Genomic DNA, 57,671 nt, shown 5'->3' with positions numbered 1-57,671 from the left:
GACACTTACTGTTACCGATGGCAACGGCACTGAATTCACTAATAGCACAACGGTTATAGTGCAAGCATCTCTTGACGTTGGGTTCACGTTTACTGTCAGTGATTTATCGGTCGCATTTATCAATACGTCATCTGGTGGAAGCGGCGAACTCAGCTATTTGTGGCAATTTGGCGATGGAGCAACAAGCACAGTTGCATCCCCATCACATAATTATACCGCTGGAAGCTATACCGTGACGCTAACAGTGACTGATGAACAAGGTCAAAGCGGTGTTATGACAGCTGCCATAAACGTTGCCGCTGCTGCGGATACAACCATCCAAAAGAGTAGTTCTGGCTCAGGTGGTGGTAGTTTAGGGATCTTATCGCTATTGCTGTTAAGCGTGTTTGCCGGTTATCGACGCCAGCAAGGTTAACGATTGCAAATAGAGTATATGCCTCAGCACGCAGTTATTGGCCGAGTGCAGTAATGGCTTGCTGAGCTGCTGGTAGAAATATCTCACTGACTATCAGCTGTTCTTGAGCGTGCTCGAAATAACGTCGGCGCCCCCAAAGTTCACCGCTGACATCTTGATCTAAAGATTGAGCGAGTTTAGCTATTTTGCTACAAGCTTCAAAATGTGCGACTTCGATTTTTCCAGGCGTAAACTCATCTTTCGAATAAAGTAATTCCCCGAGCGGTCTGACACCCAGTCCCAAAAAGTCTTGCTGTTTTATTTCCAGTAAGCGGCCAGGGATAAGTGTTCTAGCAAAAATCCAAGGTACGCCATCAAGCACTAATAATACTTCTCGGATCCAGACCTGTTGCTGTGTGGGGTATTCATCGGTCAGTGGTGATAATGTGTCTTCACCAAGCACTTTTACTTCAAACGCTTGGCATTGTGTTTTTAGTTTTTTAGTTAAACTGCCGCTACTTAAAAGCCAGTCTTTAAAAGGTGGAGAGGGCAAGTTGGTCATTTTGTCTGGTGAAATCCACTTAATTGATTCACCATAAGGAAAGCTTAACCTAGTCACAGTCATCTAATTCTCGGTACAATGCTAGAACCGAAGCAGTCTAGCATGCGAATGCCAACTCAGGTAGCCGTTGCTGGCTTGAACTGATGGGACTACTTGATAAGAAAACTGATTGAGAAGCTATCTCATCTTTTGTTGACGACGGAGTCATTTTTCAAATGAGAACATTTATTGCGATATTACTCTTAGGCCTGAGTAGCAGTTTCAGCCTATTTGCTGCAGACGAAAAGCCGCTAGAGGAGTACGCCTATTACGGTTTCGAGCCTGAAATCGTCACTAACTATATATCGAATCGAAACAAGCTAGGCTATGTTAGGCTTAGTGTTGAGTTAATGGTTAAAAAGCCAGAAGACTTGGTTAGTTTAGAAAGGCATGACCCTCTACTACGTGCGGCAATCGTAGAGATCTTAGGTAATCAAACCGAAGACAAGGTGAAATCGCTAACGGGTAAAGAGGAGATTAGGCGCGAATGCTATCAAATGGTCAATCGCCTGTTAGAGCAAGAAACCGGTAAAGAGTTGGTGGTGAACCTGCTGTTTACTAAATATCTGTACGATTAATCTCTGTCTATCCTGCTTGGAAATGCAGGATTCATTGGGAGCTTAATGAGCTTTAATAACAGTATTGATAACAACTAATGCTGACTCCCTTTGTAAGATCAATCACGCAGGTGAAAGCCCAATTATCTACCTCGTTATAGCCAATGTATTGCGCTGAGTGAACATGAATAAAACAGACAGTAATCTGACCTCAAATATCCCAGTTAAAGCGGCAGCAAGGCTAAACAAGGGAATGCACTCTCGTAACCTCCATAATACGGGTTATGATTTTGAAGCACTCATTGGCAGCTATAATGCGCTTAAGTCGTTTGTTAACCCCAATGATTTTGGCAACTTGTCGATAGACTTCTCCTCTCCTAATGCAGTTAAAGCTCTTAATACCGCCTTGCTTAAGTATCATTATGGCGTTGATTACTGGGATATTCCGCAGGGCTTCCTGTGTCCGCCGATACCAGGACGTGCTGATTACATACACCATATTGCAGATCTTTTAGCTGTAAAAAAAGCGTCTAAAAGCCAGATCCCTAAAGGTAACAAAATTAGCGCATTAGATATTGGTACTGGTGCAAACGTCATTTACCCGCTACTTGGAGTCCAATCATATGGGTGGCAATTTGTCGGTAGCGATGTTGATCCTGTATCCATAGATAATGCACAGCAGATATTTGCTCGAAACCCTAAAATAAGTCGAAAATTGAGTTGCCGCTTACAAAGAGATCCACAACATGTATTTAGTGGGATTATCAACCCAGACGATCGTTTTGATGTCACTTTGTGTAATCCACCTTTTCATGCATCGCTTGCCGAAGCCAATGCAGGCACAGCGAGAAAACTGACTAATTTGGCGGCCAACCGTGCCGCTAAATCGGGTCAAAAAGGGGCAACGAAACCAACCAATATAGATACTGCAGTCCTTAACTTTGGCGGCCAGAAAGCAGAACTTTGGTGTGATGGCGGTGAAAGGCAGTTTCTTCATAACATGATTAACGAAAGCCAATTATTTGCTAACCAATGTTTATGGTTCACCACTTTAGTTTCTAAAAAAGAAAATTTACAACCTGCCCAAGCTATGTTGCAGAAACTAAAAGTCCATGAGGTGAGGGTGATTGATATGCACCAAGGCAACAAAATCACCCGCATTTTAGCTTGGACTTTTTTAACGGCAGAGCAGCAGCTGTTATGGCAAAAATACCGTGAGTTGCGTTAGCAGAGCGCCGCAGTCTTCCCAATATTGCAACGGACTGCCAAAATAACTGGCTGAATGATTTCAATTTTTTAAAATCTTATCCTAAACTTATAGCAATATAACTGACTTGAATGGATTATTTGCTTAATGCGTAATACCTGTTATCAATTCAGTGGCATTTTTGTGTTCAATGTATGGGGATTGGCGCGCAACTGGCTCGAAGCGCAGTTATTTTAGTCGTCTGGGTAGCATTATGAACTTCAAGTTGGAAAACTTACTGGTTGAACTAGAGCTGTATTTGCAAAAGGCGGAGGTGAGATCGTCTCGGGCAGAATTAGAGCGCTTGATTAGTGATGACTTTTTGGAGTTTGCCGCTTCAGGATGCAGCTTTGGCAAGCGTGAAGTGTTATCACGCTTGCCAGATGAAAGGGCTCCATTAATTGAAACCAGCCACTTTGAAGTTAGAGAGTTGAGTGAAGGTGTCTGCCAGGTTCTCTATCGTGCTAAATTAAAAAAAGCAGATGAGAACATCACTAGTTTTTCTATGAGAAGCTCAATCTGGCGCAAACATAAAGATGTATGGCAAATGGTATTTCATCAAGGCACTGCTTGTAGACCATTTTGATGTTTTACTTCATCTTTTAGTCGGATGACTTATGCTTGTCCATTCCAAAGAATTTTTCCGCAGTCTGTTAAATCATAACCACCTAATGTTGCAGCTAGTTGCTGTGATTGGGGTTCAGCTAGTAAGTTGAATAACCGCTGCAACTGACGTCTAAAGTAGATCCCTTGCGGCATAACAAAGTCAAAAGACTCCGTCACTAACGGCACAAAGCTCAAGCCACTTTCAAGCGCAACAGACTGACAGCCAAACCCTATGTCAGCGTCATTACGAGCGATGTACCCAGCCAGTTCGCGCTCACTTTGGGCAACTAAACTTGAGTTTAATTGGTCAAATGTTGCTCCCTGCTTCATTAACCATTGCTCTAAATGTTGTTGGCTACCCGCACCTGCTTGTCTTGCTACCCAGCGCCAAGACTGTTGGGATATTTTGTCCAACTCTTGGCAACGATGATGCATATCGGCGCGCATCATTAGCCCTTGTTTACGGGTATAGCCGTGCACCATTACCCATTGTTGATGGTTTGCATATCCCTGCAGTAATGCTGGGTGGCGTACGCCACGCTCTTCAACACTACCCCAATGCAATGTACACACATCGGCATAGCCACGAGACAGCAGATCTAAGCCTAAACGAGAGCCTGTAGAGCTATAGCTGATCAGTTCACTCTTACCAACTTGCGACATCATGCGCGCAACGAGCATGGATAACAGTGGATCATCACTGCCTGTAATGTGCATCCGGTCGGAGAGCATACCACTATGGCAAGAATCCATCACCCAGCGGTCAATCAATATTTTAGGGAACAACCATTTACCGGTGATTTTGGTCGCAGGTAAAATACGGTCATTAGCCATCGAGTAAACTTTTTTCTCATTCAGATCTAAATACTCAGATACCTGTCTGGCACTCATGTAAATAAGTTCTGTAGGCTCAGTCATTTTGAATCCTTGTGGCAAAAAATCGTCTTAGCTTGTTGACGTGAATGACTAAATTGCATCGAATTCAATATTCTCAGCACCGTTATAAACCAAGAAATGACGACCTTTAGCTCGTGCAATCATAGTGATCCCGAGCTTTTGCGCGAGTTCTAGCCCCATTTGGGTTGCGCCGCTACGGGAAAGTAGCACTGGAATGCCCATTTTAGCGACTTTAATTACCATCTCAGAAGTGAGTCTCCCTGTGGTGTAAAACAGCTTGTTGTGGCCAAAATCTTGATTCAACCACATCTCCCCAGCTAGTGTGTCAACGGCATTATGGCGACCCACATCTTCAACGAAGCCTTTGATTTGATCACCTTGGCATAAACCGCAACCATGCACAGCTCCGGCATTTTTATAAGTTTCGTTATAGGCACTGATGTTTTTAAGTAGGCTATAGATCATGCTTTGTTTGATTTGAGGTGTCGGCAGATTTATTTCATCGAGACCTGCCATAAAGCCACCATAAACCGTGCCTTGACCGCAGCCTGAGGTGACGGTTTTTTCTGATAGTTTTTCATCTAAATCATCAGTCTTTTCACTGGTTAAAATCGCAGCTGAGTTAACATCCCAATCGACTATTACTGATTCAAGCTGACTTAAGTCAGATATAAAGCCTTGATTTTTAAGATAACCTAATGATAAAGCTTCGGCCCTAGCCCCTAAGGTCATTAACGTTACGATTGGGCGCCAGTTTAAATAAACAGTTAATGGGCGCTCACAAGCAATAAATTTGTCGACCTGTTCGCCTTTTTCATTGACGGCTTTGACCGCAATAGTTAGCGGTACTTCGGTGTCGGTTTTGATTAAAGTTGGGTTGCTCTTGTTTGCTGTCATAAGACCCGTCATCAGTTAAGGAATTTTAGTTACCGTTATTGGTAAGCAATATCTGTACCTAATTTTAGGGGGATATAAGTTAGCTACAGATCACACTTATGGGGTTGGTGTCGCCCATTTATGTCCTATTGTTGATTGCGTTCTGGACAAAATGTCCTAATCTTTGGTGGGAATAGTTGATCTAGTTCAAATTATTATATTGTTATTGTGTGGCACACATATTGCTTCACTAGAGGAGTATCTATTTAGTTGGACTGCCAACCAGGCAGCCATCTCAGGCAAGACGGAGACTGAATGCAACATACCGAAAGCCAATGGCCAATGTACGTTTCTCTTAAAAAAATTGAGAAGCAAGTCGGAAGATGGACCTCAGTACAGTGGGAAGTTGACCAAATGCTTCCTGCAACCCACGCCGCACCAGAAGGTGCAAAACTTGTCTTGCTTGAGCTGCATAAAGACGAGCGCGGTAGCTACCGTATCAATATCGACATGGATAACGCCATGTTATACATCGTTTGTGACGAAAACCTTGAAGGTGATTGGATCCCTGCAGCTATCTCAGCCGACCAAAATGTCGCTGCGGGTTGCCTAGAGGGTGACACCCCAGTGCTTAATATTCCAATGCCACAAGCTATCGCTTGCTGGATTGAAGCCTTTATTACTCGTCACGGTGAAGTTGAAATTAGAGCTCATCGTCGCCAGAAACATGTGAATCGCCGTAAAAATGAAGGTCCAAGCACTAACCATTTTGCAGGTAACTCATGAGTGGCTTACTGTCGCGCTGGAATCTGCGTCGACAAAAAGTAGAGCAGGAAGCTGAAGCAGAAATAGAAACCCCTGTTACTGTTGAAACACAGGTCGAAGCAGACGAGGCCGTAAAACAGCCAGCTTCAGCAGAAAATACGACTGCTGAAGTTGTTGAATCTGATGAGGCGCAGCTGCTTACTGCAGAGGATTTACCTGATCCGGAAAAAATTGAAGTCGGCGGCAGCTTTGCCAGCTTCATGGGGGCCAATGTTGACCCGGCGGCAAAATCTGCGGCGTTAAAAGCCCTCTGGAAGCAGCCACATTATAGCGAAATCGACGGTTTGCTCGAATACGCACTCGATTACAGTAATCAGCCTAAATTATCTGCGGAAGTGTCGGCTGAACTCGCAAAGAAAGTATTCCGCCATGTTGTTAAAGAAAAAGACGATGAGGAGGAGAACGAAGAAGCTTTGGCACTCGAGTCAGATGAGATGACCAGTACCGAAGAAACTGTTCAAGTTGAAGCTGTTAGCGATACCGAAATGGTATCGGACATTTTGGACGGGGATGATGAGCAACTGTCCCAAAATGAACCAGAACACCATGACGACACTAATAACAAAGTTGTTTAACGTCACTCTAGAGTGTTTTTAATTCCACAAATTTGGTATGTGAATTGCTGTACTTAAGGTAAAGCTGGCGCATTAATTTAGCGCATTATAATAAACAGCGACTCTACGTACAGAAACAGCCAAAGAACTGTTCAGGAACGCAATGTGAGCAATCGTGAAACGCAAGTTGGACTCAAAGAAGTTCGACAACAGGTCCTTGCTGGAACGCAGGTTATCCAAAACCTAATTCCACCGACCGTAAGCTACACCACCGAGGGCAATGTGCTCGTGATCGGGCCAGAAGATTTGGCTCGCTTAGCAGCCGACAAATTGTCCCATATGGGCAAGTGTGCCATTTTGGCTAACGAAGCCATCACTAGCCAAGATGAAGCTCATCTTGAGAAGGTGATGAATGCGGCTGAAGATGTTGAGAGCTTTTACAACAAGCTTATTGAAATCAAAGGCTTTCTCGGCCAGTTCCAGGTTAAAGTCGAAAATGAAGACAGTAATGCTGATTTAAGTGTTGTGGCGATTCGTAAGGCACACTTTGATCTAATCCTCGATTTAAGCATGAGCCCATGCATTAACTTAGAGATGCTACCACCAGGCTACTTTTACGTTGGCCAAGATGAAGCAAAGTTAGCTGATGCCTTAGCGCAACTGCCTGATCTTATTGGTGAGTTCGATAAGCCACGCTATATAAAGGTTAATAGCGAGATCTGTGCTCATAGTCGCAATGGTAACGAAGGCTGTAATCGTTGTTTGAATTTCTGCCCAGCAGATGCGATTGCTAGCGTAGAAAAGAAAATCGAAATCGACCCTTACCTATGTCATGGTGCAGGTAGCTGTACCAACGCTTGTCCTACTGGCGCAATCAGTTATGACCTGCCAACGCCCCAATCGATGCATAACTACCTTAATAAACTGGTGACACGCTTCCGTTCACAAGCGCAAGTAGCTCCAGTGGTGTTATTCCATGACATTGGCAAAGGTGCCGAGCTAATCACTGAGCAATTAGTGGGCGATATCATTCCTGTAGAGTTGGAAGAAATCACGGTTGCTAGTATCGATCATTGGATGTCGTCTCTTGCTTGGGGCGCTCGTCAAATCTTGATCCTGAATACTGACGCAACTGCGCCAACCTTAACCCAGATGCTTAATGGTGAACTAGCATTAGCCAATGACATCCTCGATGAGATGGGTCAGCCGCGCCGCATTAGTTTAATCACCGAAAACCACTTAACAGAAGCGGGTGCAGATGAGCTTGCTGAGTTACTCACCACGAGTGCTAGCTGGCCAGTGATTGTACCGGCAGAATTTAGCGCGACGACTAAGCGTGAAACCATTTTCGCTGCTGTCGACCACCTTAATGAGCAAGCGGCATCAGTCGATACTTGTTTGTCTCAAAGCAATATTCCTTACGGCCGAGTTAGTGTTAATGCTGAGAGCTGCACCTTGTGTATGTCTTGTGTCGCGACTTGTCCTACTGGTGCGTTAACCGACGGTGGTGACCTACCTGCACTACACTTTGTTGAACAAGACTGTGTGCAATGTGGTTTATGCGAAGCGGGTTGTCCTGAAAAAGTGATCAGCTTAACTCCGCAGGTTAATTTTGATAAAGCTGCTCGCCAAGAGCGTCAAACCCTACATGAGGAAGCCCCGTTTGAATGTATTAGTTGCGGCACACCGTTCGCAACCCAATCCATGGTCAAACGGATGATAGAAGTGGTAGGAACCCACAGTGCCTTCAGTGCCAACACTCAGCGTTTAAAAATGTGCGGCGACTGTCGAGTAAAAGACATGTTTGAAGACATTCTTCAAGATCCTGAAAAGCAACTGCGATAAGAGTTTAGCCATGACCGAATTAGTAAGAGAAGTTTCAGAAAATGACCAGCTAAGAGCCGATATTTATCAGTTATTAGCGGCACTATTACGTCGCCAGCCAAGCACCGAGTTATTGCAGTTCTTAGCAGGTTTAGATATTGACGCTAACGATGATAGCGACATGACTAAAGCTTGGGTTGGACTCAAGTTGGCGGCAGAACAGTTCACATCAGAGCAGCTAGAGGATGAGTATTTTAATATTTTCCTCGGTGTCGGTAGCGGTGAAATCCTACCTTACGGTAGCTGGTTCATGACTGGTTCACTGATGGATAAGCCATTAGCTTTATTGCGTAACGACCTTATGCAGCTTGGTTTTGAGCGTGAAGAGGAAGTTAAAGAACCAGAAGATCATGTTGCTGCATTATGCGAAGTGATGGGCACCTTGATTCTAGAGGCGCCGGGTTACCGCCAGCTAGCTTTCTATCAACGCCATATGGGCAGTTGGATAGCTCGTTTTTGTGATGCATTGGCAAAAACCCCAAGTGCGGCGTTTTATGCCACGGTAGCGGAACTTGCAAAAGCCTTTTTTGTTATCGAAGCCAATGAATTTGAACAGTTAAGTTTAAATATTCCAGTTAACTGCCCTGGTAGTGAAGCGGAAAAGATTGAACCAAGCACTAACGAATTAGCTTCATAAGTAATTTGTTGGTGTCAGCAGTATTTACGCCTGTTGAGCAATTAGCTTGGCAGGCGTAGACAAAAACAGGGAGTTATCCCTAACTTAATCGAGTGATGCGTTTAGCTACTTAAACCCATTATCTCAATATCTGTAATCCAAAGGAGACACTATGAAGAAGCAAGCTTCCGACATGGGTCGTCGTCAATTGCTAAAAGCATTGGCTATCGGCAGCGCCGCAGGCGTTGTGGCGACAGCGAGTGGTCAAGCAGTGGCTGCGACACCTGAAGCTGCACCTGCAGCAAAAGGCGATGGCTACCAAGAGTCCGATCATGTTCGTAGTTATTACGCCTCGTTACGCAGTAAATAAGCGTTTCGTAGTCAATAATTAAAGGAGAGTGTGTGATGCGATTAACCCGCAAAACAGACCAAGCAGCTACAAGTTCTAAGGCTGTCTTAGGTTTAAACCGCCGTCAATTCCTCAAGTCTGCGAGCCTCGCGACGGGTGGTATTGCTGCGGCATCAATGCTTGGCGCAGGAATGATGCGTAAAGCAGAAGCAAAAGATGTCCCATACAGCGCGCCAACTGAAGTAAAACGTACTATCTGTTCTCACTGTTCAGTGGGCTGTGGTATTTATGCTGAAGTTCAAAATGGTGTATGGACAGGGCAAGAGCCAGCGTTTGACCATCCATTTAACGCAGGTGGACACTGTGCAAAAGGTGCTGCACTGCGTGAGCACGGCCATGGTGAAAAACGTCTTAAATATCCAATGAAGCTAGAAGGCGGAAAGTGGAAGCGTCTTTCATGGGATCAAGCCATTGAAGAAGTTGGCCAACAAGCGTTAGATATCCGTAAAGAATCAGGTCCAGATTCAGTATTCTTCATGGGTAGCGCAAAGTTCTCTAATGAACAAGCATATATGTATCGCAAATTTGCTGCGATGTGGGGCACGAACAACGTCGACCACTCTGCACGTATTTGTCACTCTACCACTGTAGCCGGTGTTGCAAACACTTGGGGCTATGGTGCGCAAACCAACTCTTTCAACGATATGCGTAACTCTAAAGCCATGCTGTTTATTGGCTCTAACCCTTGTGAAGCTCACCCAGTTGCAATGCAACATATCTTGGAAGGTAAAGAGCGCGGCGCGAAAATTATCGTTGTCGACCCTCGATTCACCCGAACTGCAGCTAAGTCTGACGAGTTCGTGCATATTCGCCCTGGTACCGATATTCCGTTCATTTATGGTCTGTTATGGCACATTTTTGAAAATGGCTGGGAAGATAAAAGTTTCATTGCTGAGCGTGTTTACGGTATGGAACGTATCCGCGAAGAAGTTAAGAAATATGATCCTGCTGAAGTTGAAAATGTTGCAGGTGTTCCGAAAGAGCAGATGTACCGCGTGGCTAAGCTTTTAGCTGAAACCAAACCGGGTACGATTGTTTGGTGTATGGGTGGTACTCAGCATCACGTCGGTAACGCCAACACTCGTTCGTACTGTATCCTTCAGTTAGCCCTGGGTAACATGGGGGTTTCAGGTGGTGGTACTAACATTTTCCGTGGTCACGATAACGTGCAAGGTGCAACTGACTTTGGTCTATTGTTCGATACGCTACCTGGTTACTACGGTCTTAAGACGGGTTCTTGGAAGCACTGGTGTAAAGTTTGGGACTTAGATTATGAGTGGGTTAAGAACCGCTTTGATCAAGAGCAGCGTCTAGGCCAAGACCCAATGACATCAACAGGTATTCCATGTTCACGTTGGCATGATGGTGTACTTGAAGACAAATCTAAGATTGCGCAGAAAGATAACATTCGTATGTCATTCTTCTGGGGCCAATCAGTTAACACTGAAACTCGTGGTCGTGAAGTGCGTGAAGCATTGAACAAGATGGATACAGTGGTTGTTGTGGATCCATTCCCAACAATGGCAGGTGTTATGCACGAGCGCACTGATGGCGTTTACTTACTACCCGCATCCACTCAGTTTGAAACTTACGGTTCTGTGTCAGCGTCTAACCGCTCACTGCAGTGGCGTTCACAAGTTATTGAACCACTATTCGAGTCTAAGCCTGACCATGTGATCATGTACAAGCTAGCGAAGAAATGGGGTATCGAAGGTGAATTCTGTAAGCATATTAAAGTGAATGGCGATGAGCCATTGATTGAAGATATGACCCGTGAATTCAACCGTGGTATGTGGACCATTGGTTACACCGGCCAAAGCCCTGAACGCTTAAAGATGCACCAAGAAAACTGGGGCACTTTCGATATTAAATCGCTTGAAGCACCAGGTGGTCCAGCGCGAGGCGAGACTTACGGGTTGCCTTGGCCTTGTTGGGGCACGCCAGAGATGAAACATCCTGGTTCTCAGATCTTGTACCGTACTGGTCGTGAAGTTAAAAACGGTGGTGGTAACTTCCGTGCACGTTATGGTGTTGAACATAACGGCGTTAACATTCTGGCTGAAGGTTCTTACTCGAAGGGCAGTGAAATCCAAGATGGTTATCCAGAGTTTACTGACAAGATGCTTAAGCAACTTGGCTGGTGGGATGATCTAACTGCTGAAGAGAAAGTGGATGCGGAAGGTAAGAACTGGAAAACTGATGTTTCCGGTGGTATTCAGCGAGTGGCAATTAAGCATGGTTGTATGCCTTACGGTAACGCAAAAGCGCGTTGTATCGTATGGAACTTCCCTGATGATATTCCATTGCATCGTGAGCCACTTTATACGCCGCGTCGTGACTTGGTTGCTAAGTACCCAACGTACGAAGATCGCATGGTTGCACGCCTACCAACCCTTTATAAGTCTATTCAAGATAAAGATTTTGCTAAGGACTTCCCACTAGCAGTGACAACGGGTCGACTGGTTGAGTACGAAGGTGGTGGTGAAGAAACACGTTCTAACCCATGGCTTGCAGAATTACAGCAAGAGATGTTTATCGAGATCAACCCTGCCGATGCAGCGGATCGCGGTCTACGTGATGGTGATGATGTGTTCGTTCATAGCCCTGAAGGGGCAAAAATCACAGTTAAGGCGATGGTAACTCCACGAGTTATCGCTGGTGAGTGTTTCATGCCATACCACTTTGCGGGTGTATTCGAAGGCAAGAGCCTAGAGAAGAACTATCCAGAAGGTACAGTTCCTTACGTTATTGGCGAAGCAGCCAATACTGTAATGACCTACGGTTATGACGTTGTGACTCAGATGCAAGAGACTAAGTCTAGCTTGTGTCAGATCAGCAAAGCCTAATTAACTTGATGAGGAGATAAGCCATTATGGCAGTCATGAAATTCTTATGTGACACCAAACGCTGCATCGAGTGTAACGGTTGTGTCACTGCTTGTAAAAACGAAAACGATGCCGCGCTAGAGTGGGGCATTCAACGTCGTCGCGTAGTTACCATCAATGATGGTGAGCCAGGTGAAGCGTCAATTTCAGTGGCATGTATGCACTGTACTGATGCACCTTGTATGGCAGTCTGTCCAGCAGATTGTTTCTACCGTACTGAAGACGGGATTGTACTACACGATAAAGACACCTGTATCGGTTGTGGTTACTGCTTCTATGCATGTCCTTTCGGAGCGCCTCAGTTCCCTAAGAAGACTGCATTTGGTAGTCGCGGCAAAATGGATAAGTGTACTTTCTGTGCCGGCGGCCCAGAAGAGACACATTCAGATGCGGAGCGTCAGAAGTATGGAGCAAACCGTATTGCCGAAGGTAAACTACCTATGTGTGCAGAGCTTTGTTCAACAAAAGCGCTGTTAGCGGGTGATGCCGGCGTCGTATCTGATATCTACCGTGAGCGTATTGCTGCTAGAGGCAACCCTGGTGCGATATGGGGTTATACCCCAACGACTGGCTAGGGCTGAATAGGGTTATGCACCTTGGTGCATAACCCAATTAAGGAGTGAATATGTCTATGAAATCACTGCGCAGCTTGTTCGCAATGCTAGTTATCCCGCTCGTGTTATCGATGGGACTAGGATTGAGTACATCAGCAATAGCAGCGGATGATCAAAATAGCCAGCAGCAAGCGGGTAAAACCAGCGAAGCTGATCTTTGGCGCGCGGTAAAAGCGGGTGACTCAGGTTTTACAACTGCTCAAGGAATTGAGCCAGGTGTGCTGATCAATGTTGCCGGTAACCAAGGCAAGGATGTTAGAAACCAGTATTTAACTCCCGTTATGGGGCTCACCGTTGTCGGTGTGTTTGTTGCGTTTCTATTTTTCTACCTAGTGAATGGCCCTTCTAAACTAAGTAAGGGTTTTTCAGGCAAAATGGTACTACGTTGGACCAAAGCTGATTTGTGGATCCATTGGGTATTAGCGTCATCTTGTATGGTGTTGATTTTCACTGGTCTTAACATCATGTTAGGTAAACATGTGCTGCAACCGTATATCGGAGAAGGCCTGTGGGCTAGCCTGATTTATGGTAGTAAGTTCATTCATGACTGGGTTGGACCTGTATTTATTGTATCTTGGGTTCTATGTGTTGTGAAATGGATGCCTATGCAGACTTTCAAGATGTACGATCTTAAATGGTTCCTAGTCGTTGGTGGTTACATCAATTTTGGCCCATTTAAAGGTCAGCATCCTGATAGTGGTTTTGCTAACGCTGGTGAGAAGATGTGGTTTTGGTCATTAACTATATTCGGCTTATTTATTGCCGCTTCTGGATTAATGTTGGTATTGCCAGGTCTTGATCTACCGCGTGAAGCTTCAATGGCTGCACTGTTGATCCATGCAATTAGTGCCATCATTATTATCGCCTTTACTATTGTCCATATTTGGATGGCAACGGTACTGAGTGAAGGTGGTATGGAGTGTATGGTGTCTGGTTACTGTGATGAAAACTGGGCTGCACAGCACCACAATGTTTGGTACGACGAAATCAAAGAGAACAACTCTATTGTCTATAAAGATTAATTAGAGCTCGTTGATAAAAATGCCTCGACAGTGTCGAGGCATTTTTGTTTTTTACATTGGAAAAATCGGATTTGTCTTGAATAATAATGGCATTGCCAAGTCGACGTATTAGCATGAAAAACTCACCCAGAAATCACGCAATTTACCGCCCCTTAATCATCGATTTTTTGCAGTTATTATAAGAGAGTAATTTTAAGCCATATTTGCCGTTCAAATTTACCTGTTTAATGCCCTTGAAAAATGTGTCGGCTGACTACTTACTGCTAATCATTCTCAGTTGTTCGTGCTTAATAACCTGCTGTAGTTGTTACATGTTGTTAAACATTTTTTGCACCACTTTGGCGTCAAATTTAGCGGCGTTTATCAATCTGCTTTTGACAAACATGTTCTGCTTAACACTTCTTAGTAAATCTGCTCATATCCGCCGTTTTTACCCTGTTTAGATCAACTTTTATAACTACATTTTTCTTTATATTTAGCGGGCAATTTGTTGGGTGTTTTTTATCGATGGATATGGTCCATTTTTTAAGGTCACTTATTAACATGCTGTTAACGCGGCAGACGTGGCAAAAAGTATAAAGCACCTTGATATATAACCAGAGTATTCCGTTCTACCAGGAGTAAAGATGAAGAAGCAACAGCCTGATCTGAACCGCAGATCTTTGCTGAAAGCGCTCACCATTGGTGGCACCGCAGGTGTCGCAATCGCCGCAACAGGCGTGAGTGTAGCTCAAGCAAGTGAAAACAATGTCAGCACTAAGAGTGCAAATGGCTATCAAGAAACTGCACACGTTCGCAGTTATTACAATAGCTTACGCGGCTAGTTTAGGAGAATTTAAGCGATGCAATTAACTCGCAAATCCAACGCGGCACCTACTGTAGAGAAAAAAACTCTAGGTATTAGCCGTCGTCAATTTATGAAGCATGCTGGTATCACATCTGGTGGTATTGCTGCAGCTTCGTTACTGGGTACAGGCATGATGCGTAAAGCAGAAGCCAAAGATATCCCACATGATGCACCAACTGAGATCAAGCGTACTGTATGTAGTGCTTGTGCTGTCGGTTGTGGTTTATACGCAGAAGTACAAAATGGCGTATGGACAGGTCAAGAGCCAGCTTTCGACCACCCATTCAACGCAGGCGGTCACTGCGCTAAAGGTGCTGCACTACGTGAACATGGTCACGGTGAGAAGCGTCTTAAGTACCCAATGAAGCTTGTTGATGGCAAGTGGAAGAAACTATCTTGGGAGCAAGCTTTTAACGAAGTTGGCGACCAAATGCTAGATATCCGTAAAGAGTCTGGTCCAGATTCACTTTACTTTATGGGTAGTGCTAAGTTCTCGAACGAAGGCTGCTACATGTACCGTAAATTTGCGGCAATGTGGGGCACCAACAACGTCGATCACTCTGCACGTATTTGTCACTCTACCACGGTAGCCGGTGTTGCTAACACTTGGGGTTACGGTGCGCAAACCAACTCTTTCAACGATATCCAGAATGCAAATGCAATCTTCTTCATCGGTGCAAACCCGGCTGAAGCGCATCCAGTTGCGATGCAGCATATCTTGATCGCGAAAGAGAAAAACAACGCGAAGATTATTGTTGTTGATCCACGCTTCTCACGTACTGCAGCGCACGCTGACCTACATTGTGGTCTACGTCCTGGTACTGATATTCCATTCATCTACGGTATGCTTTGGCATATCTTCGAAAACGGTTGGGAAGATAAGACATTTATCGAGCAACGTGTATTCGAAATGGAATCAATTCGCGAAGAAGTGAAGAAGTTCCCACCTAAAGAAGTGGCGAACATCACAGGTTGTAGCGAAGAAGAAGTTTACCAAGCAGCTAAGATGATGGCCGATAACCGTCCTGGTACTGTTGTTTGGTGTATGGGTGGTACTCAGCATCACGTCGGTAATGCTAACACTCGTGCTTACTGTATCCTTCAATTAGCGCTAGGTAACATGGGCGTTAAAGGCGGCGGAACAAACATTTTCCGTGGTCACGATAACGTACAGGGCGCAACTGACTTAGGTCTATTGTTCGATACGCTACCGGGTTACTACGGTCTTAAGACGGGTTCTTGGAAACATTGGAGCCACGTTTGGGATCTAGAATTTGATTGGGTTAAGAACCGCTTCGATCAAAACGAATACTTAGGTCGTGTTCCAATGAACACCCCTGGTATTCCTTGTTCTCGCTGGCATGATGGTGTTTTAGAAACGCCTGAAAAACTAGCACAGAAAGATCGCGTTCGTATGGCATTCTTCTGGGGCCAATCAGTTAACACTGAAACTCGTCAACGTGATGTGCGTGAAGCACTAGACAAGATGGACACTGTAGTTGTTGTGGATCCTTTCCCAACAATGGCGGGTGTTATGCATCGTCGTCAAAATGGTGTTTACCTGCTACCGGCTGCTACTCAGTTTGAAACTGAAGGTTCAGTATCTAACTCTGGCCGTAGCCAGCAGTGGCGTGAAAAGGTTATCGAACCATTATTCGAATCTAAAACTGACCTTGAGATCATGTACCGTCTTTCTCAAAAGCTTGGTTTTGCAGACGAGTTCACTAAGCGTATCGCTAAAGACGCAAATGATGTACTTGTGATTGAAGACATTACTCGCGAAATTAACCGCGGTATGTGGACAATTGGTATGTCAGGTCAAAGCCCTGAGCGTCTTAAAATGCACACTCAAAACTGGGGTACATTTAGCAACAAGACTCTTGAAGCTGCTGGTGGCCCTGCTAAAGGTGATACCTACGGTCTACCTTGGCCTTGTTGGGGTACTCCAGAGCAGAAGCATCCAGGTACTCAGATCCTGTATAACACACACAAGCATGTGCTTGAGGGTGGCGGTAACTTCCGTGCTCGTTACGGTGTTGAGTACAAAGGTAAGAACCTACTTGCTGAGGGCAGCTTCTCTAAAGGCGCCGAAATCCAAGACGGTTACCCAGAATTCACCGCTGACATGCTTAAGCAGCTTGGCTGGTGGGACGATCTTACAGCTGAAGAGAAAGTTGAAGCTGAAGGTAGAAACTGGAAGACCGATATCTCTGGTGGTATCCAGCGTGTTGCTATGAAGCACGGTTGTATCCCATACGGTAACGCTAAAGCGCGTTGTATTGTTTGGACTTTCCCTGACCAAGTACCTGTTCACCGTGAGCCGCTTTACACGCCACGCCGTGATCTTGTGTCTAAGTACCCAACATATGACGATATGCAAGTTCATCGTCTACCGACGCTGTACAAGTCAATCCAAGAGAAAGACACTGCAGCTAAGTACCCACTAGGCCTGACTTCTGGTCGTCTAGTTGAGTATGAAGGTGGTGGTGAAGAGTCTCGTTCAAACCCATGGTTGGCTGAACTTCAACAAGAGATGTTTGTTGAAATGAACCCTGCTGATGCGGCTGATCGCGCAATTCGCGACGGAGACACAGTATGGCTAGAGGGTGCTGAAGGTGGTCGTATTAAGATCAAGGCAATGGTCACTCCACGCGTTAAGCCTGGTGTAACTTGGATGCCTTACCACTTCGCGGGTGAGATGCACGGTGAAAGCCTTGCGCCTAACTACCCTGAAGGCACTGTTCCTTACGTTATCGGTGAATCAGCTAACACTGCATTGACTTATGGTTATGACCCTGTGACTCAGATGCAGGAAACCAAGGCATCGCTTTGTCAGATCGTTAAAGCGTAATTGCAGAATTAGCTAGGAGAATTGCCAGAATGGCTACAATGAAATTTTTATGTGATACCAAGCGCTGCATCGAGTGTAACGGTTGTGTCACAGCATGTAAGAACGAAAACGACTCTGCTCTTGAGTGGGGAATCCAACGTCGTCGCGTAGTGACTATCAATGATGGTGAGAAAGGCGAAGCGTCTATCTCAGTAGCATGTATGCACTGTAGCGATGCACCTTGTATGGCTGTTTGTCCTGCAAACTGTTTCTACAAGACTGAAGACGGCATTGTACTGCACGACAAAGATACTTGTATCGGTTGTGGCTACTGTCTATATGCTTGCCCATTTGGTGCGCCTCAGTTCCCTCAAGGCGGCGCATTTGGTGCTCGCGGTAAGATGGACAAGTGTACTTTCTGTGCTGGTGGTCCTGAAGAGAACCATTCTGATGCAGAGCGTCAGAAGTACGGTGCAAACCGTGTTGCAGAAGGCAAACTACCTATGTGTGCCGAACTGTGTGCAACTAAGTCGCTACTAGCGGGTGATGCTGAAATTGTTTCTGCAATCTTCCGTGAGCGTGTTGCATACCGTGGTTCTAAAAACGCAATCTGGGGTTAATTAACTTAGGTTAATAACTTCCAAACCTACTGCTTGTTGGCTCAATTCATTGGGCCAACGGGGAGTAACAGAGGACGTATTATGAACAAATGGTTTAAACAGATAGGTATTGCGATTGCACTGTTATTCAGTGTTACTGCATTTGCCCATGATGGTGCTGAGCACACGCATGACGGACAAGCAACTGAAGGCCAAATTTGGTCACAGTTAAAAGCCGGTGCTGAAGGTCGTACAACTTCAACAAGTGAGTTCCACGCTCAGCCAATCAACACGTATGACTTACGTGTTCTTGAGCTGCGTAGTGATATTCTTGCTCCAGCGTTAATGGCTGCCCTTTTCGGCATGATCATTATCTTTGTACTGTTTATCAAAGTGAACGGCATCTCTAAGTTGCACGGTGGCTTCTCAGGTAAACTGGTATATCGTTGGTCTAAGTTTGACGTGTCTATTCACTGGTTGGGTGCTATTCCGTGTCTGCTATTGATTTTGACCGGCTTAACACTGCTTGCTGGACGTTTCTTCTTCCAGCCTTATATTGGTGAAGGTCTTTGGTCTAACCTAGTCTACGCTGCGAAGCAGGTGCATGACATCATGGCGATTCCGTTCATGATTGGTTGGGCGTTGATGACTGTACTTTGGGCTAAAAACCAATTGCCTAAAATGTACGACATCAAGTGGATGATGGTTGTTGGTGGTTACATCAACTTCGGTCCATTCAAAGGCAAGCATCCAGATGCTGGCTTTGCTAACGCTGGTGAGAAGTTATGGTTCTGGGCCTTTGCTGTATTTGGCCTAGTGATCTCAGCTTCAGGTATGCTGCTACTATTCCCGAACTTGTTCGAGCCTAGCCGCACATTAAGCCTGATTGCACTGATCCTTCACTCTGTCAGCGCTATCATCATTACTGCTTTCTCAATCGTGCATATCTTTATGGCCACGGTTATGTCTGAAGGTGGTATGGAGTGTATGGTATCTGGTTATTGTGATGAAACTTGGGCAAGCCAACACCATAATCTTTGGTTCGACGAGATCAAAGAGAACGGTACACTTAAATATAAAGAGTAATCTTTTGAGTATTTAAGGCTTGAACTGCAAACACCTCAGTCGATTTAATCACTGAGGTGTTTTTGTATGTGGCGTATCAATATTAGTACTGTCTATTTTATGAGCCTTTGCTAAAGTATGACTTACTTAACAAAAAACTATACATTTCCTTGATAGGAAACGGTAACTTATAACCAAATCACGTTTTGGGGTGATTTAAAGTGTTAATTTTACTCTCCGCTGGTTCAATTCGTTCTGCCTCATTTTAATTTGAACAGCCATCTTTGATAGGAAACTTTATGTCTTCAATTATTTTGCCTGATAGTGCTCAACCTTATAACGCCAATATCACTACACCTGATTGGATGATTAGTGGTATGGAAAAGGTGATGCAGTTCTATGTGGACCGCAATCTAAGGCTAGATACTGTTTCTGCTGAGATGATGCCGAATCCAGTAGAAGGTAAGAAATACATGCTGTATGCCCATGTTCCTTTCTGTCATACCTTGTGCTCATTTTGTACTTTCCACCGTTTCCTATTTAAGGAAGATAAGGCGCGCGCTTACTTTATCTCTTTACGTAAAGAGATGGATATGGTGAAAGCCTTAGGTTATGACTTTGAGTCTATGTATATCGGTGGTGGCACCACCACGGTATTGGAAGATGAGTTAGCTCGTACCATTGAGCATGCTAAAAAACTATTCCCAAGTATCAAAGAGGTTTCTTGTGAATCAGATCCACAGCACTTAGACAGTGATGGCTTTAAACAGCTTGAAGGCTTAGTTGACCGTATGTCTATTGGCGTACAAAGCTTCAATGATGACATTCTTACCATGACTGACCGAATCGAAAAGTTTGGTTCAGGACAACAGACATTTGATAAAATCATGGCAGCTAAAGAGCTGTTTCCAATTATCAACGTCGATCTTATTTTTGGCTTTAGAGGCCAGACTGACGAAGTTATCCAGCAAGACCTCGATATGGCATCTAGGCTCGATCCACGTCAAATTACCACTTACCCACTGATGATTACTCACCAGACTCGTAAGAGCGTGAAGGGCAAACTTGCTGCTCCTCATGGTGATATGGTGCGTCAATATCGTCAAATTCTAAATAGCTTGAATGGGCAGTACAACCAACTTTCAGCTTGGGCTTTTGGTAAAACCAATGACGAAGGCTTTGATGAGTATGTAATTGATTATGATGAATACTTAGGTGTAGGCTCTGGTTCATTTAGTTTCTTGGATGACACGCTTTATGTTAATACTTTCTCTTTGAAAAAGTATCAAGAGCGGGTTGCTAGTGGTCATATGGGGGTTGAGCAGCAGAAGAATTATGGTCGTAAAGAGGTGATGCAATATCGTTTCTTACTCGGTATGTTCTCTGGCCGACTTTCACGTAAGTATTTCCGCGAAACCTTTGGCGTTAATCTTGATACTGCACTGTTTAAAGAGATGACCTCAATGAAAGCGATTGGTGCGATCAAGAATGATCCGATGGATCCTGACAACCTTATTGTTACCGATAACGGTAAGATGATGGGCTTGTTGATGATGAAAGAGTTTTACTCGGGTATGGACAACGTCCGCGCTCAGCTACGTAAACCACTACAAGATTGCGACATGTAGTGAGTCGGTTACGCTGAAAGGCTTTATGCTTTCTTGAGTGACTTTTTGCGGTAAATACAGCGATGTATTTGCCGCTTTTTATTGAGCATTAGTACTGCTGAGCGATGAGTCGCTCTAACTTGGCGATATCTTCTCTGATCTGCACAATATAAGTGTCGGTATACTCTAGCTTCTCAAATTCATAAAGGCATGCTTTATAGCGTTCGAGTCGCACTTCGAGTGGTTCATGGAACTCCGTGAGTTCATCCATACTAATAATTGAGTCCATTCAACTATCCTATTACGTGGGGATGTCACCATCATACACAGCGATGCTGTGATGAGGTCATTAAAGATAAGTATAGTCCAAATGGCTGGGTTAGTATGAAAGATTAATAGTTCATAAATACTAGGGCTTTCCAGTGCTTAGTACTACTGCGGTTTGTTTTGCTAATTGAAAATGTCACTGTGGCCTACATGGTATTGAGATATCTCTTACAAGTTAAAGGTTATGTTGCTTCTGGTTTGTCTGGTAGTAGCAATGCAAATAGCTAAATAGTTCATCAAAGACGCTTACCACTTGGATCGATTGTATAAATCTCTTACTATCGTTTTATCGCATGCTATTACTGAGTTGTCATGGCCAACATTTTACTTGTCGCAAACTTAAACTGTGATCGTATTTTTAACCTCAATAAACCGTTAAAAACGGGTGGCCGCTTTCATTATAAAGATGGTGGTCAACGGTTAGGCGGTGGCGGTGCGAATACGGGGATTGGTCTTGTTTGGGCTGGGCATCAAGTGACCTTAGTGACTGAGGTTGGTCGCGATGATGTTGGAGATTGGCTGTTGGCCGAGGCGAGTACTCAAGGGATAAATTGTAGTTTGATCCAGCGCCGAGCGGGGGCAACCAATGAGATGTTGTTGATGATGACTCCTGATGGGGAACGCACCATTATTCGTCCTGAACGTCCTATCTTTGAACTACCGATCCCACCAAACTGGCAGACGGTAGATGCCTTTTACATTAACTCATCTTCTGAAGGTGCTGCTAGTTGGGCCAAAACTGCCATTGAACATTGTTGGGTAGTGGCACAACTTGCTAAAGATGAGCGAGCTAGACCTTGTCATATTTTATTGGCGTCACTCAGCGACATGCAGGGACGCTGTGAAGTGCCACCGTGGCAGTTTGCGCGATCAATTGCCGGGGAAAGTTTACAGTATTTTATCGTCACTGATGGCGAAAATGGTGCAACATTATATAGCGAAAAACAGCAGCAGCTCGTTGCGGCGCTGCCAAGCCGTGTTGTTGATACAACAGGTGCAGGAGATGCTTATGCTGCTGGGCTTATCAATGGCTTAGTTAACAAGTTGACTATCATTGAGTCAATGCAGGAGGCTTCAATCTGGTCTAGCCATGCCGTGGCTTGTGAAAGCTCTATACCCGGCAAGGGGTTAAAAGCTTACCTGACGCCTTAGTATTATCGATTTAGGCTTAATGATTTAATCTATTAGGCCTAACGGTGAGGCTTTTACATCTTTGTGTGTGCTAGCTTCAAAAAAATCAACTTAGCTTATCGCTAATAATCAATGCGGCCAAAGTGCTTTTCGGGTAATATTTACAGTTAATTAACAAGTGCTGCTTGTTTGAGCGAGTTCAATTATTAATTGTGTGAAGTGAGCGTAGTATGGGTCATAAGGTATGGAACGATAAAAAACGGTTTATCTGGATCTTAACTGTGTTGCTATTAGGTGCTTTTGTCGTTACCAGTGGCATCAGCTATCAAGTTGCACATGACTCGCTAAGTGAACAGATCGAAGAGAATACACTGCCGCTCACCAGCGATAATATCTACTCAGAAATTCAGCATGACTTGCTTAAACCCATCTTCATTTCATCATTAATGGCCCAAGATACCTTTGTGCGAGATTGGACTCTAGATCAAGAAAAAACACCTGAAAAGTTGGTGCGCTACCTGAAAGAAATTCAAGAGAAATATGGCACAGTAACGAGTTTTTTTGTATCAGAATCAACCCGTAATTATTACCACTCCAGCGGTGTACTGAAAAAAATTGATGATATCGATCCCAATGATGCTTGGTATTTTAGGGTACGCTCACTACCAAAATCTGAGAGTTACGAAGTTAACATTGACCAAGACACAGCTGATCGTAATCGTACTGTTATCTATGTTAATTACAAAGTGTTTGATTTTGATGGGAATTTTATCGGCGTTACCGGCGTAGGTTTAGCGGTGGAAAGCGTTAAGAAGATGATAGAGCTATACCAAACACGTTATAACCGTAGTGTTTATTTTACCGATCGGCAGGGTAATATCACCCTACACAGTAAAGGTTATGCCGGTGGGGATACGTTGCAGAGTACACCAGGACTTGAGATGTTAGCGACTCGGGTGCTAACCAGTCCAAGTGCTTCTTTTTCCTATCAACGAGACGGTAAAACGATCTACTTAAATAGTCGTTTGGTCTCTGATTTTAAATGGTATCTGTTGGTAGAGCAGGATGAAAGCATGGGTAAGCAGAAGCTGCTGACTACCTTCTGGGCCAACTTGGGCGTGAGTATTTTTGTTACGCTGGCTATTTTATTGATTGCCAATCTAACCCTAGGTAAATACCAGCGCAAACTGGAGTTGATGGCGTCTACCGATAAGCTCACTGGCGCTGCAAACAGACAGGCATTTGAGGAGTATTTTGGTCGTTCACTGGCTCGCTCGGTGCTGGATAGTACCCCAATGTCAGTATTGCTAATGGATATTGATCATTTTAAAGCGGTTAATGATCAGCATGGGCATAATATTGGTGATCTGGTGATTAAAACCGTATCCAACATGCTTAAAGCCGAATTGAGAGAAGAAGATCTACTCTGTCGTTGGGGTGGAGAAGAGTTCTTGATCTTGTTGCCTAATATCGATTTAAGCCACGGTAGTGATATTGCCGAGCGGATTAGAAAGTCGGTAGCTGAGCGACGTATTCATGTTAATGGCTGCGAAATTAATGTGACGATCAGTAGCGGTGTTGCTGAGCACCGTGCATCAGAAAAAGCTGAAGAGTTAATTAACAGAGTTGATATCGCACTGTATCAAGCTAAAGAGCAGGGGCGTGACCGAGTGGTTTTGTCTTATTGATACAATAGTCGTTGCCACCACGGCGAGACTTGAATTGCGGCAGTTTTCACTGGCTGACGCCGAAGGTTTTTATCTGCTAAATAGTGACCCTCTAGTAATGCAATATACCGGTGATCATGCGTTTGCAGATATAGCTGATGCTGCTCGTTTTATTCGAGATTATGACCAGTACAGATTGCATGGTTTTGGCCGTTGGTCGCTTTACTTAACTGATACGCAAGAGTACATAGGTTTTTGTGGCCTGAGTCGACAACATGCACTCGCAGAGGTTGATCTCGGTTTTAGGATTACACGTCACCATTGGCGTCAAGGTTATGCTACTGAGGCGGCGCAAGCGGCAATTTTGTTAGCTCAAAAGCGTTATGGCTTAAGCCGTTTGATTGCGCGAGCCAAGCTTGATAATCTCGCTTCAATCTCTACCCTGGAAAAGCTTGGTTTTATTGCTACCGAAAATGTTGGTAACAAGGATGCCTGGGAGCATTTCTGTTTAAATATCGATGATATTGTAGATAGTGGTAGTGTTAGCATAGTTTAAGTCTTTCTAGGGTTAATATTGATGACATCTCAAGTATTGGTAAAGCAGATTTCCGGTTTGTATCGCGGTTCAAGTATTGTTGATTTGGGTGTTGTACAGTCGGCTATTAATCAAAAGTCAGTAGTGAGTCAGTTAGTTGTGGGTTCTGAACATGTGGAAGGGGATGCACAAGCTGACCCTAAGCATCACGGCGGTCTTGACAGAGTGCTGCACCATTTCCCGCGTGAACATTACGGTCAGTATCGTCGTTGGGACCTTATATCAGGTTTTAAAGATGCACCAGCAATGGGCGAGAATATAAGCACTGTTGGGCTCGACGAACACCAAGTAAACATCGGTGACATCATTCAAATTGGCGAAGTGAAACTGCAGGTGACACAACCTCGTTCGCCTTGCTTTAAGTTGAACCTACAGTTTGGCCACCAAGAGTTTGCTTTGGCAATGCAGCAAAGTGGTCGTTGCGGTTGGTTCTACCGTGTGCTCGAGCCTGGAACGATATATGCGAGTGATACGATTACACTGCTAGAGCGTTGTTCTGAGATCAGTGTTGCTGAAGCGATGCATATCTATTTTTTACCCGAGTTTGATGCGGTTCAGTATCAACGTTTAGCAGATTGTCCGGGACTAGCCGCTTCTTGGGTGGGCAGTTTACAGCGCCGCATCGATAATAATGCCATTGAAGATTGGCAAATGCGCTTATATGGCGTACAACAAGCTTAGTTTAGTTTTTTATCCATTATTTCAAGGAGTAGAATTGTGACACAAGACGAGAAGAACATGGGGATCGTCGTTCATTTAGCTAGTTTCTCCGGCTATTTGATCCCGTTTGGCAGTATTTTAGGGCCATTAATCGTTTGGTTAATGAAGCGAGATGAGCTGCCATTTGTTGATAGCTGCGGTCGCAACTGCTTAAACTTTAAAATTAGCATCGCAATCTACGCGATGATCAGCGCTGTTTTAATGTTGGTTGGTATCGGCTTTATTTTGCTGGGTATTATCGCGATTGTAGATATTGTATTTACTATTATCGCAGCGATGAAAGCCAGTGAAGGTGAGAGTTATAAGTACCCAATGTCGATTAACTTTATTAAGCCTCGCTCATAGATATGCCATTGCCTATCGATAGGGTTCGATAGGCAATAACGGTTTTAGCGCTATACTTTAAAATTAGCCACTAATGAGTCGAGTCTATGTGCTAGTTGGGTCAATGATTGACTCGCCTGCGCAGCATCTTCAGCAGTATCGGCAGTGCGCTGAGTGATATCATTAATATCACTGACGTTACGGTTAATATCTTCCACTACCGTAGACTGTTCTTCAGTGGCTGCTGCAACTTGAATATTCATATCACTAATAGAACCAATGCGTTCGCTAATGCCAGTGAGCGACTGGCTGGCTTCATCAACAGCATTGACCCCTTCAATAGAGCGAGAACGACTCTTCTCCATCGCTTCAACCGCACGGCTAGCTTCCGCTTGTAGCTTATCGATCATGACTTGCACTTCGTTGGTTGATGTTGCTGTGCGTGAAGCAAGGTTGCGCACTTCATCTGCCACTACGGCAAAACCACGACCGGCTTCACCCGCTCGAGCTGCTTCAATCGCTGCATTCAGCGCGAGTAGATTAGTTTGCTCCGAAACTGCTCTAATCACGTCAAGAATACTTTCGATAGACTTAGTATGGGTTGCGAGTGATTCAATCACTTCACCCACTTGCTCAACATCATTGGAAAGCTGACTAATAGTCTCTCGAGCTCGAGTCACTACCACTTGGCCATTGTTTGAATCGGTATCAGCCGCTCTGGCGGTATCGGCTGCTTGGGCAGCGTTGCTGGCAATTTCGTTAACCGTCGCCCCCATCTCGTTAATTGCCGTAACAACCATGATGGTTTGATCTTTCTGTTGCTGGCTATCCTCTAGCGTACGCTGAGCTTGATGAGAGACGTCAATTGCTGAAGCGCCAAGTAATCTGCTGGTATCGGCAACTTCAATCACCGAGGCTTGAATTTTGCTGATGAAGCTATTAAAGCCTTGTGCCAATTGCGCAAGTTCGTCATTGCCATCTACAGGTAAGCGTTGGCGAAGATCGCCTTCACCTTCACCAATGTTGTGCAGCATGTCTGCTACTTTTGCGATTGGGCGGCTAACAGAGCTGGCAACTAAACTAGATAGTGCGATAAACACTGCTGCAATCAGCGCAGTCCAGATTAGGATTTTATAAGCAGACTCTTCAAGCAGTGAGAAAATCTCGCTTTCGGGTACTTGTGCTACTAAGTACCAGTCCATTGATGGGATATAGCTACTGGCAATGAACATCTCTTCGCCATTGACACTGGTTTTTAATAGATTGAAATCAGTGCGCTGCATTAAGCTAGAGGTGTCAGTATCACGGTATAAATTATTAAGGCTCATCTTGCCAATTTGGCTAGTATCTTGATGTAGCTTTACCTCTCCTTGGCTATCGATTAAGTAAACAAAACCTGATTGCTCAATTTTGAATGATCTTAATAGCTGCACCATATCATCCAGTGACTTACCTAAGCCTACAAGTCCTCGACCATTAGGTTGCTGATAATTAATAAACAACTTCACATCACCGTTGGCTTCAGTGAAAACGTTAAGCATCTTCTCTTGGCCGCTGTTCTTGTAATCAAAGAACCAAGCGTCTTGTGCTGGAGTGAGAACTCTCAAAAAACCGTCTTGGGTGTAGTAAGCCGCAGTTTCTCTATCGGCAAACGAGGCTTGAGCTAAGCCGTATTGACGGGTGACATCATTTAGCTGGTTGACCACTAATGTTTCGTCAACTTCTGGGCGATCATTCTCAAGCCATTGCAGTAACATGCGGTTATTGGCGAGTTGCTCAGCAGCATTCATCAAGGTTGATATATTAAGTTCAACTTTGTTGCGAATTTGCGCCAACATATTGGGCATTTCTGAGGTTAACATTCTCTGCTCTACCACTTGTTTAGCGCTTTGCTGGCTAAGCATGCCAACGAGCGCAGTAGAGAGTAATACTGTCACTGTGACAGTGAGGAGAATTTTCTGTTTGATGGTGAGCATATTCAGTTTCATAAAAATTCGATCGCCTAAAGCAGCCGTGATTAATGGAATTTGTTGGTAGCAGATCCGTCGCAAGGCTAGCGAAACCTTTTCGGCTTAGCTTAGTGAAGATGGATCTATTTTGTAACGTGTAGGATTTAAGGCAGGTATCTGAATTTCAGTTTGAAATTATTACTCTTATATTAGCGCGGCGGATTATGTCTACTTTTTGTTATGTTCACAACTAAAAATGCACACCAAATGGTGTGCATTTTTAGTTTATTTAACAATCTGTAAAATTATCAGATCGTTAAAAGGTTACAGATTTTATGTCAATCTCAACATCTACATGTTGGGATAGTTAGGACCGCCACCGCCTTCTGGTGTCACCCAGGTAATGTTTTGGCTTGGATCTTTTATATCGCAAGTTTTACAGTGAATGCAGTTTTGGCCATTGATCACAAATTTCTTTTCACCAGCTTCTTCGACAATCTCATAAACACCCGCTGGGCAATAGCGTTGTGCTGGCTCGTCAAACTTCACCAAGTTCACATCAATTGGGATACGCGCATCTTTTAAACGTAGATGACAAAGCTGGTCTTCTTCATGGAAAGTATTGGATAGATAAACCGAAGACAGTTTATCGAAACTTAATTTTCCATCGGGCTTAGGGTAGTCAATTTTATTGTAGGCGTTTGATTCTACCATCTGCGCGTAGTCAGGTTTCTCATCTCTAAGGGTGACCGGAAATTTACCGCCAAACCAATTTTGGTCGATAAAGTTAAAAGCGCCACCGAGGTAGGTGCCAAACTTATGCATCGCAGGGCCAAAATTACGCGAGCAATAAAGCTCCTCTTTTAACCAGCTTTCATCAAAGCGGTCTTGTAAGCAATCAAGATCTTTACCTGCATCAACTCCTGCAAGCATCGCTTGTGCCAGTGTTTCAGCAGCCAACATACCGCTCTTCATTGCGGTATGAGTACCTTTAATTTTGGCAAAGTTCAAGGTACCAGCATCACAACCGATAATCATGCCACCTGGGAAGGTAAGTTTTGGCAAAGAGTTCAGGCCACCTTTGGTGATCGCTCGAGCACCATAAGAGATACGTTCACCACCGCTAAGCGTTTTCGCTATTACGGGGTGGGTTTTATAGCGCTGGAACTCATCGAATGGGCTCAGGTGCGGATTGGCATAATTGAGATCAACAATTAAGCCTACCGCAATTTGATTGTCTTCGAGGTGATACATAAACCCGCCACCCGATGCGCCTTCAGTTAAGGGCCAGCCGCCAGTATGTACCACTTTACCTAGCTCATGCTGCTCAGGTGGGACAGTCCAGATCTCTTTAAAACCAAGACCGTAATGTTGTGGTGTTTTACCGTTATCTAATTGGAATTTCTCTATCAGTTGCTTGCCTAAGTGGCCACGGCAACCTTCACCAAATACGGTATATTTGGCATGTAGCTCCATACCGGGTTCATAAGCATCTTTTGGTTGACCATCTTCGCCAACACCCATATCACCGATTTGAATCCCTTTAACACTGCCATCTTCATTAAATAGCAATTCACTGGCGGGGAAACCTGGGAACACTTCAACACCCAACTCTTCGGCACGCTCTGCCAACCAACGACATAGATTACCAACACTGATAATATAATTGCCTTCGTTGTGCATGGTCTTAGGCACTAAAGCGTTTGGCATGGTGCGAGCATCAGTGGCTGAGCTCAGCATGTGAATTTCATCTTGAGTGACGGCAGTATTTAACGGTGCACCAGTGGTTTTCCAATCATCAAATAGCTCGCCCAAGACTTTAGGCTCAAACACTGCGCCTGAGAGAATATGAGCGCCAACTTCTGAGCCTTTTTCTACCACACAAACAGTGAGTTCTTGACCACTGTCTTTAGATATTTGCATTAAACGACATGCTGCTGCTAATCCTGAGGGCCCCGCTCCCACGATTACAACGTCGAATTCCATCGATTCGCGTTCCATCAGTTCACCTTCCTTCTTTTTCCCCCGATAATTTACAGTGATTTCAGCTGAGCTCACTATAAACGGGTGTTTTAATATATAGCCCACCTTACCTCAAAATAGGTCTACGGCACAGAGTTTAAACAGCTACAGTGCAGTAAATTTAAGCATTTTTTGGGGTGATAGGTGTCACAAATATTCCACATGCGCTGCTTTTTAGCGCTATTTGGGCTGAATTGGCTATGGTTTGTCAGCAAAATACGCCTATAATCAAGTCTGACGGTTCTCCGAGCTTCTAATCCTACGTCGAGACAGATACGGGTTTTTAGCCGTGGCAATAACGCCACCGGGGTGAGAAAAGAAATGATCTCACCTCCCCTTACTTGGAAAGGTGATCATGTCCCAACTACAAGACAATTTTGGTCGACGGTTTCATTATCTGCGTATGTCAGTAACTGACGTATGTAACTTCAAATGCACGTATTGCCTACCTGATGGATATCGTCCAGACGGTAAACCTAAGTTTCTCGATCTTAATGAGATTGAGCATTTAGTGTCGGCATTCTCGCAAGTCGGAACGCAAAAGATCCGCATCACTGGTGGTGAGCCATCGCTGCGTAAAGACTTCACCGATATTATTCGTATCATTAAAGATAACGATAGAATCAATACGATTGCGACTACTACCAATGGTTATCGCTTAGCTAAGCATGCTCAAGAGTGGTATGACGCAGGGCTTAGACGTATCAATATCTCTGTCGATAGTCTCGATCCTAAGATGTTTTACCAGATTACTGGTGAGAACAAATTCGATGAGGTGATGCGTGGTGTTGATGCTGCGCTTGAGGCAGGCTTTGAGCGAGTTAAAATCAATGCGGTTTTACTCAAAGGCCTTAATGATAAAGACTTGCCACGTTTTTTACATTGGATAAAAAGCACGCCAATCGATCTGCGTTTTATTGAGCTTATGGAAACTGGTTTAGGCCACGATTACTTTAAAGCGCATCATTTAGCGGGCGCCGATATAAAAACTCAGCTTGAACAAGCCGGTTGGCAGTTCGATGTTCCAGCGGTTGATGATGGGCCAGCGCAAAACTTTAGTCATCAAGACTATCAAGGCCGTATCGGGCTAATCATGCCTTACGCCAAAAACTTCTGTGCCAGCTGTAATCGCCTGCGGGTGTCGGCGAAGGGCAAGTTGCACCTGTGTTTGTTTACCGAAAACGGTGTCGACCTGCGTGACTTGTTGCAAACTCCCGATCAGCAAGCGGAGTTAATCGAACGCTTACATGGTCAACTCGCACAGAAAAAAGAGACTCACTTCTTGCACGATGGGATCACCGGCGTGACCCAGCATCTTGCTTCTATTGGTGGTTAGATTCTGATCTGACGCAAATACCTTGCGTCAGTTCGCCGCTATAATCGCTGCATTGACTAAATTAGTTATTTAAAGAGACCGTTATGGGACATTGTACTCAGAGCCAATTTTTGCCACTCAATATCGCTGTATTAACCTTGTCAGATAGCCGCAATATTGAAACTGACACCTCTGGACAGTTTTTAGAAAATGCGCTGCTTGAAGCTGGGCATAACTTGGCTGACCGTCAAATTATCAAAGATGATAAATACCAAATTCGTTCAGTGATCTCACAATGGGTTGCTTCTGAAAACGTGCAGGTGATTATTACTACTGGCGGCACTGGTTTTACCGAAAGAGATAATACTCCCGATGCCGTTAAGCCACTATTCGATAGAGATATTGAAGGTTTTGGTGAACTGTTCCGTCATATTACATATACCGAACTTGGCACCTCAACCGTGCAGTCGCGTGCATTAGGCGGAATCGCTAATAAAACCGCAATATTCTGCCTGCCAGGTTCCACTGGTGCCTGTAAAACGGGTTGGAATAAAATACTAAAGCAGCAACTTGATGCCACGCATCGTCCATGTAATTTTGTGATGCACGTTAAGAAAATAACAGACTAATTTATAGATAATACCCTGCGCTCGCATAATCCACATACTGAGTGCGCAAGCTATCTATACCGAGTTTTGAAACATATTGATTAAGAAGGTTTTACGCTAATGACAAATGCTTTTACCCACATAAATGCAGACGGTAATGCACACATGGTTGATGTGACTGATAAATCAGTGACAGAACGTGAAGCGAGAGCAGAAGCTTATATCGAGATGGCGAGTGAAACGCTCGAAATGATCATGAGTGGTAGCCACCACAAAGGCGATGTGTTTGCGACTGCGCGCATTGCAGGCATTCAAGCTGCCAAGAAAACTTCAGATCTAATACCACTTTGCCATCCGCTTATGTTGACTAAAGTTGAGGTTGAACTTGAAGCTCAACCAGAACAAAACCGAGTGTGGATCCGCAGCCTTTGTAAGTTATCAGGTAAGACTGGCGTTGAGATGGAAGCATTAACTGCAGCCTCTACTGCCGCACTGACTATTTACGATATGTGCAAAGCAGTACAGAAAGATATGGTGATTTCTCAAGTGCGTCTACTTGAGAAGCGTGGCGGTAAATCGGGTCACTTTAAGGTATAGACAAATGATAAACGTACTATTTTTTGCACAAGTAAGAGAACTACTCGGCACTGCAAGCGTTAAAGTCGAAGCAGGCGAGCATACCCAAACAGCCGAAGGGCTGCGAGCGACATTAGCTGCTACCGATGACAAGTGGGCCAAAGTGATGGCATCAGACAAGCTACTGGTTGCAGTTAACCAAACCATTAGTCAATGGGACACCGCCGTTGAAGATGGTGATGAAGTCGCATTTTTCCCACCAGTGACTGGAGGTTAAGATGATCCGCGTACAAACAGCAGATTTTAGTGTTCCTGATGAATATCAACTGATTAGCCAAGATAATGGCGATGGCGCTGTAGTGACTTTTGTTGGTAAAGTGCGTGACTTTAACGATGGTAGTGCCGTTACCGATTTAACCCTTGAGCACTACCCCGGTATGACTGAAGCAGTACTTAATCAGATTGAAGCACAAGCGCGTGAACGCTGGCCGCTGAACCATGTCACGATTATTCACCGAGTGGGTAAAATGGCATTAGGTGAGCAGATAGTATTTATTGGCGTGACCAGTGCCCACCGAAAAGCTGCGTTTGCGGCTTGTGAGTTTTTAATCGACTTTTTGAAAACCAAAGCACCGTTTTGGAAGCTTGAAGCCGGTGAAGAGGGTGCTAGTTGGGTTGAAGCACGTGACAGCGACGAGCAAGCTGCGGACGTGTGGAATAAAAAGTAGTCGTGTGTACCCATCGGGCTAAATGCTTCTTCAATGAGAATGTTAAGTCAGGTGGGAACGGATCAAATTTGAGGGCGCTGTCTGATGAAGCTTAGGATTTTTTTGCTATCGGCTTTAATGCCGTTGATGTTGCTTAGTAAGCCAATTTTAGCGGCTGAAGATGTACCTGCTATCGCAGCAGCATCTAGTATTAAGTTTGCCTTAGATGATGTTGCGAAACAGTTCCAGCAAGATACTGGGGCTAGAGTGCGTATCACCTATGGCTCATCGGGTAATTTCGTTGCACAGATAAAGCACGGCGCGCCGTTTGAGCTATTTCTATCAGCCGATGAACGCTACACCAAGCAGCTTACAAGTGCTGGCCAAGCTAAAGGAGAAGGTGCTGTTTATGCCGTCGGCAAACTGGCCTTAGCGGCTCCTAAGAGTTCACCGCTTGAGTTAGATGAGCAACTCAATGGCGTGAAACAGTTAATTCAGCACCAGCAGCTTAAACGCTTTGCAATCGCCAATCCTGATCATGCACCCTACGGTGAACGCGCCGAAGAGGTACTGAAAAACCTAAACCTATGGCAAACCATTCAGCCACAGCTTATTTTTGGTGAGAACGTCTCCCAAGCGGCACAATTTGCGCTTAGTGGTTCGACCCAAGGGGGCTTAGTCGCGCTGTCGTTAGCATCTGCCGAACGCTTTAAAAGCCGCGCTAATTACGTTGTTATTCCGCAATCTCTATACACACCGCTTAAACAGCGTATGGTGTTGACGCTTAAGGCTGGTCAAACAGCAGAAGATTTCTATAACTATATTCAAACCGATAAAGCGCAGCATATCTTTGCTGAGTACGGTTTTGGCAAAGCGGATAACTAATGGATTGGGAAGCACTCTGGCTATCGATTAAACTCAGTACCGTGACCGTGGTGATTTTAGTGCCGATGGCGATATTGGCTGGACGGTTTTTGGCTTACCGCCAATTTCGCGGAAAATCATGGGTTGAAGCGTTGGTGATGGTGCCGCTCGTGTTGCCGCCTACAGTGATTGGCTATTACTTATTAGTCGGGCTAGGCAGTGAGTCTTGGTTAGGACAGATGTTAGAGCAGCTGCTGGGGCATCAATTGGTATTCCACTTTTCCGGGTTAGTCGTCGCCTCCATATTGGTTAATATTCCCTTTGCTATCCAACCTATTCAACGTGCCTTTGAAGCTGTGCCTGAGGATGTACGTGATGCTGCAGCCTGTTGTGGTATGAGTCGTTTAAAGGTGTTATTCAAAATTGAGTTACCTATGGTGTGGCCAGGTGTTTTGACGGCAATGGTGCTGTGTTTCTCTCATGTTTTAGGCGAGTTCGGCGTGGTGTTGATGATGGGCGGTAATATTGCCGGTGAAACCAAGACCATCGCAATTTCAATATACGATAGTGTGCAAGCCTTTGATTTTGCCAGTGCCGGCAATATGTCGCTAGTGCTGCTGCTATTTGCTATTACAGTGTTGGCTCTTACCACCAGTTTGTCACGACGAGTGGGAGGACAACATGTCTCAAGCCGTCGCTGATCTCTATTGCCGAATTAGGCAAACTGAACATATTAATCTTGACGCTGAATTCACCTGTAAAGCGGGTGAGGTGCTTGCCGTTGTTGGTCCGTCTGGTGGTGGCAAATCAACCTTGCTGCGCATGATAGCGGGCCTCAATAAGCCACAGTCCGGTGAAATTAGTTACGGCAATGAGAGTTGGTTCTGCAGCGATAAGTCTATTCAGCTTACTCCGCAGCAAAGGCATTTAGGTTATGTGCCACAACATTTTGGCCTGTTTCCGAATCTCACCGCTTTAGAGAATGTGATAGCCGCACTAGACCATATTCCTAAGTCTGAGCGTGCAGCAAGAGCCAAAGATTGGCTTGAACGCGTAAACCTACATGGCTTGCCCGATAGACTGCCTGCTAATCTTTCTGGTGGTCAGCGGCAGCGTGTAGCTTTAGCCCGTGCCTTGGCACGAGAGCCTTCAGTCCTGCTGCTTGATGAACCTTTCTCGGCTGTCGATAGAGAAACAAGAGAGCGCCTATATTTGGAGTTGGCGCGCTTAAAAGAGCAACTGGCTATTCCGGTGATTATGGTAACCCATGATCTTAATGAAGCGCTGCTACTAGCAGACAGCATGATTTTGATCAGCCAAGGAAAAATGCTTCAGCAAGGCTCACCAAGAGAGGTGTTGACAAGGCCGCGTGATGAAGCGGTTGCCAAGCAGATGGGGCTACGTAATATTTTTGATGCTCGGGTGATAGCGCAAGAGGAAGAGCGGCAGATCACTTGGCTAAAATTTGGTGAGCATCTTATTGCTAGCACCTATTTTGAAAGTTTAGATATCGGCACTAAAGTGCGCTGGGTTATCCCCAATCAGGGCGTTAGGTTTAATTCAATCAAGCAAGGCAGATTGTGTCGCAGTTTTAACAAACTCGATATTACCGTCGACTCGATGCTGGTAATGGGTGAGACGGTAAGAGTGTTAGCCAGTGTGGTCGGCGTAAAACATAAAATTAATGCTGAGGTGCCACTGCATCTAGCGAAAAAGCTGGAGCTTGTTGAAGGCTGCGAGACGACGGTAGCGTTGAAGTCTGAGTTGATCCATATCTTGGAGCTTCAAACTGAAACCGCAAGCTAGTTTTGGCAAAATGTATGATCAAAGTTTAATCTTTACGTCACCTTGCTGTTATGTGGTTTTTTATAATATGAACTCCTAATCTTGATGGGGAGTTACGCATTGAAGAAAACACTAACCGGCTCAATTATTTTATCTGCGGTATTAACCATGCCTGCAATGGCTGCTTATAATGGCCCAAGTGTTGCCCGTAATGCCTCGAGCGCCGCTGATGCTGCCAATGCTAAAGATGACACCCCCGTTGAATTAACAGGTTATCTAGTCCAAAATTTAGGTGATGAAAAATATCTATTTCGCGATGCAAGTGGTGATGTAGAAGTTGAAATTGATAATGCGTTGTGGCGTGAAATGGACGTCTCAAGTGACACTAAGGTTACTTTGATTGGTGAAGTTGACGATGAATGGCAAGGCATTGAAATAGAAATTGACAGTATGCGTCTGGTTTCTCAATAATTCTTTATAGAAAGTGGTTTAGCGTTTTAGTTTTCGGAGGAGCCATGGCTCGTTGGCTAGTTGGATTGTTATTAGTATCAGGTAGTGCATTTGCTGGACAAGGCTTGTATCCACTCATGTCGACCGGTGATTATCCATCACCGATAGAGATGATGCAGAAGCTCGAACAGTTGCACCCCGGCGTGATCTCTGAATTTGAAGCCGACCTCGACAATGGAGAGCTGGTTTATGAGTTTAAAGTTATCGATCCAGAAGCAAAAACGAAAATTGAATATGAATACCGTACGATAGATGGCAGCTTCAAGGAGCGTGATGTTGAACGCCTAAAAAATGGCGATAACGACGAGCTTGCTGGCATTTTGATGCTGAAAGAGAATGGCATCACATTTTCAGAGATGATTACCATTGTTTGTAAAGACAGCGGTGGTCATTTAGTTAAAGCTGAGGTCGATAACGACCTCGGTATAAGCTACATAGAGTTAGAAATTTTAGAGGTTGATGGTAAGCGTAAGTTAGCCTTCGACATGGAAAATAAGCAATTACTACCACTGCTCAAATGGGATTAAAGCATGAAAATACTCATGGTCGAAGACGACGCCACGACAGTTGAATATGTTGTAAAAGGATTTATAGAGCAGGGGCATAATATTGAAACGGCTACCGATGGTCATCAAGGATTATTGCTAGCAACCAGCATGAAGTATGACTTGATCATTTTAGACCGTATGTTACCGCAGCTTGATGGCCTTAAGTTACTCGCTGCACTGCGCGCCACTGGTAGCCAAACTCCAGTACTTATCTTATCGGCATTGAGTCATGTTGATGAGCGTGTCAAAGGCTTACGTGCAGGTGGCGATGACTACATGACTAAGCCATTTGCATTTTCAGAGCTATTAGTACGTGCTGAAAAACTGATGCAGCGCGGCGAATCTCAGCCAATGATGACGGACTTAAGTGTTGGCCCATTGTCGATTGAACTGTTAACTCGTAAGGTGACCCTTGATGGGCAAGAGATCTTACTGCAACCAAAAGAGTTTCAGCTACTGAAATATCTTATGGAGCATGAAAATCAAGTGATTAGCCGTACACTGCTATTTGAAGCTGTATGGGATTATCACTTTGATCCGCGCACCAATGTGATAGATGTGCATATTGCTAAGCTTAGACGCAAGTTCGAAGAGCTAGGTCATGGTGAGCTGATTGAAACTGTCCGAGGGGCAGGTTATCGCTTACGCCAAGGGCATTAAGCCCTATCAGAGTAGTGCGTGGCGCATTACTATTATTTTCTCTGCATTGGTGACCTTGATTATTGGCACCTTGCTACTAGGCATGTATCGCCAGTTGATTAATGAGCAAGAGTATCAACTCGACTTACACCTTGATGCAGAGAAGACCCGCTATCAACAGATGGCGCTAACGCTTGATAGACGCAGTTTTGCGACTCAAGTGCGCAGTGCCGATCCAAAAGTCGCCCTCATTGTATGGCGCAACTCCCTCGATCTTATTGGCTCTTTGAGCATGATCCCGAAAGACATGCCGATGCTACCTGCTAAGCGGGAATTTCCGGTCTTTACTGGTGGACCAGATAAGATACATATTCTGACTGGCGGCATGGTGATGACTCGCTATGGGCCAGTATTAATCGCGACTCGGGTCGACCAGCTCGGCACGCTAATTGATAAATTTACCAATGCCGCGATCACTGCGTTGATGCTAACCGTGGTGCTCACATTAGCGCTAGGTTATCTGTTTTCAAAGGCCATTTTACGAAGGTTAGTGCAATATAACCGCTTAAGTGAACAGATAGAGCAGGGGCAATATTCAACTCGATTACCGGTCAGTTGGCGTCAAGATGAATTCGATATGTTGGCGCAGCAATTTAACCGAGTACTAGACACCTTAGAAAAGAACCTCGCCGCTGTGCGCGGAGTTACCGATAATATTGCCCATGATCTGCGTACGCCACTGTCTCACCTGCGTATTGGTTTGGAGCAGTTACCAGATAAGCCTCAAGAGGAGCTGGCCGAAGGCTGCGCGATTATTACCGAAGAGCTAGATCACTGTTTGGCAACGTTCGACGCTATGCTGTCATTGACGCGTATTGAAGAGGGACAACAGACCTTAGAACTACAATCATTAAGCTTGCAGAATATCAGCCGAGACCTGTTTGAGATGGCTGAGGCGATGGCGGAGTTTAACGGCCAGTCGCTTAAGTTGATGACCGGTGAAGAGTTTAAGGTGAGTGGTGATAAGTACCTGTTGTTTCAAGCGCTATTTAATTTGGTGGATAACGCCATTAAATACTCCGGCGAAGGCGCTGAGATTGTTATTTCGCAGAATCGTAATGTGATATCAATTCAGGATAATGGCCCAGGGATCCCTGTTGGTTCTCGCGATAAAGTATTTGAGCGGCTAGTGCGCTTAGACCCAAGCAGACACCACAAAGGTACAGGCTTAGGTTTATCGATGGTGAAGGCGATTCTGTCACGGCATAATGCTAAAATAGCCTTAATGGACAACGAGCCGGGGCTAAAAGTACTGATTACTTTTTGATACCCGAGTATCTTGGTTGTTAAATTGCTCATGCCTGTTTGTGGAATCATTATGTACCAAATCATTGCCGATGAAGCTGATTTTATCGTTATTTGTAAGTCAGCTAATATCCATTTTCACAGTCAAGATGGCTCAGCGGGTGTGGTTGCCCAAGCAGAGCTTGATCTCGGGATTAAGTTATATTCAGTGCACAGGTTAGACACTATGACCTCCGGTTTACTGATCCTTGCAAAATCATCGGCTGCCGCGGCGGAATTTACTCGTCAATTTAGCGAGCATAAGGTTCAAAAGTACTATTTAGCGTTGGCAAAAGGCAAACCTAAAAAGAAACAAGGTTGGGTAGTTGGTGATATGGCTAAATCTCGGCGCAGTATGCATAAGTTACTGCGCAGCATGGATAACCCCGCTAAAACGCAATTTTTCTCTCATTCAGTCGGCGATGGCATACGCCTCTATCTGCTCAAACCATTAACCGGTAAAACCCATCAACTGCGAGTAGCATTAGCCAGTATCGGCGTTCCTATTTTAGGCGATGAACTTTATGGTGGTGATGCGTCTGACAGAGGTTATCTGCATGCTTATAGCTTAAATTTCAGCTATAAAGCGCAAGCTTATCAATACAGCGTTGCCCCACCATCAGGCGTTGCTTTTAACAGCCCCGCGGTAATTGAGCAACTCCAGCAGTGGCAAACCCCTGAGCAGTTAACTTGGCCTAAGGTCAAGTAGCTGCAAGTTTGTTGATAACCTCGCTTAAGGAATATCTAAGCTTCTGCATTCACAATCTAGCCGATAGCGCGTAAGATAGTCGCCTTAAAATACCGTTGTTTTAGAGTCCATTAAACTGTCACTGAATTCTGTATCTTCAGGTAGAACGGGTATAACTAACATCATTTTTATTTAAACATGAGTAGATAATTGTGCATACACGAGCCATATATCCAGGAACATTTGATCCCGTTACTAATGGTCACGCCGATCTGATTGAACGTGCGGCTAAATTATTTAAGCATGTGGTTATTGGCATTGCGCTTAATCCATCCAAGAAACCACGCTTTACCCTAGATGAACGGGTCGAACTGCTTAAGACCGTCACTGCTCATTTAGACAATGTAGAGGTGGTTGGTTTTAGCGGACTGCTGGTGGATTTTGCTAAAGAGCAGCAAGCTAGCGTGTTAGTTCGAGGCCTACGAGCTGTTTCAGATTTTGAATATGAGTTTCAACTAGCCAATATGAATCGCCGTCTTAGCCCAGATTTAGAAAGCGTATTTTTAACGCCAGCAGAAGAGAACTCTTTTATCTCTTCCACCTTGGTGAAAGAGGTAGCTCATCATGGTGGTGACATCAGTCAGTTTGTCCATATTAAAGTCGCTAATGCACTAATGAAGAAAGAACAGGGTTAAGCAGTAAATATGAGAAAATACGCATCATCACTCGGTATGAAGTCATTCAGTATTAAGGTGTTGGCACTTTTGAGTTTATGTTGCTCGGCGATGTTAAGTGCAGCGCCATGGGTCGACACCTCAGATATCTATTTGCGAGCCGACATTCAAGCATTGGCAGACGCTGGTGTGATTACCGTACCTGTAAATACCTACCCGTTAATGTGGTCTGGAATCGGTGCTGATTTGGCCAAAGCGGAGCCTTCAACACTGTCGGCCGCATTAGTAGATGCTTATGCTCGAGTTAATTTTAACTACCGTAATGCAGTTGAGAACCGTGGCAATACCCGTATTAAGCTTGCTGCTGCAAGTGATGCTGCAAGATTTCAACACTTTGGTTCTGACTACCGTGAGCAAGGTGAGCTCAATGCTTCTTATGAATACTTAGGTGATAGGTTTGCCTACAAGGTATCAGCTTCGGCTAATTATGATCCTGCAGATGACAAAGAGTTTCGTTTTGATGATTCCTATCTCGCGATGGCGATGGGAAATTGGATGGTGACGCTCGGTGCTGTCGAGCAGTGGTGGGGGCCTGGATTTGACTCTGCACTACATAAATCAAACAACGCCAGACCTATGCCATCACTAATGTTAAGCCGCAATAATGCCCAAGCGTTCGAGACACCTTGGTTGTCTTGGATTGGTCCGTGGAATTTTACTGCAGGCGTTAGCATGATGGAGGAGGAACGGGCGGTTCCTAATACACTATTGTGGAATTTACGCGGTTCTATCCGTCCATTTAGGCAGTTAGAGATTGGCGTATCTTGGACCACGCAATTTTGTGGTGATGGCCAAGAGTGTTCATTTGAAAGTGCCTTTAAATCGATTACCGGCCAGAAAGACTGCCGCTATGAAGAGGAGCTCGGCGGTTGCACCAACTATGGTAATCAGATGGCCGGCTATGATATCCGCTTTAGCGATACTTGGTACAACGTGCCGTTTGGCCTTTACTACGAGAGAACTTGTGAAGATTCTAAAGGCAGCATGCCATGGGATATTGTTGATTGTGGCTCGATGTTTGGTGCCGACACCCGTTTTAACTTAGATGGTCAGCAGTATAAGCTATTCTTCGAATACACCGACACCATGGTTTTTTGCGGTGAAGATGCTAATGCCTTTAACTGTTTTTATGAGCACTCAACCTATCAAAGTGGTTCACGCTATTACGGCCGCTCTCTCGGTAGCACTTATGACAGCGACGCCAATGTCTATGTATTGGGCTTAATCGGCCAGTACGCCAATAGCAAAGGCTTTACCTCATTGCTACGTTACGCTCAGCTGAATAAAGATGGTAAGACACCTAGTACACCATGGGCTCCACAGCCACCCAAAGAAGACTTGCTGATGTTAGAGTTGAGTTATCGCATGCCTATGTGGCAGGGGATGATGAGTGTTGGTGGCACAGTGTCGCAATCTGAGTTTGAAACCGAAGAAAATGATACTGATGCGACAGTATTTGGTACTTATGAATACCGCTTCTAGCCGCTCTTTTTTCGCTTCACAGAGATAAAAAGTGAACATTAAGCAGTTTGTTAGGCTTGTTGGGCTGCTGTTCATCGCTATATTGGTGGCGGTTGCAGTTCAACAAGGTTTCTTTCAACGCTTGAGTGATAGTCAATGGGTGGCTGATTATGTGGCCCAGAATGGCTCTCGAGCGGTGGCAGAGTTGGTATTGATGGGGGCTTTCTTTTCCTGCATTGGCGGTCCAAGGCAAGTATTAGCCTTTGTATTTGGTTACGCTCTTGGTGGAGTCCAAGGGGCTATTTTTGCTACAGTGGCCGCACTTCTTGGCTGCATTATCCTATTTTTCTTTTCCCGCTTTGTATTTCGCGAACAGATTAAGCGTCGCTTTGCACAAAAGCTGGCGCGGCTCGAAGCGCTGATTATTCACAAAACTTGGCTTAAAGCCTTAATGATCCGTCTGTTACCTTTGGGTAGCAATTACATCACCAACCTGCTTGCAGGAACCACCTGTGTCAGCCCGTGGCAGTTTTTTGTTGGCAGTGGTGTGGGCTTTCTGCCGCAGATGTTCATTTTTAGTTTTGCGGGTGCAGGCGTGAGCTTGAGCGACGAGCATCACCTGCTGGTGAGCATTGTGCTGTTTGCCATCGCGTTAGCGATAGGGATCTATCTTTACCGCACTCGATTAGGCAAACAGCTTACAAAGACAGATGATTAGCGCGGTTGGCAGATGCTGCAAAACACGGTTGCGCGTTGACCCAGCTTTATTTCACTGAGTAATTGACCACAATGGGTACAGGTTTCACCTCCCCGACCGTAGACATGCAGTTTTTGCGCAAAGTAACCGGGTTTGCCCTCAGCGTTGGTAAAATCTTTTAAGGTGGTTCCGCCTTGTTTAATTGCACGGGCAAGGATCTGTTTCACCTCAGCAACTAAAATGGTAATGCGCTCCGCATCGACTTTACCCGCCTCTGCTTGTGGATGAATACCCGCTGCAAATAGAGCCTCATTAGCATAGATATTACCGACCCCAACTACGATGTGATTGTCCATCAAGCACAGCTTTATCGCTTTTTTCTTATTGGCCAAAGCATCTAATAAATAACTGCTATTGAACGAGTCTTCTAACGGTTCTGGGCCAAGTTTTGAGAGTAATGGGTGGGCTTGTTCTGGCAATTCATTCCAAAGCCAAGCACCAAAACGTCGTGGATCGTTGTAACGTAGAATTTTGCCGCTGGCGAGTACCAAATCGATGTGGTCATGTTTCTCAACTGGACTGTTCACTGGCAAGATCCGCAAACTACCTGACATGCCTAAATGGACAATCGTCGTACCTGCATCAGTATCTATCAGTAGGTATTTGGCACGGCGACGTACAGCTCGAATCGTTTGGCCTATTATCTGTTTCGTTATGTCTGGCACAGGCCAGCGCAGTGAGGGGTTACGGATAATTAAATCCGTCACAGTGTTATCAATTAAATAAGGAGAAACTCCTTGCTTGGTGACTTCAACTTCGGGGAGTTCCGGCATTATTTAATCTCTTATCAATTTACGCAGTTGGCTACAGAATAGGGTTTAGTTAACTTTGGCTCGAATAATAGGTGTAAGTTGTTCTCGTAAGCTGGCGGGAATGAGGTACCAGTTACCTGCAGGTGATTTTAATAAGCCTTGCTCGCTAAATAGCATCCATACTTGCGCTGATTCAATATCGGCTATTTGGATCACAAGTTCAGCGGGTTCGCCTGCGGTTTCAGGTTGTTCGACTAAGGCTGAAATGTGCACTTCATTCCATGCATTAGCCCATTCTAGGCAGTTGAGCACTTCCTCACTACATTGCCAACCGGACTGGCGTTTTTGCAGCCAGTAATTACCCAGTTGCAGTTGAGAAAGCGGCGCAGATTGATCGAAAAGAGCTTGTGTTTGCATGGTTGGCTGGTGACGATTGTCTTCCACTACAGTGAGTACTGAGATCATTAAGATCGATGCCAGTATGATAATGGTATTCCACTTTTTTCGGGAAAAAGCCATAGGGATATAATTCAAAAGGTTACTTAAGTATCAAGTGTATCTGCAAGTTGGGGGAACCACAAATTTGCTGTGCGGTGGTGATTTCTTGAACATCAGCCTTAGCCTGACCTTTAAGTTAGACTTCGTCTAACAACTAAATCAATCAAGCTCCGCTTGATAAAGGTCGTGAGCTTCCAGCTCACACTCGGCCAAAAGGGGATCAACAGCAATCCCCTCTTGGATCACCCCTGCCGCCCCTAACGAAGTTGTTGATCCTTATACTTATGGATAAATCACTAACGCTTCCGATGGGGCATCCTGCCCCGCGAAAGCTAACCCGACTTCCTTGTCGGCTTTACGTGATTTATTCCAACACACTTCGGAAACTTCGATGGGGAACTGGTGTTTTCTGTGATTTGTGAGTGGATGTTGAGTTTTCTCTTTCTATTGTTAACGTTGAGCTCATTGAAGTTACTAGTGCTTGATTCCAGTAATAGATAGTAAGGTGACCAATAAAGCTAGAGCATATACTGAAGGTAGATCTATTGGTGTTGCTGGCATAAAATACACTGGCGGCTGCACATCAATTTCAGTCAACTATCGATACAAAACTATGATTGTAGAAAATGTGCTTCCTGAATATTACGCAGAAATGCTTGCTGTTTGGGAAAACTCAGTCCGAGCCACTCATGATGTTATAACAGAAGAAGATATTGAGTTTTTTAAACCAATAATTATCGAACAGGCCTTTCCTGCAGTAACACTGCGGTGCATTAAAAGCGAAAGCGGTTCAATCCTTGGATTTGTCGGTGTTCACGATGCCAAGGTTGAGATGCTATTTGTTTTAAATGAAGCTAGAGGCTTAGGCGTTGGTACAGTGTTATTGCAATATGCCATCGAGCAATTAGCCGCTGCCAAGGTTGATGTTAATGGGCTGAACCCACTTGCGGTAGGTTTCTATCAGCATATGGGTTTTAAAGTTGTTTCGCGCTCACCACTTGATGATATGGGTAAATCATTTCCAATTCTGCATATGGAGTTATAGGCTCGATACATTGTAGCCATATTTGTTAGAAGAAACGCCCAAAGCTAATAACTTTGGGCGTTTCCGCATCTGGTGTTGGGAATATCATTGACCATGATATTTGGGCATCCATGCCTCGCTCACGCAATTTTTCTTCAATGACTTCGACAACGCCGATGGGGGGAACTGGTGCCTTCTGTATTTCTTGAGTGGATGTCGATTTCACTCTTTCTATGGCTAACGCAGAGACTGAAATATTATGACTTTCTAAGTCAGTATAGGTTCGGCTAACTATAACCTTTTATTTTCATGGGTTTTGGATGGAATAGTATCAGAAGGCTGTTAATTCTAATTTTTCCTAGAGTAACTGCTAGGAGCTTTTACTCCTTAAGCAAAAACTGATTTTATTCAACATTAAAAGGATTTAGATATGTCAGACCATTATATCCACTTTATAAATGAATTAAGCGACGGCAGTAATGTGTATTTAGAAATGCAACATGACTTGGTAAAACGTTCTTACTGGACTTCGTCTGTAAGTAATGGGCAAGAGGTTAATTATAAGCCTTACTATCAATCGTACGACTATACGGTTGCTGTATATAAGTCCGAAAATGGAACTGAAGGAGCACTGATTGGAAAATACCAATATGCTTGCTGTAAAAAGCACAGCGTGTATGTAACATTAGCTGGCACAGTCGATTCCCCGACGTTCTCACATAGGGGGTAAAGTCGTGAGTTTCTAGCTCACACTCGGCCAAGAGGGGGTTGCTGTCTACCCCCTCTTGGCCATTTATTTTATAAAGAGTCCGTGCCGCCCCAGACGAAGTTGTCTTCCTCGTATTTATTCAAAATAGCCTAACGCTTCCGGTTGGACGTTTGCCGTATATGGATTTACAAATACTGTGCTGGAGTTTATACACGAGAAAGAGCGTGTGGGCATCAAGGTGCTTTTATTCAGCGCAATTAGGCAACGTAGCTGGGATATGGATTAGTTACTTTATATCAATGGGTTACGCTGACGTGTTGAGCGAAAACTAGTCACTTACAAATAAGATAAAGGGGTCAGATAAGATAAAGGTAAGATAAAGGGGTCAGAGCCCATTAGCTTTGCCCATTAGCTTTGCGCTCTGTTTTTATGCTTTAGTTTTATTTGTTTTTTATTGGATGCCCGGGTGCTAAGTGGCCGAATCTGACATTTAAATTGGCTTCAATGTCGGCTTTGAACTTATCGCTACCTAAAGGGTAATTATGGTTGGTGCAGTTGCGGATACTGTGAATTTCCTCTGTTGGTAAGGCGGTATTAAAGAGTTCACGGTAACGATATTGACGGGTTTCCGGAGTATCTCCAAGAGCCTGATAAATCGGGGGTGGCGTCAGGCAAGCAATATTTTTGCCCATCGCATTCGCTTGATAGCTAGACCATGCGTATTCGCTGGGGTGCCGAACCATGTTTGCTCTGATTGGATTGAGCTCGATATAGCGTTGGCAGGTCATGAAGTAGACTTCGCTATCGATAAGGCAAGCTTTATGGTGCGCCTCCCAAAGGGTGCCTGTACGCTTATAAAGTCGGTTTATGGTGCTGACATAAGCGCGTCCGACGCTCTGCATGACTTGTGAAATGCCCTCACTAGTAGCTGGAGTCATAAGCAGATGAACGTGGTTTGTCATTAGCACGTAGGCATGCAGTTGCACATTGTATTGTATTGAATTAATGCCTGAGTCAGTGCATTAATGTAGATTTTATAGTCGTCATTATTGAAAAAGCATGCGGCGCGATTATTGCCTCGCTGAATGATATGGCAGGTAATATTAGGGGCATAAAAACGAGGCTTTCTGGGCATATCCTATCTTGGATAATAAGTTTGGAAGCTAAGTATAGACGATAGCCATTAAAGGGCTCTGACCCCTTGACCCCTTTGTTTCCCTTTTTGTTGCCTTTGTTTCCCTTCTATCTTGGATAATAAGTTTGGAAGCTAAGTATAGACGATAGCCATTAAAGGGCTCTGACCCCTTTGTTTCAAAATACCGGATAGGAGTAACTGCTATCATCACCTAAACGGATTGGAAATGTTTGCGTTTTCTCACGCAGCATCAATTGATCGACCGCGCCTTGCTCTGCTGCAATATAGACAAATGAATCACCTTGATGCGACTGTGTAGGCATGATGTTTATCGCCTTGTCGTGAGTGAGACGCTGAATATTAGCTGGCGCCAGCTGTTGCTTATCATGCTGAAGGTAGCGCCAGTCAAAGATAAACACAGAGGCTATCACTAGGTAGGCGGGCCATCGCATTACGCCGATAACTTGACGTTCCTCGTTGGCAACAGTCGCTTGGATTAGCGCTGGCTCGTTTTGCAGCGTAATTTGCTGCTCAGTGGTAAGCGCATTAAGCACCGTGACATCAGCAACTAACTTGTAACCGACTTTACGAATAGTAGCGATATATTCAGGGTTACTGGCATTATCTTTAAATAGCCGTCGTAACGAAGACATTACTCTGTTCAGTGCATCTTCGGTGACCACTTGTTTGGGCCAAAACTCATCAAACAACACTTGTCTGCTGACAGTTTCTCCGGGTCTTGATGCTAGGTATTGCAATACCATCATCGCCTTAGGTTATACCAACACTTTTTCATCGCCTAGCCACGCAAGATTTCGTTGGCAATCAATTTGCCAAGCGTTAATCGAAAAGTAATCGGGTAGGTTATCGGTCATTAGTTTGATTTTTTTGTTGGTTTTATCAGCAGTATAAGGGAGTTAAAGCAAGGGTACTAATAGAAACTAAGCAGCAAGAGTAATGGTCAAGTTTAACCATTAAGTCAGTGTTTATTGCTGATTTCTTTTAAGTATCAATGACAGTGTGCTGTTGCTGGCGAACTATTTTCAATCAATTAAATTAGCAAATTCCATTTTTTAGCGTTAAAAGCGCGCGTGACGACATTAAAATTACTGCTTAGCTGTGGTATCTTGAGCGCAATATTATCTATTTGGCATCACTTCACTTTATGCAAAACATTGCACAGCTTATTGCTGAAGAATTAAACGTCCGTCTTCAGCAAGTTAACGATACGATTTCATTACTGGATGACGGTGCAACAGTACCGTTTATTGCTCGCTACCGTAAAGAAGCGACGGGTGGACTTGATGATGCGCAGCTGCGTACATTGAACAGTCGTCTTAGTTGCTTACGTGATCTTAATGAGCGTCGTAACGTGATTTTATCGAGCATCGAAGCCCAGAGTAAATTAACCCCTGAGCTCAAAGCTGCGATAAATGCCGCTGATAGTAAAACTCGTCTAGAAGATCTCTACCTGCCTTATAAGCCTAAGCGTCGTACTAAAGGCTTAATCGCCATTGAAGCGGGTATTGAGCCATTAGCCGATTTTTTACTTGCTAATCGCAATGCTGATTGTGAAGCAAAGGCAGCTGAATTTATCAATGCTGCAGCGGGCTTTACCGATAGCAAGTCAGTATTAGATGGCGCGCGCTTTATCTTAATGGAGCGTTTTGCTGAAGATGCTGAGTTACTGCAAAAGATCCGTACTCACGTTAAGCAAAATGCTGTACTTGAAAGCCGTATGGCTAAAGGTAAAGAGAAAGAGGGTGCCAAATTTAGAGATTACTTTGAGCACTCTGAAAAGCTAACTAAGGTGCCATCGCATCGCGCCCTCGCAATGCTGCGCGGTCGAAACGAAGGTATGTTGAGCTTAAGTATCAATGCTGATCCAGCCAAAGAAGCGAAGCAAGCTAGCTACTGTGAGGTGATCATTGCTGAACACTTCAAACTGGCGCTGAACGACGGTGCCGTTGACCAATGGTTAAAGACGGTTGTTAGCGCCACTTGGCGAGTAAAAATTGCACTGCAGATGGAAACTGAGTTCTTTGGCCGTATGCGTGAGAGCGCAGAAAGCGAAGCGATTAATGTGTTTGCGCGTAACTTAGGCGACCTGCTAATGGCAGCTCCTGCGGGTGCTAAAGCGACACTGGGTTTAGATCCTGGTCTGCGAAGCGGCGTTAAAGTAGCAATTGTAAATAACACCGGCAAGCTAGTGGCACACACCACTATCTTCCCTCATGCTCCACAAAAGCAATGGGATAAGTCAGTTAGAACCTTGGCCAATTTGGCTAAAATGCATAAAGTTGAGCTGATTGCGGTTGGTAATGGCACTGCATCGCGTGAAACAGACAAGTTAGCCGCTGAATTGATCACCATGGTAAAAGCAGAGCTGCCTAGTTTGACCAAAGTGATGGTCAGTGAAGCGGGCGCATCTGTGTATTCGGCTTCTGAACTTGCCTCTGAAGAGTTCCCTGATATTGATGTGTCTATTCGCGGTGCGGTATCGATTGCACGCCGTTTACAAGACCCGTTGGCCGAATTAGTAAAAATTGAACCTAAAGCGATTGGTGTTGGCCAGTATCAACATGATGTTAGCCAAAGCATGCTTTCTACCTCGCTTGAAGCTGTGGTTGAAGATTGTGTGAATGGTGTGGGTGTTGATGTGAATATGGCATCAGCTGCACTGCTGGCACAGGTGGCTGGGCTTAATAAAACCTTAGCGCGAAATATTGTGACTCACCGTGATGAACAGGGACGATTTGCCAACCGTAAATCACTGCTTAAGGTTGCGCGTTTAGGGCCAAAAGCCTATGAGCAAGCTGCTGGATTTTTGCGGATCAGCGATGCGGAAAACCCATTAGATGCATCATCTGTTCACCCTGAGGCCTATTCTCTGGTTGAGGCTATTGCTAGTGCAAAGCAACAATCAGTTGCCAGCTTAGTCGGTAATAGCGAACTGTTAACCAGTATCGACGCTAAAGACTTTATCACCAGTGATTTTGGCCTGCCAACGGTGACCGATATTTTGGCGGAGCTTGATAAGCCTGGACGCGATCCTCGTGGCGAATTTAAAACGGCGACCTTTAAAGAGGGGGTCGAGCAGATAGGCGACCTTAAACCTGACATGATCTTAGAAGGTGTGGTCACTAATGTGACTAATTTTGGTGCGTTTGTTGATGTAGGCGTACATCAAGATGGGTTAGTACACATCTCTTCGATGACTGAGAAGTTTATCGATGATCCGCATAAAGTGGCTAAAGCCGGTGATATTGTCAAAGTTAAAGTGATGGAAGTGGATGCTGAAAGGCGTCGTATTGGTCTGAGCATGCGCTTGACTGATAAAGCCGGCGAGGCACCGAAAACAGCGCCACGGCCTTCAAATAATGCCACTAAGCATAAAGGGGCTAAACCGCAGTCTCAGTCACACAGTAAAGCTAAGCCAAAACAACCTGCAAATGCAGCGATGGGTAATGCTTTTGCTGATGCGTTTGCCAAACTGAAAAAGTAACCCACAAATTATCAGTCATAAGCCCCAACAGATGTGATATCTGTTGGGGCTTTTTTGTGCTCAATTTATGTGTGCTTTCCTCGTTTTATTATGCTCTTCGTTCATTCACTTACCCCAAAACCGCTAAACTTTTGCTGAGTGAGTAAATCTTTATTGTGGTTGGTATAGGTTAATGAGGTCAAAAATGTGCGCTATGTTAGTTAAAACGACTGTAACTGAGCGATAAGGTTTAAATAGCTTGAATATAACCTGGTAAAGGATATGTTATATCCCGCTTTGATTTTGAAACTTATTAGTGACATGGAGGTCTGAACTAATTGGAAAACGCTTCATAGAAAGCGCTCACAGAATAAATTAGGATTACCATTTTGACTCGTTCACATACTTTAGGGCCGTTTCGCCCCATTATAATCTTTGCCGCTATCTCGTTAGTGATCATTATGCTCAGTCGATTAGGTTTGGCGATTTGGCAGTTTGAGCGTGTTGATGTAGCTGCTGGTTGGTCACATTTATTGCTACAGGGCTTACGTGTCGATTTTGCGACTATGTGTTGGCTTTGGGGCGCCGCAGCGCTCGGTACCGCTATTTTTTCTGGCGAGCACTTGATTGGTCAAATCTGGAACAAAATATTACGTGTTTGGCTGACGCTTGGCCTGCTCACTTTAGTCTTCCTTGAGATATCAACACCTTCATTTATTGCTGAATATGGTGTTAGACCGAACAGGTTATATGTCGAATACTTAATTTACCCTAAAGAAGTGTTTTCAATGCTGTGGGCGGGTAGAAAGTTTGAGTTGATTTTATCTGCACTTATTAGTGGTGCTGTAATTTTTGGTGGTTGGAAGCTAAGTGGTTACCTAATAAGCCAAAAGCAAACCTATCCTCGTTGGTATTGGCGTCCTGTATTAGGCGTGCTAGTGATAGTTATCGCGCTTTTAGGTGCGCGTTCAAGCCTGGGACATCGTCCACTTAACCCTTCTCTGGTCGCCTTTTCGAGCGATCCGCTAGTCAACTCATTAGTGACTAACTCTGCTTACTCTTTAGTGTTTGCTATAAAACAAATGGGCAATGAAGCCGATGCTGCAAAGATATACGGCAAACTGCCTAAAGAGGACGTGGTTAATATTATTCGTCGTGAAAGCGGCAGACCACTCACTGACTTTTTGTCAGATGAGTATCCGAGTATTTCTAAGAACACCGCCAGTTATCAAGGCAAACCAAAGAACTTGGTGATTATTTTACAAGAGAGCCTTGGCGCAAGGTTTGTAGGCAGTTTAGGCGGTTTACCATTAACGCCTAACATTGATGAGCTCTCGAAAGAGGCGTGGGCGTTTGAACGCATGTATGCCACTGGTACTCGCTCTGTGCGTGGAATTGAGGCCGTAGTGACAGGCTTTACTCCTACTCCAGCGCGTTCAGTGGTAAAGCTAGGTCGCAGCCAAACTGGTTTCTTTACCTTAGCGTCGCTATTAAAGGAACATGGCTACCGCAATCAGTTTATTTATGGCGGTGAAAGCCACTTCGATAATATGCGCAGCTTTTTCTTAGGCAATGGCTTTACCGATATCATTGATGAGTCTGATTACGTTAATCCCAATTTTGTCGGCTCTTGGGGTGCTTCAGATGAAGATCTTATGTATCGTGCAAATGATGAATTTGAGCGACTTCATAAAGAGGGTCAGCCTTTCTTCAGCTTAGTATTTAGCTCGAGTAATCACGATCCATTTGAGTTCCCTGATGATCGAATTGAACTGTATGAACAGCCAAAACAGACACGTAATAATGCTGCTAAGTATGCAGATTATGCTGTAGGTGAATTCTTTAAAAAAGCTAAGCAGTCAGATTACTGGAAAGATACTATCTTTGTAGTTGTAGCGGATCACGACAGCCGAGTAGGCGGTGCTGAGTTAGTTCCTATTTCCAGATTCCGTATTCCGGGTTTGATTTTAGGTGAAGGGATAGAACCAAAACTGGATAGTCGTGTAACCAGCCAAATAGATTTAGGGCCGACTGTACTCTCTTTAATGGGCGTGAGTGACAACTATCCGATGTTGGGTCGCGACTTGACCAAAACTCCAGATGACTGGCCTGGTCGTGCGTTAATGCAGTACGATAAAAACTTGGCTTATCTGCGTGGTGATGATGTGGTTATCTTGCAACCAGAACACCCTGCAACTGGCTTTGTTTATGACCCTGTGGCTGAAAAATTACGTCCGAGTCCACAATCAGATGAGATGAAAAAGACTGCATTGGGTTGGGCATTATGGGGCAGTATGGCTTACCAGAAAGGACTTTATAGCGACCAGAAGTTGTAGCTTTATACAGTGGTAAGCATGTCGGGCTCAGATTTTGGCTGAGTCCGAGTTTGATAAAATGCCTCTATATGTGCACCAAAGGCGCGGTAGAACTGTAACGTTTCATTCGGTAAATGTTTACTCTCTGCCGTTGCTTGTTTCTCTGCGGGCTGATTTGGTAGCTTGATGTCACTGCGCTTTAATGGTGAGCGGTAACTAAATAGCTGTTTTAAATCCAGTGCTGGGGGGCGCTTTTGTTGCTCCTGCTGAGATTGTTCCTGTTGTGACCCGCCTTGCTGCTTGTCCTGTACTGAACCACGCAACTTTGCCTGTGCTTGAGCTTGTTCGGCTGTACGTTCATTTTGCGGGTTAAAGGCGCGTTCCTCATGACCTTTACTGGCTTGTGGTGGCGGCAATACCGGTGGACGCTGTTGGTTATCCGTGCGCGCAGAGTCAGTCGCTACATTAGAGGTAGAGATGGGCACATTAGGATAATTGGTAACAACCAGCATAGACAATTCCATTTCAAGTCATGGTTAAATGTTAACCAATATTGACTTAATAATAAAGCTGTTTTGCTATTAAGAGTGTTGATTTGTTGTACTTTTAAGCCACTCTTGCACGCAGGTAACAAACTCATCTGTATGGCTGATAAAAGGCGCATGAGAAGCTTTTACCAGTATAGTGTCTTGAGTATTTTCCATCACCGGCATCAGCTTTATTACCTTGCGGGGAACCAGCCCGTCAAGCTTGCCCCATATCCTCAGCCAAGGTTGCTTTATTGTCGAAACTTGCCCTCTTAAATCAACATTCGCCAGCATCGCGAGCCCCTGTTCGAGTGCATCAAACTTTGCTTGCGGCTTAGCTAACACCCACTCTCGTAGTTGCTTAATATCGCCTTTGGCGGTTTGGCTGCCCATAGCTTGGATGGCAAGAAAACGCTCAATGGTTTTATTGAGGTCTAGCTGTAACTGGCTAGCAAACTGCTCCAATACACTCGGCGAGATCCCCGGCCAAGACTCCTCTTCACGCGCCATAAAACAGGGCGATGAGGCAATGGTGCATAAGCGTCTGACGTGCTGTGGGTATTTAATTGCCGCTAATGAGGCAATTAACCCTCCTAGTGACCAACCGATCCAAATAGCGGGTTGCGGTACGTTGGCAATGATAGCTGCAAGCCAGTCGTCTATTTCACCGTTAACGATTGGGCTATCACCAAAACCGGGCAGATCGACAAAGTGAAACCTATACTCAGGTAACATGTCAGGCAAAGCGTTAAATACAGCGCTATTGACGCCCCAGCCATGTAGCACCACAACATCGATACCTTGACCAACAGATTTGACATGTAACTTAGTTTGACTCACAGATTTATCCTGTTGTTTTGATCATAACGTGTATGAAAAAGGAATTTCATTATTACTCAATCTACCTTGCTGCGAAGGCTCGCGGCTATGTTACCCAATCGCTGCTTAATGTGCCATCAACAGATTTTATCGAATCAAACGGGTATCTGTGCTGTTTGTTTAGACGCCTCTATTTATAACGTTCCCGTTTGCCTAGGCTGCGGTAAAGAGATGCCTTTACTGGCTGAGTATTGTGGAGGATGTCAGCGAAAAAATAGCTTAAAGGTCATTGCGGCTTGCCGTTATCATGATGGTCTTGGGCATTGGGTTGGACAGATAAAGTATCAGGCTCAATTTGCGATAATAGAGGTGATGGTTGATGCACTCATTAGGCGGTTACATTTTTTAGTTGAGCAAGGTTTTGTTAAAATGCCACAAGCAATTATTGCCGTGCCATTACACCCGCAGCGCCTAAGAAATCGGGGCTTTAACCAAGCTTGGTTGATTGCAAAAACACTGTCGACTAAGTTACAGCTGCCGCTGCTTGATGGTGTGATCATTAGGCAAGCAAACACTTTGCCTCAGGCTGGGTTATCGGGTGCTATGCGTCGAAAAAATCTGCTCGATGCCTTTAGCTTAACTGCTGATATTACTCAGCAGCGAGTCGCCATCGTCGATGATGTGGTCACCACTGGCACCACGGTTTCAGAAATCTCCAGTTTGTTATCTAAGCAATATATCGATGCGCAAGTCTGGTGCCTCGCAAGAGCTGAGGCGCCAGGACTCAATTAAAAAAGTGGCAAAGGTTAATGAAGCACAGGTATAAAATAGAGCGCATTGGCGTAAAGTTTTTCTGAGCCGAGCCAGATATTCCTAAACAATAGGTTATCAGTCAATGCAACGACTGCCCCTTTACCTCTGGACTCAACGACAATCGCTGGTGAATTAGCAAAACTGCTCTGATATTCTTGCGCCATATAGCCGCTTAATAGTGGCTGTGATGAATAGCTTGCTGCGACGCTAAAGTCGTTAGTTGCTTGTGCAAATCCAAGCGCTTTGTTTTTCATAACCGCTAAACGATTGCCGGTAATACCAAAGTTCATTGGGTGGCTCTTGTCCAGTTTCAACTCCACAATTGCGCCACCAATCTCTTGTCTGGCACTAAAGGAGGATTTTTTATCGAAAGTAAGGCCTGCACCATTAAAGAGCTGTTTATAAAAGCGCTCCCCCCTAAGGCTAGTTTTGAGAAAGTTAGCTTTATTGAGCCAAGCGAGTGCACCTTTTTGAGCGATGACTATGCCACCATCAGCGGTAAAAGGAGCTAACTTACGAGCGAACTTCTCATCCAGGCCACTGTAACTGCCGCCAGCCAGAATAATATGGCTGTAGTTACTGAGTTTGATGGCGCTGAGGTTATTAATATCGACTAAGGTTGTCGGCACGTTAAGTTGTGAGTCCATGTAATACCAAATCTGACCGACTTCGGGTATAGAGGTCCCTTTACCGCTAATAATCAGTGGCTTGATTGGGCGGATAACTTTAAAGTCTGGGCTGCCTAAATCGATTCCAGTCACTGAACTGCTCGAATTGGTAGCGGTTATTTCTAGTTGCATCTCTTGGCTGAGTTTAAGCAGCATTTTATTTAAATCATTGGCGGAATGACCATCTTGTTTTAAGGGGATTTGTAACGTGCCAGCAGGGAAGTCTAGTTGGCTATTATTACTTTTTATTGTAAATGGTTTAGCGGCAAATTTGACCTGAACACCATGACTAAGCAATTGCTGTAATGCCGGTGCGGCTTGGTTTTGACGCCAATCAATTAATATAGCAACAGCCTTAGGTGACCATTTCGGTTGCTTAAACTGTGGTGCCGTTTGACTCAATACACTGAGTTCGAGTTTGACATTTTGCCGTACGGTTAGGTTTAAAGCGTGTTGCAAATTCCAGGTCGAAACATCATAAAAAGTGGGATCGTTAAATTCAGTTCTATTATCAAATAGCGCTGTTAATAATGAACTCTGGGCTTGGTGATCGGGTACGAAGATACTGCTATCGACATCAAATGACCCACCGCCTTGGGTCAGTGGATTGGTCAGGTAGTAATACTCTATATGATGCTGTGATAACAGAGCCGTTAGCTGCTTAATACGTTGATTATCATTGGCTGTAGAGATCAAACGTCCAGACTGACGCGGTTTCTTTTTCTTGGGTTTTTGGTGCTTATTGCTGAAGAACTCAGTTTGGTAATCTTGCAGCTCCGACTTGAGGGCTAATGCACCTTTTAAGCTTGAAATAGAGGTTGCGTACTGATTATCTATCGCTTCATTAAAACGAACAATACCATTGCTTGAATCCTGCTGTTGACCGCGAGCACTAGCCTGTTCAAACAATACGCCGATAGCGCCATTGATATCGGGGTAGGTTGAGCCTTTGCCATAAAAAAAGTCATCAAATAACTGACGGCTAAAATAACTCTGTTTTTTATCATCTAATGCCGCTTGATGATAGGCGGCTAGCTTTATGGTCAACTTTTGATTTGCTGCTGGTGTTAGCGGGTGAGTGCGCTCAGGTACACCGGGTTGGAAAAAGTAAGTTTGGTTGTGGCCCATCTCGTGAAAATCGCCTACATAGTGGGGTTGCCAACGGTGAAAGAGTGCGACTCGTCCTTGAGACTCAGGGTGTCTGAGAAACAACCAATCTCGATTTAAGTCTGCCAGATAATGGTTACTTCTGCCGCTTGGCCAGCCTTGTTTATGTTCCTTATGGTTTGGATCGCTGACAACGACTTTGCCAGCATAACCATTCGCCCAAGTTGAAAACCTATCCATGCCATCAGGATTTTGGCTTGGGGTGATCAGTACCACTGCATTTTCCAGTAGATTAGTAACCCATTTATCTTCACTCGTTGCCAGCATGTGGCTTAGTTTTAGTGCTGCATGGGCACCACAGGCCTCATCACCATGTATTGAATAGGCCAGCCAAATAATTATTGGGCCAGACTGTTCGCCAAGATACTTAACTTGCTGCCGTTGTTTTAGTATTTCATCTAGTTGTTGTTGATTATTGGCTGAGGTAATGACAGCTGTAAGTTGCTGACGCCCTTCATGGCTAATACCAGTATTCTCTAATGATACTCTTGGGTTCTGCTGTGCTATCTCTTTTAGGTAGTAGTTGACTTGATCATGACGGAGTAAGTATTGCCCAAGTGGGTAGCCAAGAAACTCTTCAGGACTAGTCGTGGTGACTCCATAGAGTGGATTATCAGTCAGTCGGGTCTTCTTTGCCTCTGCGGAAACAGAGAGCAACATCAAAAAAACGAATACAAAGGTAACAGCAGTTTTCAGCATCGAAATGTTCATTATATTTATAATATTACGCTTAAATTAGCAGCTCAGCGGCGACAAAACCATAAGCAACCGAGATAAAAAATTGTGATCAAAATAGCGATAATTCTCTTTGTGTGACCATTAAGGGCTACAAAGCGCGACTCAGTAGGAGTATTATAGGGTTAATTCTTACTAAAACACTCAGGTTTATTCCTGACGGAGCTATGTTTTCATGATTACCATTTCCGAAACAGCTCAGGCGCATTTTGTTAATTTGTTATCAGATCAGCCTGAAGGAACTCACATTCGAGTATTTGTTATCAGCCCTGGCACAGCGCAGGCTGAGTGTGGTGTTTCTTACTGTCCACCAGATGCTGTTGAAGCAGATGACACAGAACTAGAGTTTAATGGCTTTAATGCCATGGTTGACGAGAAGAGCGCTCCTTTTCTTGAAGAAGCCACCATTGATTTTGTTACTGACCAGTTAGGTTCACAGCTAACGCTTAAAGCGCCTAATGCTAAGATGCGTAAAGTCTCTGGTGATGCACCATTGGTTGAGCGTATTGAGTATGTGATCCAGTCTGAGATCAACCCACAGCTAGCAAGCCATGGTGGTAACATCATGCTGGTAGAAATTACTGAAGATGGCATTGCTGTTCTGCAGTTTGGTGGTGGTTGTAATGGTTGTTCTATGGTTGATGTGACCCTAAAAGATGGCATTGAAAAGCAGTTGCTTGATATGTTCCCTGGTGAATTGACAGGCGTTAAAGACGTTACTGAGCACCAGCATGGTGATCACTCTTACCAGTAATAGCAATCAGTAACGTTATGATTGAATTTAAAACGCGACCATTGGTCGTAATGCCGGTCAGTTAAG

Annotated in this window: 56 protein-coding genes and 1 riboswitch (1 of these 57 running past the window's edge); of the genes, 43 read left to right on the top strand and 13 right to left on the bottom strand. The window is 44.6% G+C overall.

Going from position 1 to position 57,671, the window contains the following annotated elements:
* A protein-coding gene (locus AB4238_RS06270; protein WP_372032265.1) for an immune inhibitor A domain-containing protein crosses the window boundary here: on the top strand, positions 1 to 415 show its end. 2,402 nt of this gene lie to the left of the window's left edge; the window shows 415 of its 2,817 coding nt (coding positions 2,403-2,817); its start codon lies beyond the left edge, outside the window; the stop codon is at positions 413 to 415.
* Positions 416 to 449: 34 nt separating this feature from the next.
* Here AB4238_RS06270 and AB4238_RS06265 read toward each other — a convergent pair whose 3' ends face one another.
* A complete protein-coding gene (locus AB4238_RS06265; RefSeq protein ID WP_372032263.1) occupies positions 450 to 1,019 on the bottom strand; it encodes a chorismate lyase in 570 nt (189 codons plus the stop codon).
* Positions 1,020 to 1,171: 152 nt separating this feature from the next.
* Here AB4238_RS06265 and AB4238_RS06260 point away from each other — a divergent pair, with 152 nt between their 5' ends.
* From AB4238_RS06260 to AB4238_RS06250, 3 genes are all read left to right on the top strand, one after another.
* Complete coding sequence (locus AB4238_RS06260; RefSeq protein WP_220737188.1) at positions 1,172 to 1,573, top strand: flagellar basal body-associated protein FliL; 402 nt, start codon at positions 1,172 to 1,174, stop codon at positions 1,571 to 1,573.
* Between the two features lie 163 nt (positions 1,574 to 1,736).
* Positions 1,737 to 2,780, top strand: coding sequence for a 23S rRNA (adenine(1618)-N(6))-methyltransferase RlmF (gene rlmF, locus AB4238_RS06255; protein WP_372032262.1), 1,044 nt, complete (start codon positions 1,737 to 1,739; stop codon positions 2,778 to 2,780).
* A 232-nt stretch (positions 2,781 to 3,012) separates the two neighbouring features.
* Positions 3,013 to 3,384 carry a DUF4440 domain-containing protein gene (locus tag AB4238_RS06250; protein WP_372032260.1) on the top strand — a complete coding sequence of 124 codons (372 nt, stop codon included), beginning with the start codon at positions 3,013 to 3,015 and terminating at the stop codon, positions 3,382 to 3,384.
* A 29-nt stretch (positions 3,385 to 3,413) separates the two neighbouring features.
* On the opposite strand, the gene AB4238_RS06245 is transcribed toward AB4238_RS06250, so the two are convergent.
* Together AB4238_RS06245 and AB4238_RS06240 are read right to left on the bottom strand one after the other, a co-directional pair.
* The gene (locus AB4238_RS06245) at positions 3,414 to 4,322 is read right to left on the bottom strand and encodes a substrate-binding domain-containing protein (RefSeq protein ID WP_371994199.1); all 909 of its coding nucleotides are present in this window, start codon (positions 4,320 to 4,322) and stop codon (positions 3,414 to 3,416) included.
* A 48-nt stretch (positions 4,323 to 4,370) separates the two neighbouring features.
* Positions 4,371 to 5,198, bottom strand: coding sequence for a formate dehydrogenase accessory sulfurtransferase FdhD (locus tag AB4238_RS06240; protein WP_372032259.1), 828 nt, complete (start codon positions 5,196 to 5,198; stop codon positions 4,371 to 4,373).
* Between the two features lie 294 nt (positions 5,199 to 5,492).
* Here AB4238_RS06240 and AB4238_RS06235 point away from each other — a divergent pair, with 294 nt between their 5' ends.
* The 13 genes from AB4238_RS06235 to AB4238_RS06175 all read left to right on the top strand — a co-directional run bounded on the left by AB4238_RS06235 (position 5,493) and on the right by AB4238_RS06175 (position 20,955).
* Positions 5,493 to 5,963, top strand: a complete 471-nt coding sequence (locus tag AB4238_RS06235; protein WP_372032258.1) for a DUF3305 domain-containing protein — start codon at positions 5,493 to 5,495, stop codon at positions 5,961 to 5,963.
* Entirely contained in the window at positions 5,960 to 6,577 is a 618-nt protein-coding gene (locus AB4238_RS06230; protein ID WP_372032257.1) for a DUF3306 domain-containing protein, read from the top strand. The genes AB4238_RS06235 and AB4238_RS06230 overlap by 4 nt, the downstream gene beginning before the upstream one ends.
* Positions 6,578 to 6,721: 144 nt before the next feature.
* Positions 6,722 to 8,401 (top strand): 4Fe-4S binding protein, encoded by a 1,680-nt coding sequence (locus tag AB4238_RS06225; protein ID WP_372032256.1) that lies wholly within the window; start codon positions 6,722 to 6,724, stop codon positions 8,399 to 8,401.
* 10 nt (positions 8,402 to 8,411) lie between these two features.
* Positions 8,412 to 9,077 (top strand): molecular chaperone, encoded by a 666-nt coding sequence (locus AB4238_RS06220; RefSeq protein ID WP_372032254.1) that lies wholly within the window; start codon positions 8,412 to 8,414, stop codon positions 9,075 to 9,077.
* A 151-nt stretch (positions 9,078 to 9,228) separates the two neighbouring features.
* Positions 9,229 to 9,426 carry a twin-arginine translocation signal domain-containing protein gene (locus AB4238_RS06215; protein ID WP_372032253.1) on the top strand — a complete coding sequence of 66 codons (198 nt, stop codon included), beginning with the start codon at positions 9,229 to 9,231 and terminating at the stop codon, positions 9,424 to 9,426.
* A 35-nt stretch (positions 9,427 to 9,461) separates the two neighbouring features.
* Positions 9,462 to 12,311 carry a formate dehydrogenase subunit alpha gene (locus AB4238_RS06210; protein WP_372032251.1) on the top strand — a complete coding sequence of 950 codons (2,850 nt, stop codon included), beginning with the start codon at positions 9,462 to 9,464 and terminating at the stop codon, positions 12,309 to 12,311.
* 26 nt (positions 12,312 to 12,337) lie between these two features.
* Positions 12,338 to 12,925, top strand: a complete 588-nt coding sequence (gene fdh3B / locus AB4238_RS06205) for a formate dehydrogenase FDH3 subunit beta (RefSeq protein ID WP_220737177.1) — start codon at positions 12,338 to 12,340, stop codon at positions 12,923 to 12,925.
* Positions 12,926 to 12,975: 50 nt separating this feature from the next.
* Positions 12,976 to 13,986, top strand: coding sequence for a formate dehydrogenase subunit gamma (locus tag AB4238_RS06200; protein WP_372032249.1), 1,011 nt, complete (start codon positions 12,976 to 12,978; stop codon positions 13,984 to 13,986).
* 626 nt (positions 13,987 to 14,612) lie between these two features.
* Complete coding sequence (locus tag AB4238_RS06195; protein WP_101090110.1) at positions 14,613 to 14,810, top strand: twin-arginine translocation signal domain-containing protein; 198 nt, start codon at positions 14,613 to 14,615, stop codon at positions 14,808 to 14,810.
* Between the two features lie 18 nt (positions 14,811 to 14,828).
* Complete coding sequence (locus AB4238_RS06190; protein WP_220737174.1) at positions 14,829 to 17,684, top strand: molybdopterin-dependent oxidoreductase; 2,856 nt, start codon at positions 14,829 to 14,831, stop codon at positions 17,682 to 17,684.
* 29 nt (positions 17,685 to 17,713) lie between these two features.
* The gene (gene fdh3B, locus AB4238_RS06185) at positions 17,714 to 18,283 is read left to right on the top strand and encodes a formate dehydrogenase FDH3 subunit beta (protein WP_220737173.1); all 570 of its coding nucleotides are present in this window, start codon (positions 17,714 to 17,716) and stop codon (positions 18,281 to 18,283) included.
* 81 nt (positions 18,284 to 18,364) lie between these two features.
* The gene (locus AB4238_RS06180) at positions 18,365 to 19,348 is read left to right on the top strand and encodes a formate dehydrogenase subunit gamma (RefSeq protein WP_248975615.1); all 984 of its coding nucleotides are present in this window, start codon (positions 18,365 to 18,367) and stop codon (positions 19,346 to 19,348) included.
* A gap of 278 nt (positions 19,349 to 19,626) precedes the next feature.
* Positions 19,627 to 20,955 (top strand): coproporphyrinogen III oxidase family protein, encoded by a 1,329-nt coding sequence (locus tag AB4238_RS06175; RefSeq protein WP_372032248.1) that lies wholly within the window; start codon positions 19,627 to 19,629, stop codon positions 20,953 to 20,955.
* Positions 20,956 to 21,043: 88 nt separating this feature from the next.
* Here AB4238_RS06175 and AB4238_RS06170 read toward each other — a convergent pair whose 3' ends face one another.
* The gene (locus tag AB4238_RS06170; RefSeq protein WP_372032247.1) at positions 21,044 to 21,223 is read right to left on the bottom strand and encodes a hypothetical protein; all 180 of its coding nucleotides are present in this window, start codon (positions 21,221 to 21,223) and stop codon (positions 21,044 to 21,046) included.
* A 350-nt stretch (positions 21,224 to 21,573) separates the two neighbouring features.
* Between AB4238_RS06170 and AB4238_RS06165 the strand changes: the two genes are divergently transcribed.
* The 5 genes from AB4238_RS06165 to AB4238_RS06145 all read left to right on the top strand — a co-directional run bounded on the left by AB4238_RS06165 (position 21,574) and on the right by AB4238_RS06145 (position 25,719).
* Positions 21,574 to 22,413 (top strand): PfkB family carbohydrate kinase, encoded by an 840-nt coding sequence (locus AB4238_RS06165; RefSeq protein ID WP_372032245.1) that lies wholly within the window; start codon positions 21,574 to 21,576, stop codon positions 22,411 to 22,413.
* 209 nt (positions 22,414 to 22,622) lie between these two features.
* The gene (locus tag AB4238_RS06160) at positions 22,623 to 24,080 is read left to right on the top strand and encodes a diguanylate cyclase domain-containing protein (RefSeq protein WP_372032244.1); all 1,458 of its coding nucleotides are present in this window, start codon (positions 22,623 to 22,625) and stop codon (positions 24,078 to 24,080) included.
* The gene (locus tag AB4238_RS06155) at positions 24,055 to 24,615 is read left to right on the top strand and encodes a GNAT family N-acetyltransferase (protein ID WP_372032242.1); all 561 of its coding nucleotides are present in this window, start codon (positions 24,055 to 24,057) and stop codon (positions 24,613 to 24,615) included. The genes AB4238_RS06160 and AB4238_RS06155 overlap by 26 nt, the downstream gene beginning before the upstream one ends.
* A gap of 21 nt (positions 24,616 to 24,636) precedes the next feature.
* Entirely contained in the window at positions 24,637 to 25,335 is a 699-nt protein-coding gene (locus tag AB4238_RS06150; RefSeq protein WP_372032278.1) for an MOSC domain-containing protein, read from the top strand.
* A 57-nt stretch (positions 25,336 to 25,392) separates the two neighbouring features.
* Positions 25,393 to 25,719, top strand: coding sequence for a DUF4870 domain-containing protein (locus AB4238_RS06145; protein ID WP_248975671.1), 327 nt, complete (start codon positions 25,393 to 25,395; stop codon positions 25,717 to 25,719).
* Positions 25,720 to 25,769: 50 nt separating this feature from the next.
* On the opposite strand, the gene AB4238_RS06140 is transcribed toward AB4238_RS06145, so the two are convergent.
* The gene (locus AB4238_RS06140; RefSeq protein ID WP_372032240.1) at positions 25,770 to 27,686 is read right to left on the bottom strand and encodes a methyl-accepting chemotaxis protein; all 1,917 of its coding nucleotides are present in this window, start codon (positions 27,684 to 27,686) and stop codon (positions 25,770 to 25,772) included.
* Between the two features lie 312 nt (positions 27,687 to 27,998).
* Positions 27,999 to 29,648 carry an electron transfer flavoprotein-ubiquinone oxidoreductase gene (locus tag AB4238_RS06135; protein ID WP_372032239.1) on the bottom strand — a complete coding sequence of 550 codons (1,650 nt, stop codon included), beginning with the start codon at positions 29,646 to 29,648 and terminating at the stop codon, positions 27,999 to 28,001.
* A 252-nt stretch (positions 29,649 to 29,900) separates the two neighbouring features.
* A riboswitch (molybdenum cofactor riboswitch) is annotated at positions 29,901 to 30,037 on the top strand.
* On the opposite strand from AB4238_RS06135, the gene moaA reads away from it, so the two are divergent.
* The 16 genes from moaA to AB4238_RS06055 all read left to right on the top strand — a co-directional run bounded on the left by moaA (position 30,025) and on the right by AB4238_RS06055 (position 42,166).
* Positions 30,025 to 31,005, top strand: coding sequence for a GTP 3',8-cyclase MoaA (gene moaA, locus AB4238_RS06130; RefSeq protein WP_220737163.1), 981 nt, complete (start codon positions 30,025 to 30,027; stop codon positions 31,003 to 31,005). (Overlaps the previous riboswitch by 13 nt.)
* A gap of 83 nt (positions 31,006 to 31,088) precedes the next feature.
* Positions 31,089 to 31,613 (top strand): molybdenum cofactor biosynthesis protein B, encoded by a 525-nt coding sequence (gene moaB, locus AB4238_RS06125; RefSeq protein ID WP_372032238.1) that lies wholly within the window; start codon positions 31,089 to 31,091, stop codon positions 31,611 to 31,613.
* 99 nt (positions 31,614 to 31,712) lie between these two features.
* Positions 31,713 to 32,189 (top strand): cyclic pyranopterin monophosphate synthase MoaC, encoded by a 477-nt coding sequence (moaC, locus tag AB4238_RS06120; RefSeq protein WP_372032237.1) that lies wholly within the window; start codon positions 31,713 to 31,715, stop codon positions 32,187 to 32,189.
* 4 nt (positions 32,190 to 32,193) lie between these two features.
* Positions 32,194 to 32,445, top strand: coding sequence for a molybdopterin synthase sulfur carrier subunit (gene moaD / locus AB4238_RS06115; protein WP_020914949.1), 252 nt, complete (start codon positions 32,194 to 32,196; stop codon positions 32,443 to 32,445).
* Position 32,446: 1 nt separating this feature from the next.
* Complete coding sequence (gene moaE, locus AB4238_RS06110; protein WP_220737160.1) at positions 32,447 to 32,896, top strand: molybdopterin synthase catalytic subunit MoaE; 450 nt, start codon at positions 32,447 to 32,449, stop codon at positions 32,894 to 32,896.
* Positions 32,897 to 33,013: 117 nt separating this feature from the next.
* A complete protein-coding gene (gene modA, locus AB4238_RS06105; protein ID WP_372032276.1) occupies positions 33,014 to 33,760 on the top strand; it encodes a molybdate ABC transporter substrate-binding protein in 747 nt (248 codons plus the stop codon).
* Positions 33,760 to 34,440, top strand: coding sequence for a molybdate ABC transporter permease subunit (gene modB / locus AB4238_RS06100; protein WP_371994161.1), 681 nt, complete (start codon positions 33,760 to 33,762; stop codon positions 34,438 to 34,440). Before modA ends, modB begins: the two co-directional genes overlap by 1 nt.
* Positions 34,421 to 35,545 carry an ABC transporter ATP-binding protein gene (locus tag AB4238_RS06095; protein WP_372032236.1) on the top strand — a complete coding sequence of 375 codons (1,125 nt, stop codon included), beginning with the start codon at positions 34,421 to 34,423 and terminating at the stop codon, positions 35,543 to 35,545. The genes modB and AB4238_RS06095 overlap by 20 nt, the downstream gene beginning before the upstream one ends.
* 99 nt (positions 35,546 to 35,644) lie before the next feature.
* Complete coding sequence (locus AB4238_RS06090; RefSeq protein WP_372032234.1) at positions 35,645 to 35,995, top strand: YgiW/YdeI family stress tolerance OB fold protein; 351 nt, start codon at positions 35,645 to 35,647, stop codon at positions 35,993 to 35,995.
* 44 nt (positions 35,996 to 36,039) lie between these two features.
* Positions 36,040 to 36,561: a hypothetical protein gene (locus AB4238_RS06085; protein WP_372032232.1), complete on the top strand. Its 522-nt coding sequence runs from the start codon at positions 36,040 to 36,042 to the stop codon at positions 36,559 to 36,561.
* 3 nt (positions 36,562 to 36,564) lie between these two features.
* Entirely contained in the window at positions 36,565 to 37,242 is a 678-nt protein-coding gene (locus AB4238_RS06080; protein WP_371994153.1) for a response regulator transcription factor, read from the top strand.
* Between the two features lie 49 nt (positions 37,243 to 37,291).
* Complete coding sequence (locus AB4238_RS06075; protein WP_372032274.1) at positions 37,292 to 38,548, top strand: sensor histidine kinase; 1,257 nt, start codon at positions 37,292 to 37,294, stop codon at positions 38,546 to 38,548.
* A 51-nt stretch (positions 38,549 to 38,599) separates the two neighbouring features.
* Entirely contained in the window at positions 38,600 to 39,274 is a 675-nt protein-coding gene (locus AB4238_RS06070; RefSeq protein WP_372032231.1) for a TIGR01621 family pseudouridine synthase, read from the top strand.
* A 191-nt stretch (positions 39,275 to 39,465) separates the two neighbouring features.
* Positions 39,466 to 39,948: a pantetheine-phosphate adenylyltransferase gene (gene coaD / locus AB4238_RS06065; protein WP_372032229.1), complete on the top strand. Its 483-nt coding sequence runs from the start codon at positions 39,466 to 39,468 to the stop codon at positions 39,946 to 39,948.
* Positions 39,949 to 39,984: 36 nt separating this feature from the next.
* Positions 39,985 to 41,469, top strand: coding sequence for a capsule assembly Wzi family protein (locus AB4238_RS06060; protein ID WP_372032272.1), 1,485 nt, complete (start codon positions 39,985 to 39,987; stop codon positions 41,467 to 41,469).
* A gap of 31 nt (positions 41,470 to 41,500) precedes the next feature.
* Complete coding sequence (locus tag AB4238_RS06055) at positions 41,501 to 42,166, top strand: TVP38/TMEM64 family protein (protein WP_372032227.1); 666 nt, start codon at positions 41,501 to 41,503, stop codon at positions 42,164 to 42,166.
* On the opposite strand, the gene mutM is transcribed toward AB4238_RS06055, so the two are convergent.
* Together mutM and AB4238_RS06045 are read right to left on the bottom strand one after the other, a co-directional pair.
* Complete coding sequence (gene mutM / locus AB4238_RS06050) at positions 42,163 to 42,978, bottom strand: bifunctional DNA-formamidopyrimidine glycosylase/DNA-(apurinic or apyrimidinic site) lyase (RefSeq protein WP_372032226.1); 816 nt, start codon at positions 42,976 to 42,978, stop codon at positions 42,163 to 42,165. The two genes, AB4238_RS06055 and mutM, sit on opposite strands and share 4 nt — an antisense overlap.
* A 45-nt stretch (positions 42,979 to 43,023) precedes the next feature.
* Positions 43,024 to 43,476 (bottom strand): hypothetical protein, encoded by a 453-nt coding sequence (locus AB4238_RS06045; RefSeq protein ID WP_372032225.1) that lies wholly within the window; start codon positions 43,474 to 43,476, stop codon positions 43,024 to 43,026.
* A gap of 592 nt (positions 43,477 to 44,068) precedes the next feature.
* On the opposite strand from AB4238_RS06045, the gene AB4238_RS06040 reads away from it, so the two are divergent.
* Complete coding sequence (locus AB4238_RS06040; protein ID WP_372032271.1) at positions 44,069 to 44,500, top strand: GNAT family N-acetyltransferase; 432 nt, start codon at positions 44,069 to 44,071, stop codon at positions 44,498 to 44,500.
* A gap of 1,128 nt (positions 44,501 to 45,628) precedes the next feature.
* Here AB4238_RS06040 and AB4238_RS06035 read toward each other — a convergent pair.
* Together AB4238_RS06035 and AB4238_RS06030 are read right to left on the bottom strand one after the other, a co-directional pair.
* Entirely contained in the window at positions 45,629 to 46,126 is a 498-nt protein-coding gene (locus tag AB4238_RS06035; protein ID WP_372032224.1) for a transposase, read from the bottom strand.
* Positions 46,127 to 46,499: 373 nt separating this feature from the next.
* Complete coding sequence (locus tag AB4238_RS06030; RefSeq protein WP_372032222.1) at positions 46,500 to 47,090, bottom strand: transcriptional regulator; 591 nt, start codon at positions 47,088 to 47,090, stop codon at positions 46,500 to 46,502.
* Positions 47,091 to 47,488: 398 nt separating this feature from the next.
* Between AB4238_RS06030 and AB4238_RS06025 the strand changes: the two genes are divergently transcribed.
* Both AB4238_RS06025 and AB4238_RS06020 read left to right on the top strand, forming a co-directional pair.
* Entirely contained in the window at positions 47,489 to 49,828 is a 2,340-nt protein-coding gene (locus AB4238_RS06025) for a Tex family protein (protein WP_372032221.1), read from the top strand.
* Positions 49,829 to 50,268: 440 nt separating this feature from the next.
* Positions 50,269 to 52,143, top strand: a complete 1,875-nt coding sequence (locus AB4238_RS06020) for an LTA synthase family protein (protein ID WP_372032269.1) — start codon at positions 50,269 to 50,271, stop codon at positions 52,141 to 52,143.
* Positions 52,144 to 52,145: 2 nt separating this feature from the next.
* Here AB4238_RS06020 and AB4238_RS06015 read toward each other — a convergent pair whose 3' ends face one another.
* Both AB4238_RS06015 and bioH read right to left on the bottom strand, forming a co-directional pair.
* Positions 52,146 to 52,634, bottom strand: coding sequence for a hypothetical protein (locus AB4238_RS06015; RefSeq protein WP_372032219.1), 489 nt, complete (start codon positions 52,632 to 52,634; stop codon positions 52,146 to 52,148).
* A 69-nt stretch (positions 52,635 to 52,703) separates the two neighbouring features.
* Positions 52,704 to 53,489, bottom strand: a complete 786-nt coding sequence (gene bioH, locus AB4238_RS06010; RefSeq protein ID WP_372032217.1) for a pimeloyl-ACP methyl ester esterase BioH — start codon at positions 53,487 to 53,489, stop codon at positions 52,704 to 52,706.
* 87 nt (positions 53,490 to 53,576) lie between these two features.
* On the opposite strand from bioH, the gene AB4238_RS06005 reads away from it, so the two are divergent.
* The gene (locus AB4238_RS06005) at positions 53,577 to 54,260 is read left to right on the top strand and encodes a ComF family protein (RefSeq protein WP_372032216.1); all 684 of its coding nucleotides are present in this window, start codon (positions 53,577 to 53,579) and stop codon (positions 54,258 to 54,260) included.
* Between the two features lie 14 nt (positions 54,261 to 54,274).
* On the opposite strand, the gene AB4238_RS06000 is transcribed toward AB4238_RS06005, so the two are convergent.
* Positions 54,275 to 56,815 carry a M14 family zinc carboxypeptidase gene (locus AB4238_RS06000; RefSeq protein WP_372032215.1) on the bottom strand — a complete coding sequence of 847 codons (2,541 nt, stop codon included), beginning with the start codon at positions 56,813 to 56,815 and terminating at the stop codon, positions 54,275 to 54,277.
* A gap of 211 nt (positions 56,816 to 57,026) precedes the next feature.
* Between AB4238_RS06000 and nfuA the strand changes: the two genes are divergently transcribed.
* A complete protein-coding gene (gene nfuA, locus AB4238_RS05995) occupies positions 57,027 to 57,605 on the top strand; it encodes a Fe-S biogenesis protein NfuA (protein ID WP_020914794.1) in 579 nt (192 codons plus the stop codon).
* Positions 57,606 to 57,671: the final 66 nt, after the last annotated feature.

This window comes from Shewanella sp. 10N.286.45.A1, from assembly GCF_041470405.1.
Classification (GTDB): Bacteria; Pseudomonadota; Gammaproteobacteria; order Enterobacterales; family Shewanellaceae; genus Shewanella.
Note: the sequence above shows the minus strand (reverse complement) of the source record. Positions and strands in the feature narration are given on the sequence as shown.

Coding starts and splice junctions, on each gene's coding strand:
- AB4238_RS06265 (WP_372032263.1), bottom strand. CDS start 1,019: ATGACTGTGACTAGGTTAAGCTTTCCTTATGGTGAATCAATTAAGTGG.
- AB4238_RS06260 (WP_220737188.1), top strand. CDS start 1,172: ATGAGAACATTTATTGCGATATTACTCTTAGGCCTGAGTAGCAGTTTC.
- rlmF (WP_372032262.1), top strand. CDS start 1,737: ATGAATAAAACAGACAGTAATCTGACCTCAAATATCCCAGTTAAAGCG.
- AB4238_RS06250 (WP_372032260.1), top strand. CDS start 3,013: ATGAACTTCAAGTTGGAAAACTTACTGGTTGAACTAGAGCTGTATTTG.
- AB4238_RS06245 (WP_371994199.1), bottom strand. CDS start 4,322: ATGACTGAGCCTACAGAACTTATTTACATGAGTGCCAGACAGGTATCT.
- AB4238_RS06240 (WP_372032259.1), bottom strand. CDS start 5,198: ATGACAGCAAACAAGAGCAACCCAACTTTAATCAAAACCGACACCGAA.
- AB4238_RS06235 (WP_372032258.1), top strand. CDS start 5,493: ATGCAACATACCGAAAGCCAATGGCCAATGTACGTTTCTCTTAAAAAA.
- AB4238_RS06230 (WP_372032257.1), top strand. CDS start 5,960: ATGAGTGGCTTACTGTCGCGCTGGAATCTGCGTCGACAAAAAGTAGAG.
- AB4238_RS06220 (WP_372032254.1), top strand. CDS start 8,412: ATGACCGAATTAGTAAGAGAAGTTTCAGAAAATGACCAGCTAAGAGCC.
- AB4238_RS06215 (WP_372032253.1), top strand. CDS start 9,229: ATGAAGAAGCAAGCTTCCGACATGGGTCGTCGTCAATTGCTAAAAGCA.
- AB4238_RS06210 (WP_372032251.1), top strand. CDS start 9,462: ATGCGATTAACCCGCAAAACAGACCAAGCAGCTACAAGTTCTAAGGCT.
- fdh3B (WP_220737177.1), top strand. CDS start 12,338: ATGGCAGTCATGAAATTCTTATGTGACACCAAACGCTGCATCGAGTGT.
- AB4238_RS06200 (WP_372032249.1), top strand. CDS start 12,976: ATGTCTATGAAATCACTGCGCAGCTTGTTCGCAATGCTAGTTATCCCG.
- AB4238_RS06195 (WP_101090110.1), top strand. CDS start 14,613: ATGAAGAAGCAACAGCCTGATCTGAACCGCAGATCTTTGCTGAAAGCG.
- AB4238_RS06190 (WP_220737174.1), top strand. CDS start 14,829: ATGCAATTAACTCGCAAATCCAACGCGGCACCTACTGTAGAGAAAAAA.
- fdh3B (WP_220737173.1), top strand. CDS start 17,714: ATGGCTACAATGAAATTTTTATGTGATACCAAGCGCTGCATCGAGTGT.
- AB4238_RS06180 (WP_248975615.1), top strand. CDS start 18,365: ATGAACAAATGGTTTAAACAGATAGGTATTGCGATTGCACTGTTATTC.
- AB4238_RS06175 (WP_372032248.1), top strand. CDS start 19,627: ATGTCTTCAATTATTTTGCCTGATAGTGCTCAACCTTATAACGCCAAT.
- AB4238_RS06170 (WP_372032247.1), bottom strand. CDS start 21,223: ATGGACTCAATTATTAGTATGGATGAACTCACGGAGTTCCATGAACCA.
- AB4238_RS06165 (WP_372032245.1), top strand. CDS start 21,574: ATGGCCAACATTTTACTTGTCGCAAACTTAAACTGTGATCGTATTTTT.
- AB4238_RS06160 (WP_372032244.1), top strand. CDS start 22,623: ATGGGTCATAAGGTATGGAACGATAAAAAACGGTTTATCTGGATCTTA.
- AB4238_RS06150 (WP_372032278.1), top strand. CDS start 24,637: ATGACATCTCAAGTATTGGTAAAGCAGATTTCCGGTTTGTATCGCGGT.
- AB4238_RS06145 (WP_248975671.1), top strand. CDS start 25,393: ATGGGGATCGTCGTTCATTTAGCTAGTTTCTCCGGCTATTTGATCCCG.
- AB4238_RS06140 (WP_372032240.1), bottom strand. CDS start 27,686: ATGAAACTGAATATGCTCACCATCAAACAGAAAATTCTCCTCACTGTC.
- AB4238_RS06135 (WP_372032239.1), bottom strand. CDS start 29,648: ATGGAACGCGAATCGATGGAATTCGACGTTGTAATCGTGGGAGCGGGG.
- moaA (WP_220737163.1), top strand. CDS start 30,025: ATGTCCCAACTACAAGACAATTTTGGTCGACGGTTTCATTATCTGCGT.
- moaB (WP_372032238.1), top strand. CDS start 31,089: ATGGGACATTGTACTCAGAGCCAATTTTTGCCACTCAATATCGCTGTA.
- moaC (WP_372032237.1), top strand. CDS start 31,713: ATGACAAATGCTTTTACCCACATAAATGCAGACGGTAATGCACACATG.
- moaD (WP_020914949.1), top strand. CDS start 32,194: ATGATAAACGTACTATTTTTTGCACAAGTAAGAGAACTACTCGGCACT.
- moaE (WP_220737160.1), top strand. CDS start 32,447: ATGATCCGCGTACAAACAGCAGATTTTAGTGTTCCTGATGAATATCAA.
- modA (WP_372032276.1), top strand. CDS start 33,014: ATGCCGTTGATGTTGCTTAGTAAGCCAATTTTAGCGGCTGAAGATGTA.
- modB (WP_371994161.1), top strand. CDS start 33,760: ATGGATTGGGAAGCACTCTGGCTATCGATTAAACTCAGTACCGTGACC.
- AB4238_RS06095 (WP_372032236.1), top strand. CDS start 34,421: ATGTCTCAAGCCGTCGCTGATCTCTATTGCCGAATTAGGCAAACTGAA.
- AB4238_RS06085 (WP_372032232.1), top strand. CDS start 36,040: ATGGCTCGTTGGCTAGTTGGATTGTTATTAGTATCAGGTAGTGCATTT.
- AB4238_RS06080 (WP_371994153.1), top strand. CDS start 36,565: ATGAAAATACTCATGGTCGAAGACGACGCCACGACAGTTGAATATGTT.
- AB4238_RS06070 (WP_372032231.1), top strand. CDS start 38,600: ATGTACCAAATCATTGCCGATGAAGCTGATTTTATCGTTATTTGTAAG.
- AB4238_RS06060 (WP_372032272.1), top strand. CDS start 39,985: ATGAAGTCATTCAGTATTAAGGTGTTGGCACTTTTGAGTTTATGTTGC.
- mutM (WP_372032226.1), bottom strand. CDS start 42,978: ATGCCGGAACTCCCCGAAGTTGAAGTCACCAAGCAAGGAGTTTCTCCT.
- AB4238_RS06045 (WP_372032225.1), bottom strand. CDS start 43,476: ATGGCTTTTTCCCGAAAAAAGTGGAATACCATTATCATACTGGCATCG.
- AB4238_RS06040 (WP_372032271.1), top strand. CDS start 44,069: ATGATTGTAGAAAATGTGCTTCCTGAATATTACGCAGAAATGCTTGCT.
- AB4238_RS06035 (WP_372032224.1), bottom strand. CDS start 46,126: ATGACTCCAGCTACTAGTGAGGGCATTTCACAAGTCATGCAGAGCGTC.
- AB4238_RS06030 (WP_372032222.1), bottom strand. CDS start 47,090: ATGATGGTATTGCAATACCTAGCATCAAGACCCGGAGAAACTGTCAGC.
- AB4238_RS06025 (WP_372032221.1), top strand. CDS start 47,489: ATGCAAAACATTGCACAGCTTATTGCTGAAGAATTAAACGTCCGTCTT.
- AB4238_RS06020 (WP_372032269.1), top strand. CDS start 50,269: ATGCTCAGTCGATTAGGTTTGGCGATTTGGCAGTTTGAGCGTGTTGAT.
- AB4238_RS06015 (WP_372032219.1), bottom strand. CDS start 52,634: ATGCTGGTTGTTACCAATTATCCTAATGTGCCCATCTCTACCTCTAAT.
- AB4238_RS06005 (WP_372032216.1), top strand. CDS start 53,577: ATGTTACCCAATCGCTGCTTAATGTGCCATCAACAGATTTTATCGAAT.
- AB4238_RS06000 (WP_372032215.1), bottom strand. CDS start 56,815: ATGCTGAAAACTGCTGTTACCTTTGTATTCGTTTTTTTGATGTTGCTC.
- nfuA (WP_020914794.1), top strand. CDS start 57,027: ATGATTACCATTTCCGAAACAGCTCAGGCGCATTTTGTTAATTTGTTA.